This window comes from Francisella adeliensis (genome assembly GCF_003290445.1).
GTDB lineage: Bacteria > Pseudomonadota > Gammaproteobacteria > Francisellales > Francisellaceae > Francisella > Francisella adeliensis.
Window position 1 is genome coordinate 749,728 of the sequence record NZ_CP021781.1, and the last position, 57,671, is coordinate 807,398.

A 57,671-nucleotide genomic window follows, 5' to 3' on the forward strand; every position below is an offset into this window, starting at 1 on the left:
TTCTGTGTCTATATAAGCTGAAATTTTTGCTTTATCCGGAGTAGAGATAAAAACTTGCGATTGAAGTTTTTGTAAATATGCAAATAAAGTTGTCGTATGAACAGTATCAAGTTCAGATGTTATGTCATCAATCAAATATATACATTTATTTTTGTTTTCTGAATTATGGACTTCACCCTGAGCAAGCTTTATCGCACAAATTAAAAGCTTTTGTTGACCTCGGGAAAATATATCCTGTATAGGTTTACCATTTATAGTCATTACTATATCTGCTTTATGGGGACCATGATTTGTTTGGTTGTAGCGGTTATCATAATCATACGACTCATATAAAACTTGGCTTAAATCTTTGTCTTTATTCCAACCTCGATAATAGCTTATATCAAGTGCTATTTCTGGATTAAACTCTTTAAGAATTTCAAATATTTTAGGCTTTAGTTTTGCAAAATAGTCTTGTCTTTTTGTATCCAAAGTATCACCAAATTCACAAAGCTTTTTATCTATACCTTCAATATAACTATATGGGTAGTTTTGTTTAAGAGCAGAGTTTCTTTGTTTTACTAAAAACTTAGTTTGTTGCCAGATTTTTAAAAATGTTTTATCTAAGTAAAAAGCCCCCCAGTCTAGGATTTTACAACGCTGTTGGGCACCTGAGTTTATGATGTTAAAACTTTCAGGGTTCATGAGTTGAATAGGGAGATTTCTAGTTATTTCAGTGTGGTTTTTTTGCACCTCTAAGTTTAGTTTTGAGGTATTAGTATTATTTTTTTTACGAGATAATGAAATACTAATATCATCTTGATTAAAAACTCTACTAAATATCACAAATTCATCAGCATCATGATTTATAATTCTGTTAAGTTGTGAACTTCTAAATGAGCGACTATGGGATAAAAAATAGATTGATTCAAGAATAGATGTTTTACCAGAACCATTTTTACCTACTATAAAGTTCATATCTTTATCAAAACTATAGCTTTTTGACTTTATATTTCTAAAGTTTTGTAGTTGTAAATTTGATATGTACATTTAGATAAATTCTAGGCTATTGGTGTAAATTTGTCTTTTTAGTATATCAGTATTTGACTGATAAATATCACAAAGTAGCTCAAAAATTTTAGGGATATTCAGTGGTGTATTTATACCATTTGAGTTAAATAGAGGCATATCTGGAGAATCTGTTTCTAGCACTAAACTTTGAATGGGTATATCTTTTAGTATATTGCTAAGTTTAGTTTTAGGGTGGGAAATTAATCCACCAACCCCAAGCTTGAAACCTAGGTCAATATAAGTTTTAGCGATATTCATATTACTGTTGAAAGCATGGATTATACCTCCATGAGTAAACTTGGTATCTTTGATAGTTTTTATAATCTCATTATGAGATTTCACACTATGAATAATCACAGGTTTTGCTAGATTTTTAGCAATACTTATCTGGGCCTTGAAAAAAATTAATTGTCTATCAAAGCTCTCAATTCGCTTATCTAAACCAATTTCGCCAATTAGCTTTGTATTTTGTACTATAGTATATTGCTCAAGCATATCCAAGTACTGACTTTCATGATTTTTTATAAAAATAGGGTGTAATCCAAATGCTATCTTTATAGATTTAAATTCTTGGTTTAGTTCAATGAGTTTATCCCAACTAGACTGTTGTGTAGCAGGATTTATAAACTGAGTGATATTGAGTTTATTGCACTTAGTTATAAGCTCATCTCTAAATGAATCAAAAACATCAAAATCTAAATGGCAATGAGTATCTATAAACATTCGTTGTTTTGTTAAAATATCAGTTTGATTAAGCTATAATACAACAAGTTATATATGGATTAAAATATACATCGTTTTATAAGGTTTGAAAATGAGTAATACGACAAACAATTTTTTATTTGAATTAGGCACAGAAGAGTTACCTCCAAAAGCACTTAAAGGCTTGGCTAAATCGTTACTTTCATCAGTTGAAAGTCAATTAAAGGATGCTGGAGTTGCTTTTGATGAAACAAAATGGTTCGCTTCACCAAGACGATTAGCTTTTATTATTGAGGATTTAGCTCAAAGCCAAGAAGACATCACAATTGAAAAACAAGGACCTTTAGTAAGCATTGCATATAATGATGCAGAGCCAACAAAAGTTGGTTTAGGTTTTGCAAAATCTTGTGGTGTTGATATTAATGAACTGGAAAGAATTGATACACCCAAAGGTGAGAAGTTATATTACAAAAGTATTCAGCAAGGGCAAAAAACTACTGAGCTTCTGCAAAATATAATTACAAAAGCTCTTAAACAGTTACCTATACCAAAAATGATGCGTTGGGGTAATTCAGAAGCTGAATTTGTAAGACCTGTGCATTGGGTTGTTGCAATGTATGGTAGTGATATCGTTGATATTGAGCTCTTTGGTAAGAAAGCTTCAAACCTTTCTTTTGGTCATAGGTTCCACGATCCAAAAGCTATAGCTATAAAATCTGCTTTTGAGTATGTTAGCTTACTTGCTGATGCTATGGTTGTAGTAGATTGGGATGAGCGTAAAGCTGAGATAATTAAACAAGCTAAAGCGGTAGCTAAACAAAATGGTTATAAAGTAGTTTTAGATAATGAGTTAGTTGAGGAAGTTTGTGCAATTGTAGAACACCCAAATGCAATGATGTGTAGCTTTGATGAAAGCTTCTTAAGAGTCCCACAAGAGGCGCTTATTTCATCAATGGAAGAGCATCAAAAATGTTTTGCTTTACTTGATGGCCAAAATAATCTAGTTGCGAATTTTATTACTATTTCAAATATTAAAAGTACAAAGCCTGAATTAGTAATAAGTGGTAACCAAAAAGTGATGAATGCTCGTTTAGCCGATGCAGCATTTTTCTATGATACAGATTTAAAAACATCTTTAGAGAGTTTGTTACCTAAGCTTGAGAGTGTAACTTTCCATAATAAACTAGGTAATATGCATCAAAAGGCTCAAAGACTAGCAAATACATCGAAAGAATTAGCAAAAATCAGTGATACAGATATAGAACAAAGCTATAGAGCAGGACTTTTAGCAAAAGCTGATTTAATCTCAGATATGGTTTTTGAGTTTACAGATCTACAGGGTATAATCGGTAAATATTATGCAAAAGCATATGGTGAGTCAGATGTAGTAGCTGATGCTATTGAGCAACAGTATTGGCCAAAATATTCTGGTGCTGAGCTACCTGAAACAAATTTGGCTAACTGTGTTGCATTGGCTGAGAAGCTAGACACTTTAGTCGGTATATTTGGCATAGGACAAAAACCCACAGGTAATAAAGATCCATTTGCACTGCGTAGATCAGCGATAGGTATTTTGCGTATTCTTAGAGATAATATAGATATTTCTTTAGAGCAAGTGATTGATATAGCTATAGAAAGCTATAAATGTATAAATGCTGTTGAACTAAGCTCAAACACTAAAGTTGAAGTGATAAACTTCTGTCTTGATAGATTGAAAAACCTATATAAAGAAGAGGGTGTTGCTACGGATATATTTGAATCTATTAGTACTACTAATTACGAGTCTATAAAAGATTTTGATGCTAGAGTTAAAGCAGTTATTAAATTTAGTCTGTCAGATAAGGCAAAGAGTTTAATAGCATCAAATAAAAGAGTTGCAAATATTCTAAATAAAAATGCAACAGATAGTTCTATAGCGTTTGATAGAGAAGCCTCAGAAAAAGCTGGTAACGCTTATGAGTTAGCACTAGTTGATAGTCTTGATGAGATTGAAAAAGATTTTGAAAAATATCTTAACAACCGTGAGTATAATTATGCTTTAGCTTTACTAAGTAGCATAGAAAAAGTTATAAGTGAGTTTTTTGATAATGTAATGGTTATGGATGAAGATCTTCAAGTTAGAAATAATAGAATAGCTTTACTAGCTAAGATTAGAAAGATGTTTGCATCAATTGCAGATATTTCTAAGTTATAAGGATTTTTTCAAATGAATAATCAAAAAAATGTTTTGGGTTCAAAATTACAAGCTTGCTGTTTTGAGCCGATGACAGGCTATTATCGTGATGGTTTTTGCAAAACTGAAACAGCTGATTTTGGCCTCCATACAGTTTGTGTGATTCTTACACAAGAATTTTTAGATTATACAGCTACAAAAGGTAATGATTTAAGCACACCTAACCGAGCGTTTGGTTTTCCAGGTTTAAAACCAGGGGATAAATGGTGTTTGTGTGCATTAAGATGGCTAGAAGCTTATAAGCAAGGAGTAGCTCCAAAAGTTATTCTAGAAGCTACTAATGAGCTAACGCTTGAAGTGATTAGCATTGAAACTCTTGAAAAAATGGCTCACAGTTAATCAATATAATTAAGCCTATCTTTTAACTCTACAATAAAATCAAACAAATTTTTTGTATGGATATTATCCTTGTTTGAGCCTATCCATAGTGATTGTAACTCAAAATCATTTTCACTTTTTGCATATTTGCGCAAATTAGTAGTATGATAATGTTGTATCGGAAAAGTGTACTCTCGAATAGAAGAATCTTTTATTAGAGTATTAGCGATACCTCGAGCATATTTGCCTGTTATATTGTTTGAAACTACAGTAGAGAAATTATTGCGAATATGGTTTTTAGTTTCTTTAGAAATATTGCTTTCATTAGTCATCATAAAAGCACTACCAAGTTGTATATAATCAGCACCTGCATTAAAGTAGTTTTGTATATTACTTATGCTAATTCCTCCAGCTGCGATGAAGCATTTTGATAGATATTTTTGTTTAGCACTTTTTAGAAGCTCAAGGGTTGTATTTTTGTTGATTTGATTGTGTAGAAAGCTAGCTTGATGTCCACCAGCTTCATTTCCTTGTATTATGATAATATCTATACCTTTGTCAATGGAGTATGCTATTTCATCAATAGAGGTCGCATTTGCTATTAGTTTTATACCGTGATTCTTTAGCTCTATAATTGCTTTATCACTTAAAAGACCAAAAGTCATACTAACTATTTTTATATCATATTTTAAGATTAGATTTATGTATGCATTTTCATCTATACTAGCAGGAACTTCAAACTCTACAGAGTTATTCTTATTTTTAATCAGGCTTGTTTCGAGAGATATTGCTCTTTGATTTTTTTGTAAAGTTTGAGATTTGTGGTTTTCAATGAATAGATTTAAACCTATAGCAGATTTATGACTGTTTAGCATTGAAAAAACATTTTTAATCATCTTTTCTAAGTTAATTAAACTTAGATACCCAGCCGGGATCATGCCCAAAAAGCCACTGTTGGCAATGTGTGCTATAAATTCAGCAGATAAGATATTACCTGCCATTGGTGCTTGGATTATCGGGTATTTTATGTTTAGAAGGTTATTTTTCATATTTTAGCAGTAATTTTCCTAGCTAAAAACTCATTTTCTGCAAATGCTTCAGCTATCCATGTATAACAATTAACAGCTTCATTGTAGTATTCTAAACCATATTTTTTAATAATCGTATCTTTTATTATAGTACTCTGCATGCGTTTAACAATATTATGGTTATAACGGGTATAATTTGTATTTTCATCAGATATTTGTATATTCTTAAACCCTAAGTTTTTAAATATTCCTCTATATTGTTTTTCAGTTGTTGGAAACAGTGATAAACCTTCTATTTCAGACATTTTGTCGATTTTTCCACCAAATCCGACACCATCTCGACTTAACCAATCAAAAATAATTATTTGACCACTTTTCCTTATGATTCGTGATAGCTCATTAAACAGAGTTGGCTTAGTTTTTAAAGGAACATGGACTAAAACACCATCAGACAAAATATAGTCAAAAAAACAATCTTCAAAAGGTAGGTTATCATTATCTTTATAAAGCAAGAATTTCACATTTTCTTGAGAGTATTTAAATGTAGCTGTTTTTACTAAGTATGGATTTATTTCTAAACCATAGTAATCAATTTGAGGAAACTTTTTAGCTAAATGTTTTGCCATACCTCCTAAGCCAAAACCTATTTCTAAAACTTTTTTATTGTTTAGGTTATATGGTTTTATTAAGTCATTAATAGCCTCTGTGCCACCTTCGGACATCAACCCTTCGCCATAGCAAAGTTCTAAAAATGTACAATAATCCTTATCATATTCATTAATTATTTTATCTATAAGCATTTAAAAAAGCATCCTCTAACTTAGTTGATGCTTTAGTTGCTCAGTATTTAATTTACCATGCCACTTAGAAATAATAATTGTACCAACAGTATTTCCGATCATATTTGTGATTGAACGACCTTCAGACATAAATCTATCTATACCTAGTATAATCACAATACCAGCTACAGGAACAGTCCCTAATGCACTTAAAGTACTAGCTAGGATTATAAACCCACTACCAGTAACGCCAGCAGCACCTTTTGAGCTAACAATCATAATAATTAACATAAATAACTGTTCTTGTAGTGTAAGATCTACACCTAAAGCCTGAGCAATAAATATAGCTGCTAACGATAGATATATAGCTGTACCATCTAAATTGAAAGAGTAACCAGTTGGTATAACAAGGCCGACAACAGATTTGTCACAACCAAGTTTCTCTAATTTTTCCATTAAATTTGGTAATACTGTTTCAGAAGAAGATGTTCCTAGCACGATTAAAATCTCAGTTTTTATATAGCCTAAAAGCTTAAAGATGTTTATACCACAATAAAGTCTTAAAATTAAACCCAATATTCCTAATATAAAAATTAAGCAAGTAGCATAAAAGCATAGTAATAAACCTAAAAGCCCAAAAAGAGTATCGGTACCATACATACCTATAGTGTAACCCATTGCAGCACATGCTGCTAAAGGTGAGTAGTACATGATTATATGAATGATTTTAAAAAATACTTGAGATAGAGATTGAATGCCAATAATTATTGGTTGAGCTTTTTCTCCATAAGCTACTAGACCCACAGCAAATAATATTGCCACAAATAGTACCTGTAAAATATCACCATCAGTAAAAGCACCAGCAAATGTATGAGGGATAATGTTCATAAAGAAGTCTTGTACGCTCTCCATATGCTCAACATTACCCATATAGGCTTTAGCACTATTTATATCTAGAGAGTTTGGATCTATATTTAATCCAATTCCAGGCTTGACTAAATTGGCAATAATCATGCCTATAGATAAAGCGACAATTGTAGTAGCGAAAAAATATAGTAGAGCGATACCACCAATTTTACCAACAGCCTTTAGATCACTCATAGCAGCTATGCCAGAGACTAGAGTTAAAAATATGATAGGAGCAATCATTAGTTTTATTAACTTAATAAATACATCTGCAAAAGGCTTTAAGCTAATGGCAATACTTGGAGCAAATATGCCCAGGATTATTCCAATAAAAATACCCACTAAAACTTGAGCATAAAGATGTTTAAATATTTTCATTACAATTTCTTAATTATAAAGTAGATATGATTACTAGAAAATATACATTAAGAATGGATAATAAGTAAATTATTTAAGAGTATTTTTTAAAAGTTGTTAAGCTATATATATTAGCATATATCAAAATCATAGCATTGTAGAATAGATTAAAAATAATTGCTTTACGAATCTCTTTTAGTTATTGAATCTAAGTCTTGATTTGTTTCAATAACTAAGGATTTATTTTATAGTGTAGCTATAGCCTCTATTTCAACGCGAACATCTTTAGGTAATCTAGCAACTTCAACACAAGAGCGAGCTGGAAAGTTATTATTAAAAAAAGCCCCATAAATATTATCTATGGTTTTAAATTCAACCATATCTTTTATAAATATAGTTACTTTAATAACTTTGTCTAAATTAGAGCCTGCAGCTTCTAATACAGCTTTTAAATTTTGCATACATTGAGTTGTTTGCTCTTTTATACACTCACCAACTAATTCACCATTAGGCTTTAAACCAATTTGTCCTGAGGTATAAACAAAATCATTCACAACAATTGCTTGCTCATAAGAACCTATTGCTTGAGGAGCATTTACAGTATTAATTTTTGTTTTTAGCATATTACATATCTCTCGCTATTTTGTAAGTTGGATCAATTTCTTCAAATACACAGTAAGGACCAGCATTTTTAAGAACTTTACGGCAGTCTTTACTTAGGTGCTTAACTGTCACTTTTTTACCTAAATCTAGGTATTTTTTTGTAATGTCGTCAATAGCTTCAGCCCCAGATATATCCATAACTCTCGAGTTTGCAAAATCAAGGACAATATTTTCGGGGTCAAAATTAATGTCTAATAAGCTTTTAAAAGAACCAGTAGAACCAAAGAATAGTGGACCGAAAAATTCATATACTTTAGTATTTTCATCTTCACGGTGTGTACGACTGTGAACTTGTGAACTTTTCCATGCAAAAACTAACGCAGATATTATTACACCAGAAATAACAGCTATAGCTAAATCTGAATAAACTGTAATAGCTGTAACAGCAACGAGTACAAATTTGTCAGAATTTGGCATATATCTAATGCGATTTACACTTTCCCATTCAAATGTGTTGATACAGACCATAAACATAATTCCTGCTAGGACTGCTACAGGAATGTATGAGATGTATCCTGACAAGGCAACTACAAAAGATATAAGTAACAAGGCAGCTGTAAGTGATGATAATCTACCACGCCCACCATTAGTGAAGTTAATGATGGATTGTCCTATCATAGTGCATCCAGCCATACCACCAAAGAAACCACAAGTAATATTACCAACACCTTGGGCAATACATTCCTGGTTACCATTGCCATGTTTTTCATCCATCTCATCTAGTACAGATAAAGTAAGTAATGACTCAATCAATCCAACTAAAGCAACAATAACTGCGAAAGGCAGTACTGTAATAAAAGATTCAGTAGTAATGTGAATATTTGGGATAGCGAAACTAGGAAAAGCTCCAGAAATATCAGCTAAGTCCCCAACGCTTTTTGTATCGACTTTAAATATAACAACAATAGCTGTTATTGCAATTATTGCAACCAAGCCCGAAGGTACTTTATCTGTAAATTTGGGTAGGAAGTAAACAATAAACATAGTTAGTAATACCAGGCCATACATCATAGGACCTTCGTGATGAAATAAAGGTATTTGAGCTAAAGCAATAACTATAGCTAGACCATTTACAAAGCCATACATCGCAGGTTGAGGCACTAAACGAATCAGTTTACCTAGACGAAGTAAACCTATAGTTATTTGGATAACACCAGCCATAATCGCACATAGTAATATATATTGTAATATATAGCTACTGAGCTCACCTGATGCTGTTAAGGATTGGAGCATTTCAGGTGATAGAGATGCTTTAACTTGTATGCCAAGTCCTACAAGCACAACTGCTACAGCACCAGTAGCACCTGAGACCATGCCAGGTTTACCACCAATTAATGCTGTAATTAGACCAAGTATAAAGGCTGTATATAAACCTACAGTAGGTGAGACTCCAGCGATAACTGAAAATCCTATAGCTTCAGGTATAAGAGCAACTGCGACAACAAATCCAGATAAAACATCAGATTTAACATTTCTGCCGATAAAGTTATTTTTATAGTCTAACAAAATTATTTCCGTTCTATTTTAGTGATTAAAGTAAGACTATAAAGATACCATAAAACTAAGTAGTAGTTAAGAGTGTTTTAGGTTAGCTTAGGAACTATCTTTAAATTACTCTTTAGAGGAGAAATGTTTTTTATATGCAACTATAAGAATTAATTGCATGATTATAAGAGAAGTAGATGTAAATATTAATTCCGCAGTGTTTTTAAAAATAGGGTAACAAAGAATCCCATAAACAAGTGATGCAAGAATAGAAATTGCTAAATATACATAAGATATGCGTAGCTTAAGTAGTGCTGCTAAAATTCCCATAATGATGAAAAGTATTTTAATAAACAAAGCTCCAAAACGAGCAGGGTCATCCCCAAAAGATATACCTGAGACTATGCATAAAGTATAGTAATAATAGCTCGAAACAAGTATGACACAAGTTATAATTATCATTGAGAGCTGTATGAAGGTAGCAGATTTGAAATTATTTACAGCATCATTTTTGTTATAAGTTAAAAAGCCAATTATTGCGAGTATGATAATAGATACTTGATCTAAAAAGTATCTCATACTATATATACTAATATGCTCTATAGGTATCATTGTTAGTATATAAGCAACTGTTGATAGTAAAAGTGCTAACCAAGCACTTTTAGAGTTTTTTGCTAGTGATACAATAAAAGCCAAAAAGGATACTTTATAAATAAATATTAAAAAATATATAAACATTTGATTATATAAGTAGATTTATTTTAGAGATATTATATAAGAAAAAGTTAGAAGAATCTATTTGAGATACATTACCAGCCAGTAACTTCTTTTAGTTTAGAACCTAGTTCAGCAGGTGATCTAGTGTAAGCAATACCTGCAGCTTCAAAAGCAGCAAATTTTTCTTCAGCAGAACCTGTACCACCAGAGATGATAGCACCAGCATGACCCATACGCTTACCTGGAGGAGCTGTAACACCAGCAATATAGCCGATTACAGGCTTAGTTACATTGTGCTTGATATACTCAGCAGCTTCTTCTTCAGCAGTACCACCAATCTCACCGATAAGGATGATAGCTTCAGTTTGAGGATCTTTTTCTAGAAGTTTTAAAGCTTCGATTTGGTTCATACCTGGGATAGGGTCGCCACCTATACCGATACAAGTAGACTGACCAAAACCAAGCTTAGTAGTTTGAGCAACTGCTTCATAAGTTAAAGTACCAGAACGAGAGATGATACCAACTTTACCAGGCTGATGTATATGACCAGGCATAATACCAATTTTACACTCACCAGGAGTGATAACGCCAGGGCAGTTAGGACCTACAACTTGTACATCTTTATCTTTTAAGTATTCTTTAACTTCTAGCATATCTAACGTTGGTACGCCTTCAGTGATTATAACTACAAGCTTTACGCCAGAGTCAACTGCTTCGATAACAGAATCTTTTACAAATGGAGCAGGTACATAAATTACAGATGCATCAGCACCAGTAGCAGCTACAGCTTCTTTCATTGTGTTGAAGACTGGTCTATCTAGGTGAGTTTGACCACCTTTACCAGGAGTTACACCACCTACGATTTGTGTACCATAAGCAATCGCTTGCTCTGAGTGGAATGTACCGTTTTTACCAGTAAAACCTTGTACTAAAACTTTTGTGTTTTTATTAACTAATACGCTCATTATTTAATATCCTTTTTAACTGTCTTTATTTAAATTACTTTAGAGATTTTACAACTTTATCAGCAGCATCAGCTAAACCTTCTGCAGGGATAAGCTTTAAGCCAGACTCTGATAAGATTTTAGAACCTAATTCAGCATTGTTACCTTCTAAACGAACAACAACTGGTACAGTTACATTTACTTCTTTAACAGCATCAATAATAGCTTCTGCGATCATGTCACATCTAACGATACCACCGAAGATGTTGATCAATACAGCTTTTACATTCTCATCATCTAAGATTAGTTTAAATGCTTCGATAACTCTTTCTTTAGTTGCGCCACCACCTACATCTAGGAAGTTAGCAGGCTTACCTCCATATAACTGGATGATATCCATAGTAGCCATTGCAAGACCAGCGCCGTTTACCATACAACCGATATTACCTTCAAGAGCAACATAGTTTAGCTCATGCTCAGATGCTTTAAGCTCTTTAGCGTTTTCTTGAGACTTATCTCTTAGAGCTAAAAGTTTAGGATGTCTGTATAGAGCATTTGAATCAAGATTGATTTTACCATCAACACATACGATCTCACCATTTTCTCTTACAGCAAGAGGGTTAATCTCAAATAGTGCAAAGTCACATTCAACAAATGCTTTGTAAGCACCTATCATAGTCTTTGTGAAGTCGTTGATTTGTTTGCCTTCTAAGCCTAGTTGAAAAGCAACATCACGAGCTTGGAATGGTTGAAGGCCTACTAATGGATCTACTTCTACTTTAAGAATTTTTTCTGGAGTGTTATGAGCTACTTCTTCAATATCTACACCACCTTCAGATGAAACCATAAATGTAACTTTACGGCTAGATCTGTCTACAACAGCACCTAAATATAATTCACGAGAAACTGGGTATACATCTTCGAAAATACCTACAGAATTTACAGGTTGACCATCAGCATCAGTTTGGAATGTAACTAGATTTGTACCGATAAGACTTTCAGCGACTTCACGTGCTTCCTGTGAAGATTTAACAACTTTTACACCGCCAGCTTTACCACGCCCACCAGCATGAACCTGTGCTTTAACAACAGCAAATTTACTACCGATTTGGTCAAATGCTTGAGCAGCTTCATTTGGATTATGAGCAACAATACCTTTTTGAACTTTTAAGCCGTAGCTTTCTAAAAGATCTTTAGCTTGATATTCATGTAAATTCATGGATTTCCTTCCTTATTTTATCGTTTGACGAAAATTTTAAAATATAACAACAAGATGATAGCGTATTTACTGTTGTTTTTCTAATACAAATACATTTAAATTTTGCTTTATATATTATCTTAAAAGTTTAAGTTAGGAAGTTATTTTTTAGCAAGATCCTTTTATTGGAATCAATTGATGTTTTTTTAAACTACATTTTTTTGCAAAAATTAAAAAAATACTTATAAAACAGCTTTTAAAAATGTATAGTGATATTTATCTGAATTGTGTTAAATTTTATTCAAAAGGTTTTTCTATGCTTAAAACTCCATTATATGACTGTCATGTGAATGCAAGTGCTCGCATGGTAGATTTTTCGGGTTGGTCAATGCCGATAAATTATGGTTCACAAATCAAAGAGCATGAGCTTGTTCGTACAAGTTGCGGTATCTTTGATGTGTCACATATGCTTGCTGTAGATATAGAAGGCAGAGATGCTGAGAATTTCTTGCGCAACATACTTGCTAATGATGTAAAGAAACTTCAAGTAAATCACGCGCTGTATGGCTGTATGCTTAATGATGATGCTTGTATTATTGATGATTTGATAACTTATAAGGTTGCTGATAATCACTTTAGAATAGTTATCAATGCTGGTAATAGAGAGTCTGATGTAGCTTGGTTTAGAGAAAACTCAAAAGATTTTGATGTGGCTATTACAACTTGTGAAGATTCTGCAATTATAGCAGTACAAGGACCTAATGCTAAAGATATAGTTGCTAAATCAGTAGGTTCTAGTATCGCAAGTGAGCTTGTAGAGTTAAAACCATTTAGCTTTAAATTAGATGGTGAGTGGATGTATGCTCGCACAGGCTATACAGGCGAAGACGGTTTCGAGATAATCTTACCACAAAGCAAAGCAGTAAATTTTTGGAATGCGTTGCTTGAGAATGGGGCTGAACCAGCTGGTTTAGGTGCTAGAGACACTCTGAGGCTTGAAGCAGGTATGCACTTATATGGTCAAGATATGAATACTCAAACTACACCACTAGAAAGAGGTTTGGGTTGGAGTGTGGATTTATCTGACGAAGATAGGGAGTTTAACGGTAAGAAAGCGTATCTTGCTAAAAAAGCGCAAGGTGTAAAAACTAAGTGGGCTGGTGTAGTGCTTCATTCAAAAGGTGTACTAAGGGCTGGCCAAGAAATAGACTTTGATAATGGTGAAAAAGGTTATATTACGAGTGGTAGTTTCTCACCAAGCTTAAAAGTGGCGATAGCATTAGCATATATACCTAAAGAAGGAGCTAATCCTAAAGTGAATATCAGAGGTAAAGAGCTTGATGTAGAAGTTACTAAGCCTAGATTTGTCAAAAATGGTAAGTCACTGCTATAGCTAAATGATTGTAGAGATAGTGTCAAGTACATTGTGCTATCTAGTAAATAAGTAAAAAAAATAAGATAAATACATTTCAATATAATGGAGGAATAAATATGTCTGATATACCTAGTGAACTAAAATACACAAAGAGTCATGAATGGATAAAAGTTGATGGTGATGAAGTAATTGTAGGTATTACTGAGCATGCACAATCACTTCTGGGCGATCTTGTATATGTTGAGTTACCAGAGGTTGGAGATGAGTTTTCTACAGGTGATGATGCTTGTGTAGTTGAATCTGTAAAGGCGGCTTCTGATGTTTATTCTCCAGTGGCAGGTGAAGTTATAGAGATAAATGATTCAGTATCTGATGATCCAGCACAAGTTAATCATAGTCCTTACAGTGAAGGTTGGTTATTTAAACTTAAAGTATCTGATGAATCAGAGTTGAATGCTCTTATGTCAGCTAGTAGCTACTCAGAAATAATTGCTGATTAAATACTTATCACATTTAAAGTTATAACTAATAGTTAAACATCTATACATAGGAGATAGTATGTCTTTTATTCCGCATAAACCTGAGCAAATTAAAGAAATGCTCGGTATAATTAAAGCAGATTCAGTTGATGATTTATTTGATGAGATTTTACCAGAGCTTAGAGCCGATAAGCTTGATATAGCTGATGGTATCTGTGAAATAGAACTAGCTCGCGTTGCTAAAAAAAGAGCATCTAAAAATAAAGATTTAGTAAATTTTATCGGTGCTGGTGCTTACACGCATCACATACCTGCAGCTATATGGGATATAGTTGCTAGAGGAGAGTTTTATACTGCATATACGCCGTATCAAGCAGAAGCTTCTCAAGGTGGCTTACAAGTAATTTATGAATACCAAACAATGATAGCTTCTCTTACAGGTATGGATGTATCAAATGCTTCTATGTATGATGGTGCAACTGCTCTTGCAGAATCTATCTTGATGGCTATTCGCTCAAACAAAAAAGCAAAATCACTAAAAGTACTAGTTGCAGATGCTTTGCATCCGACTTACTTAAAAGTGGTAGACACTATAACTAAGCACCAGGATGTAGAAGTTGATGTTGTTAGCTTAGACTTGAAAGAAGGTAAAACTTCTGTTGATGCTTTAAAAGCATTTGAAGATAACAAGTACGCTGCTGTAGTTATTCAAAGTCCTAACTTCTTAGGTCAAATTCCAGATGTGGATGGCTTAACTAATTGGGCACATAATCATGGTGCTTTAGTTGTAGCGGTAACTAATCCAGTTTCATTAGCAATGCTAAAACCACCAGTTGAATGGGGCGAAAGCGGAGCTGATATAGTTTGTGGTGAAGGTCAGCCATTAGGTGTGCCTTTAGCTTCTGGTGGTCCATACTTTGGCTTCATGACTTGTAAAATGGCTTTTGTACGCCAAATGCCGGGTCGTATCGTTGGTAGAACTGTGGATTTAGATGGTAAAGAAGGTTTCTGTCTTACTTTACAAGCTCGTGAGCAACATATTCGTCGTGCTAAGGCTACTTCAAATATCTGTACTAACCAAGGTTTGATGGTAACAGCTGCTACTATTTATATGAGTTTGATGGGTGCTGAAGGTTTGTCTCGAGTTGCTGAGAATTGCCATGTAAATACTAATAGCCTAGCAAGTAAACTTGTATCTTTAGATGGTGTGAGTGAGAGATTTGATGGCGTTCGTTTCCATGAAGCGGTTATTGATTTACCAATTAAGGCAAAAGATTTTGTTAAAGCAATGGCTAGTGAAGGTTTTGATGCTGGATTTGACTTAGGTCAGTTTGATGAAAGCTTACAAAATTCAATAATGATTTGTTCAACAGAAATTCATAGTGATTGTGACCATGATGAGTATGTTGCTGCAGCTAAGAAAGTAATTGAAAAAATATTAAAATCTGGTGTAGGAGGTTAAGAAATGGTTATTTTTGAAAAAACTCGTGGTCATAACTCTCCTGCAGTTATTCCTAAAAAAGCTGATGGTGTCTCAAAAATTCCAGAAAGTATGCTTCGTGCTAAAAAGCCGATATTACCACAACAGGCAGAGCTTGATGTAGTAAGACATTATACTCAGCTTTCACAAAAGAACTTTTGTATAGATACTAACTTCTATCCATTAGGTTCGTGTACGATGAAGTACAATCCTCGTGCAGCTCATAAGTATGCTTCACTTTCAGGGTATTTAGACAGACATCCGTACTCAGCTAATGAAAGCGTACAAGGTACATTAGAGTGTATGTATGACCTTCAAGAGCTTATCAAAGAGCTTACAGGTATGACAGGAGTATCTTTAGCTCCTATGGCTGGTGCTCAAGGTGAGTTTGCTGGTGTGTCTATGATAAAAGCATACCATCACAAACGCGGTGATTTTGAAAGAAATGAAATCATCGTTCCAGATGCTGCACATGGTACAAATCCAGCTACAGCAAAAGTTTGTGGCTTAAAAGTTATCGAGATACCTACTAAAAAATGTGGCGATATCGATATGGAAGCTTTGGAAAAAGTACTAGGCCCTAAGACTGCAGGTATTATGCTGACAAATCCATCTACTGTAGGTGTGTTTGAAAGAAGTATCGGTACTATTGCTAAGATGGTACATGAAGCTGGTGGTTTGCTTTACTATGATGGTGCAAACTTAAATGCAATTATGGGTAAAGCAAGACCTGGCGATATGGGATTTGATGTACTTCACATGAATTTACACAAAACTTTTGCTACTCCTCATGGTGGCGGTGGTCCTGGTGCTGGTCCTGTAGCTGTAAATGACAAGCTAAAAGAGTTTTTACCTATTCCAACAGTTGGTAAAAAAAATGGTAGTTTTGCATGGCTTACAGAAGAAGATGTACCAAACTCTATCGGTAGATTATCAGCATTTAACGGTAATATCGGTGTGCTAATGCGTGCATGGATTTATGGTGCAATGCTTGGTGGTAACGGCTTAACTAAAGCATCTGAAATGGCTACGCTAAATGCTAACTACATTATGGCTCGCCTAAAAGATGAGGGCTTTACTATAGCTTATCCTGAAAGAAGAGCATCGCATGAATTTATCGTAACGCTAAAACCAGAGCTACAAAACTATGGTGTAACAGCTACTGATTTTGCAAAATGCTTAATCGACAGAGGTGTACATGCTCCGACTATGTATTTCCCACTCTTAGTACCAGAATGCTTACTTATAGAGCCAACTGAAACTGAAAATGTAGACAGCATGGAGCAGTTTATCAAAGCTATGGTAGAGATTCGTGATATTGCGAAAGAAAATCCAGAGTATTTAAAAGGTGCTCCGTATAACTTACCAGCTCGTCGCCTAGATGATGTGAAAGCTGCTAAAGAGCTTGATATCGTTTGGCAGCCAAAATAATTTTCTCTATAATCATTTGTATATTTGTCTAATAACTACATAAAATGTATATATCCATAAAGACGCGTCATTATTATCAGAGAATGGGGTGTCTCTAGAGATAAAATATTATTAATAAACATTTATATTCAAAGGGGAAATCAATGGAAGTGAAACTAATCACTAGAGAAAACTATGAAGAGCTCATTGAAGTTTGGGAAGGTTCAGTCAGGGTAACTCATCATTTTTTGCCTGAGGAAAACATTCTTGAATTAAAACCTCTCATTTTACAGCATTATTTTGATGCAGTAGAGCTTCGTTGTATCACCAAAAATGGTGAAATAGCTGGGTTTGTTGGTGTTGCAGATGCTAACATCGAAATGCTATTCGTAAGTCCAAAGTATTTTAGACAAAATATCGGTAGCCAACTAGTAAATTATACCATAAACCATCTGGACGCTTCAAAAGTTGATGTAAACGAACAAAACTCAAAAGCAATTGAGTTCTATGAAAAAGTAGGGTTCAAAAAAGTTGGACGCTCTGAATTGGATGGTCAAGGTAATCCCTTTCCACTAATCCATATGGAATGGAGTGGAATATAAAAACTGTTAGCTCAAGATACTGAGAAGTATTTTCAAAGAGCTAGATATTGTGAGGCAACCTAGGTAGTTTTTCTATATAATCATTTGTAGATTTATTTATAACCACACAAAAATGTCTACAAAACTCAATATTATCAAAACTTTTTTTGTTATAAATGTACTTTTTTCTATAACTTCATGTATTTATTATCAGAATGAATTGTTTGGAAGTCTAGCAATATTTTTTTCTGCTTTATCACTGACTTTAAGCATACTAATTGAGAAAAGGATATTTAACTCAAGCCTATTTTTATTTTTATCAACTTTGCCTATTTATCTGATAATTCCACTTTACCAAAATCCAATGTTTGCCACTCTTGTAATTGCTTTGGTTATATCTGTTTTGATATATGGAAAACAAGTTTTTAGGTTGTTTAGTTTCGGGAAGGTTAAAGATGTTAGGATTTGGTTTGCTATAGCATTTGTGGCTGTTATAGCATCTAGTAGTTTAGTTTTATGGGGATTGTGGGCAGATAATTTAGGTGTGGGAGCTCCAACTATAACTGAGTTAAAAAGGCATAGTACTATTTTGTTACTACTAGTAATTCCTTTGATAACACTATTAAATGCAATAGTAGAAGAGATTGTATTTAGAGGAATTCTCCAAACAGAATTAAGTGATATTTTCGGTATTTCAGTAGCTATATTCTTACAAGCATTTCTTTTTGCAGGCTTTCATTACGCAGGCGGTTTTCCAAATGGATTGATTGGCTTTGGTATGACTTTTGTATATGCTGGTGCTTTAGGGGTTATGAGGCATAAAGTAAAAGGTTTACTAGCACCGATAATCACTCATTGGCTAGCAGACTTAACTATAGTTATATTTTTGTGGGTTTGTTTTTAGATAAATTAAATAACAGGGTGATTTTCTAACTCTACCTTAATGAGTAGATGAAATGTTATATAGTACCAAAAAGAGCATTAGAATTTGATGTATAATATTTTAAGAAAAATAAAAAGCAGTAGCTTTATATAAAGTTCCATTAAAAAAATCATATCAGTTCGTTTTCTTTGCTTTTCTATTTTAGAAAAATACATTATTATATATGGTTAGCGTTTACGATTAATATTTTTATTTATAACAAGAGGTACTTAAATGAACTATCTAGATTTTGAATCAAAGATAAAAGAAGTTGAAGACAAAATCACATCTTTATCACATATATTTGAAGATGAAAAGACAGATAAAGAATTACAAAGGCTAAATAAGAAAAGACTAGAATTTATGGAATCTACATATTCTAAGCTGACTGACTGGCAAGTAGTACAATTATCTCGTCACCCAGATAGACCATATTTTAAAGATTTATTGCCTCTTGTATTTACAGATTTTCAAGAGCTTCATGGCGATAGAGCCTTTGGTGATGATTTAGCTGTAATTGGTGGTTTAGCAAAACTAAATAACCAACCAGTAATGGTTATAGGCCAAGAAAAAGGGCGTGATACTAAAAGTAAGATTAAACACAACTTTGGTATGATGCATCCAGAAGGTTATCGTAAGGCTCTAAGACTTATGAAATTAGCTGAGAAATTCAATATGCCTGTAGTTACATTTATAGATACTCCAGGAGCTTATCCAGGAATTAAAGCAGAAGAGCGTGGCCAAAGTGAAGCTATTGCTAGAAACCTTTTTGAGATGAGTGCTCTTAAAGTACCGGTAGTTTGTACTGTTATAGGTGAAGGGTGTTCAGGCGGAGCTTTAGGTATAGGTGTTGGTGATAAACTCCTTATGCTTCAATATAGCTATTTTGCTACTATATCTCCAGAGGGGTGTGCTTCTATACTTCATAAAACTGCAGAAAAAGCTTCTGAAGTTACACAAATGATGAATATTACTTCTAATAGACTTAAAGAGCTTAAAATAGTCGACGGTGTAGTACCTGAGCCATTAGGTGGAGCGCATAGAGACTATGGGGTAACTGCTGAAAACATTAAAAAAGCTCTTTCAGCAGAAATTAAAGAATTAAGTAAAATGTCTGTAGAGCAAAGAAATTCTAAAAGATATGATAAATTAATGTCATTCGGACAGTTCAAAGAAGCATAAAAGCTTTTCTGTGAAGTCATGAGCCTAAAAAATATAAAATCCCAAAAAGGTTTTGGGATAGTAGAATCAATGTTATCGGCAATGATTCTACTTTTTGTATTATCTTCAGGCTTTATACTTTTAAATAGTGTTTTAGTTAGTATCGCACTAGATAATAAGAAAGATGAAATCTCTAGTACTTTGGATGAGCGAGTAAGTATCTATCGTCTTACAGGCGTTTTTGATGATAAGCCTACTAAAAATGGAATTGAGTTCAAAAAAACTGTAATTATCGAACAAGAGAATGAATCAATACCGGAGGAGAAATCAGAAGAAAAATCTGTTAATAGATTTAAAGCTTTAAGTGTTGCTGATATCAAGAAGATGGCAGAAAAAGCCGATAAAAAAGCACAAAAAGCAGAAGATAATGATGTCAATATCGTATATAAGATAGTAAATATCGCAGCCTTTGATGATACTATGGGAGTTGCTGATAGAATAAAAATTGTTGAAAGAGAGGTTGTGAAAAATGAAAGCGATGAAGTATAAAAAGATCGCTGGATTTACTTTGCCAGAGTTAATGGTCTCAATGGTTATAGCAGCCCTTGTAATGGGAATGGCTTTGAATATTTATATAGATATGAAAAATCAATATAACAAGCTTGATAAAAAACATCAGATGAATACAAAGCAGTTGATGATTAAGCAAATATTTTATAATGCTATCGGTGGAGCTGGATTTGCGTCAAAATATGGAGATATGTATCAAGGCCTTGTGGATAACTCCGGGGATAACTTTGGTGATATATTTGGTAAAACAGGTATTATAACTATAGGAAAGTCTCCAATAACTAATATGCCAAGCTTACCAGGAGATTTAAAGCTTGATTCAGAACAGTGCAAACAAAAGCAAAAAGATAATAAAAACTTAGAAAGTATGAGTATCTATACTGAACTTCACTGTGTTCAACCAAAAACTGACTTTATAATGATTCAGCGAACGACTCTTGATTCTTCATTGAAAACGAACTCATCAAATAATATTTTTAAGTTAAATGAATTTAGAAAGGATGTTTCTCCTGAACAAGATATCAAAGCGAATGATTACTTAGTGCTTTGTAATGCCACAGAATGTGAGTTAGAAAAAGTATCAGCTATTACAGGAGATTTTGTCTCAACTAGTCAGCGAATTGAAGACAAATTTAAAGAGAGTGATTATGTCGGGAAGTATATATTAGAAACATTTTTTATAGCAGATACAGGTCGTAAAGATAGGTATAATAAAGAAATCTACGCACTTTATGAGTTTGTGAAACAAGGTCCGGATGATACCTCGGCTTATGAGCTTATTGATGGGGTTAGTGATTTAAGCATCAAATATGTTTTTAACAAAGATATAAAACAGGGCGATTCGACTATAAAATGGCAGAAGATAAAAGACAAATTAATTATCGTTAGAAGTGATAAAATAGCAGCGTTGAAATTATCGTTTAAAGTTGACGGTAAAGAATTTAGTAAAATTTATTTAATGGGCACAACATAAGTCATATATGAAATTTAAGAGTATCAAAAATTCTGGTTCTGCTTTGCTTATGGCATTAATTTTTGCTTTTGTAGTTATGGTAATGCTTACAGGATTGCTTTATTCATTTAGAATGGGTTTACTTACAACAAAAAGCATTGTTAAAAATAGTAATGAAAAGGTTTTAGGTGAAACCTATGTTTCAAATATTCAAGATGATATAAATTTTACTAAGACAAATGAATATATCATTGGGAATAGTAAATTTGAGATAGTTGTAGATGAAGATGATGTCACATCATTTTTTCCAAAAAATGGTAATGCTAGATTATATCAAGGGCAACAATATATGAGTTTCAATGATATATATAAAGCATATAATCGTGGTGGTGATAAAGTAGATTTAACCAAGAATATTATCTATAACGCAGCTATAGATAATATTTATCAAAATTTTGATGGCGATTACATTCCTATAAATGTTCCTATGATAAATGTTTCTGCAATAACTGAACCACAGGCAAAAAGCTATAGACTTTCTGATGGTGAAATAGAGGAAGACTATAAAGGGTTTATTGGCTTTATTCAGGTTCAAAATCAACAAATAAGTATATTTACTAAAAATGCAAAGATAGGTGTACCAATTCCAGAAGGTATGGACTCTGAGTTTAAGGTTAAAGTTGGTTGGAATCTTGAAGGTGGGAAATGGAGCCTACATCTTATAATTCATGATACAAATAAACTTTTTACAACAAGTATAAGCTTAGAAGATATTCTTGCTGATGAGGTTAAGGGTTTAGAAGAGGATAATGAGCAGTTAGGTAATGAAATAGGTAATTGGAAGCCTGTTTCAAATGGAGATTCTAGTGGTGGCAGTATTGGTGGACCTTTTATTAAAGAGAATATTTTTGATGTTGCTTGGTATTATGAGGAAAAAGATTCCCCCCCACAAATAGTTATTATAAGAAAAGCTGATCAGAAAAAAGGTTCTATGGAAATATTAGAGGCTTATTATTCAATATATTCAACTTCTGATAAACAATATAAAATGAAGCTTGGCGGTAAACTAAATATCAAGCGAGAGTTGACAGAAAAAAATATTAAACTACTTGTACCTGACTTCACAAATAACTTTGATGCAAATATGGCATTAATTATTCATCCTGATAATAACAGCAAAACTTTAATGCATATAAGTGATTTTAACTATAATGGTGATCATAGGGTTGGAAAAAGTTTAGATACTTATATTGATGGTGAAAGTGTTGGTGAGCCAGTAATTGTTTCAAAAAATAATGAATCAATATATATAATTACTTATGAGCCTGAAAAATTACATCGCTATGAGTATAAGAAAGGTTATGGAAGTTTTGAATCTTTAGAGTATGGTGAAAATGGTTTAGAGAAAGAATTTGAGTTTGAAAAAGATGAATCTCAGCCTAAACCTCCACCAAAACCAAAGCGTCTTGGGCAGAATAAAAATGATGAGGAAGAGGAAGATAGTGATGATGGGATACAGTTAGTAGTTCCTAAGTTTGGTTATTTGTTTGTATTTACAAAAGACAAGGTCATGCAATTAAATTATGATTTTGATATTTTACAAACAATTGATTTGGATAGTGCAGTAAGCCCACAAATATTAGCAGATATAGATTCTGTGAAAAATACAGTAAATAAGATTTATATCCAAACAACAGCTCTTGATATGAAAGCTCAAGAAATTAAAGATGAGCTTGGAGATGAAGATGCACCAGAAGATAAGAATGAGGTTAAAGATAACTCAAAAGATAAAAAGAAAAGTCAAACTAGAGAAAGTAAGTTGGCTGAAATTAAAGCTAAAAAAGAAGCAGATAACAAAGATGATGAAGAGGAAGCTCTTCCAGAAAAAATATATTTAGATAGTAAGTATCTTTATCCACTAGGAATAGTTAAGCAGACAGTATTATGAGCATATTAAAGAATATAAACACAGAATTACGTAATGATAAAAGTATCAATCTAGATAAAATGAATATATCTGATGCTATTAGTTTGATGATAAATGAAGAATATAGTGTTATTGAAGCATTAAAAGATCAACATTCAAATTTAGTAGATGTTATAACTCATACAGCAAAAGTATTAGAAAACGGTGGTAGGATTATTTATGTAGGTGCTGGGACAAGTGGTCGTCTTGGGATATTAGATGCTGTTGAATGTCCACCAACATTTAGTGTTGATTATAACACTATAGTTGGATTAATAGCTGGTGGAGAGAGAGCATTTATTGAGGCTCAAGAAGGTGCAGAAGATAATCCTATATTTGGTGAATCTGATTTGATAAATATAGATCTTAGTTCTAAAGATATAGTTGTAGGGATAGCTGCTAGTGGTAGAACTCCTTATGTAATTGGAGCATTAAAGTATGCTAACTCTATAAATGCAAATACTGTAGCTATAAGTTGCACTAAAGATGCTAAAATTTCTGAATTTGCGAATCATAATGTTGAAGTTGTACCAGGTCCTGAAGTTTTAACTGGCTCAACTAGACTTAAATCTGGAACAACACAAAAACTTATATTAAATATGATATCAACATTATCAATGGTTCAGATTGGTAAAGTATATGAAAACTTGATGGTTGATGTCAAACCTACAAATGAAAAGCTTGTTGAAAGGGCTAAAAATATAGTTTGTCAGGCTACAGGTGTCAGCTATGAAGTCGCACAAGAATATTATGAAAAAGCTAATAAATCAGTCAAAATAGCAATTGTTATGATACTTAATGATTGTGATTATAAGCAAGCTTTGGCAATATTAAAGAATAATAAGAATTTTATAAAGAGATAAGCATTATGAAAAAGATTATTTCTATAATGACTGCTGTATTTTTAGTACATGGTGTTTTTGCTGAAAAAGTATATGAAACGGATGCAGATGGCGTGGCTAGTTTTTCAAATAATAAAACAAAGGGTGCAAAAATAGTTAACTTGAATCCTGATTCTGTAACTGTTTTCTCAGCAGCGACTGAACTTAAAAATGAACCAAGTTACTTAAATAAGTCAGCATCTTATTATAAAAGACCATATGGTTATAGTGATACTCTTCAAGGGTCATTTCCCGAGCAGCTGACAGATAATTATTTTGATTTCTATGGGCGGAATCATCATTATGAAAGTTTAATGAGTTCTACACATAATAGTGGTTTTTATGATAGTAAAGGAGCAAACAATAATCGATTGAGAAATAACTATTAATATCAAGTTTTCTGAGGTTAACAAGCCTCGTCATTAGCAGCTTTTTTAATGATTTTAGGAGGATAAATCCAGTTTAAGACTAACTTCAAAGTTGATCCTTGAAGAAGTATTGATAAGACCACAACAGTATATGTAATTCCAACTATCATGTTTCCCTCATCAGGAAGTGATAATGCTAAAGCAAGAGAAATACCTCCTCGGACACCTGACCAAGCTACTAAGACATTATCTTTAGTCGAGCTATGAGAGAGTTTTTTATCAATTAATGTTATAGGTATAGAAACACTAATAAATCTTGAAATCGTTACAATAAATATTCCCGCAACACCTATCCAAAAAGCATTTATATTAAATGGTATGCTTGTTAGTTCAAGACCTATTAGGATAAATAAGAATGAGTTGAGCATGTTATCTATTACCATCCAAAAGTTATCTAACTTACGGACTTGTTCAGGATTTACATTTTTACGGTCTGAAAGGCTATTACCAATAAACAATCCAGCTACTACCATTGATATAGGTCCAGATACATGTAAGCTATGGGCAATTACATAGCCCATACTGGCAATACCTAGAGTTAAGAAAATTGATGTCTCAGAATCTTCATTGGTATTTAAAAAGATTAAAGCAGTTTTTGCAAAAATATAACCAAGAAGTATACCGCCACCTGCTTCAATGGTAATTTGCTTTGATATGGTCCAGATAAAGTCAAAATTACTAACTGATATTGCATTACCAAAATCACCACCACTACCAAAGAATACAATATTTGAAAGTACTACAAAAAGGACAATTCCAGTTGCATCATTAAATAAGGACTCGCCAACGACTCGAGTTTTAAGATGTTTAGGGATTGTTTTGTTGCCTGCGAGTGTGCTAATTACTGCAATAGGGTCAGTAGGTGATATTAGAGCACCAAATACTAGACAATAACCAAAACTTAGCTCCACACCTACTAGTTTACAAAATCCATAAATTAAAAGGGCTGTTGATCCAGCAGATAAAAATAAACCAACACTAGCCAACCCAAATATTGCTTTTAATTCTTTTTTTAAATCAATCATATTAAAATGTAATGCATTAGCAAATAATAAAAATGACAGCATTCCATCTAAAACAGTAGTTTTAAAATCAAAACTAGATAAGGCGACTACTAAGAAGTTATCTTTAGATAAAAATGAAGCACATAGAGCAGAAAAAGTTATTGAAAGTACCGTTAGTCCTATAGCTTTAGGAAGTTTTAAAAATTTGGTGTTAATATAGCTCATCATGGCAGCTACTACAGTGAGTAAGCTAAATAAAAAATATTCATTCATGGTGTTTTATCCTTATAAAAAGTGGCTTTAAAGGCCACAGCTATATTCCCAGCTACAAGCTTTGGAAAGTTCTAGCATAATATTATCTTTATCTAAAAAGTTATCTTTTGAATTCGCAAAAGATTCACTTCCAAACATAAAAGTTTGGTTTTCTTGTTCTAATTGTATTATTTTTTGACTATCATGTGTAGTGATAGTTTCAAATTCTTTTTTTGTAAAATGAATACATGGCTGACATTCTTGACTCCTAAATACTGGAGTGAAAGGTAAATCAGATATGTACTGCTGAATATCAGCAAACGATTTATCTAAAAGAGGGTATTTTAATTCACGATAATCATATTTTTCTTCTTCATCTAGGTTTTTAAGTAAAGATGATGCTAAAGATAGATCTTTGCGGTGGCTAAGTAAAATAGTTGCCTCACAATCGGGATCTATTTCATCAATTTCAGTTAGTAATGTAATACCTTTTAAGAATCCTGCACACCAGCTAAATTGCTGAGAAGGAAATTGTTTACGGGCTGTAACTAATTCTTGAAATGAATTTTCGGATTTTAAGTGTGAGTATTTTATATTTGATTTATCAAGCCAATTAAAGACTTTTTCAAGATAGTCACTCCAATCACTCGAAGCAAAGCCAGTATCTACAGAGAGTACATAGAAGTCATTATTTAAGTTTTCTTTCGCCCAACAAATAAGAGCTAAAGAGTGGATACTATAGTTTGCAATTATGAAGTTTTTTGAGGAATTATTCATTCTATATTCCTATAGCATTTTTTATCTCTTCTAGTTTTTTTATTGCAAGTGGTCTTGTTTTACTGGCTCCTTTAGCAAGTATATCTTCAACTACTTTAGGATTGTTTATCAGATAATCATATTTTTCTCGTGATTCAGCTAAGAATGTATTTATTTTCTCAAATAAAATCTGTTTAGCATCTCCCCAGCCCAATCCACCAGTTATATATTGCTGCTCTAAATTTTTAATTTCAGACTCTTCTGCAATTGCTTTATAAATTGCAAACACAGTACAGTTAGTTGGATCTTTTTTTTCTTCAGGTAGTTGAGAATTTGTGATTATTTTCATAACCTGTTTTCTAAGCTTCTTTTCAGTAGAGAATATCGGAATAGTATTATCATAACTTTTAGACATTTTCCGGCCATCTAAACCAAGTATGGTTTGACCATCTTCATTAGTGTAAGCTTGAGGTAAAACCAATGTTTGAGTTTTATATATATGGTTAAATCTATTTGCAAGGTCTCGAGCTATCTCTATATGTTGAATTTGGTCTTTGCCAACAGGGACAATCTCTGCATCAAACATTATAATGTCAGCTGACATTAATACAGGATAGTTAAACAACCCCATAGTTATGCCTTTATCTGGATCTGAATTATTTGCTTGGATATTTTGGTCAGCAAGAGCTTTATATGCGTGAGCTCTATTTAGTAAGCCTTTTGGAGCAACAGTAGTAAGTATCCAATTAAGTTCCATTATTTCTGGAATATCTGATTGGCGATAGAAAAAAGAGTTGTCGGGATCAAGTCCAAGAGCTAACCATGAACAAGCGATTTCATTAATGTATTGTAATCGAAGTTTTTTATCCCAAAGTTTTACTAGTGAGTGTTGATCTGCAATGAAGTACATACACTGGTAATCTTGATTTAAAGACATTTCTATAGCAGGCTTAATTGCACCAATATAGTTACCAAGATGAGGAGTTCCAGAGGGAGTTATTCCTGTTAAAATAATTTTTTTAGACATATGTAAATTACTAGTGATATTTTACTTGAAATTTTAACATATTGAATGCTTTTAGATAAGTAATATTATGTATGTAGATTAAAATATCTTGGAGCGGGAAACGAGGCTCGAACTCGCGACCCCAACCTTGGCAAGGTTGTGCTCTACCACTGAGCTATTCCCGCAAGAATTCTTAATGGCACACCCAAAGGGATTCGAACCCCTAACCGCTCGGTTCGTAGCCGAGTACTCTATCCAGTTGAGCTATGGGTGCAATTAAGTGATGACAATTATAGATTTAAAAAATTAGTTAGTCAAGTTAGTTATGTCATTAATTGTGTCAATAAGCTTATCTTCTAATTCTTGGTCAGATAAACTTGTATTATCAATAACAAAATTAGCCATTTTTTCTCTTTCAGTATCAGATATTTGTAAGTTTATGAAAGCGGTAGCTTGTTGACGATCTTTATTATCTCTTTCCATTAATCTTTGAACTCTTGTTTCAAAGTCTGCTTTAATTACGATTACTTTTTTTACATAACTGTAGTGCTTGATGTTATAAGGTGCTAGTAGAGGAATATCTACAATAGTCATAGAAGAAGAGGATTCTTTTACTTGTTTTTTTATTTCTCTATTAATTACAGGATGTAGATAATCTTCTAGCCATTTTTTTGCTTCGCGCGACTCAGTAATAATTGATCTAAGCATTGCACGATTTATATTTTTATTCATTATGACATCACTGCCAAATTTTTCTGCTATTTTTTTTATAACTGTGGGTTTTTTTGTAATTTCTCTACTGATAGTATCAGCACACACGACAGTTAAGTCTAGTTTTTCGCGTAAAATTTCTGTAGCTTTAGATTTACCACTAGCTATACCGCCTGTTATTGCAATAGGATAAGTATTTATAATTGACATGTTTTTTGATTATAGGTATTTTATGAGCTAGTATTCTAATCTTTTTTTCTTTGAAAGTCATATTTTTTTGCTTAAAATTTAAAATACTTTTAAAATAATCACAATTAACTAAATTTTATTTGATATTGTTTTGAGTCTTAAAGAAATTATTTGTAAAAAAATCCAAAAAAATGATGGCACAATAACTTTTCAGGATTATATGCATCTAGCATTATACTATCCTGAATTAGGATATTATTCGGGAGCTAAAGATAAAATATCTTCAGCAGGTGATTTTATAACGGCAACAAGCCAAACTTCTATATTTGCTTGTACTTTTGCTGAAGTATTCGCAAAGATTATAAAAGAAATAGGTAAAGATACATGTGTTATTGAATTTGGTGCTGGTACTGGTAAATTTGCTGCTGATAGTATACTACAACTTGAGAGACTCAAGGAGCTGCCTAGAAAATACATTATTATAGAGTTAAGTAATAATTTAAGGTTACGACAACAATATTTTATAAAAGAAAAAGCTCCCCATCTTTACGATAAATTTGAATGGTTGTATGAATTACCTAAACAAAAAGTTAAAGCCATAGTTTTTGCTAATGAAGTTTTAGATGCAATGCCAGTGGAGATTTTTAAGTCAGATGGCACAAATATAAAGCAACAAGGTGTAGCTTTGGTTGGTAATGAGTTTAGCTTTGTTGATTTATCTAAAAATGAATCTCGATTTGATAATGAAATAGAAATTCTTAAAAATGATGGGCTTATATTTGAAACTGATTATACAAGTGAAGTTAACACCTGGGTTAGACCCTGGATAAAATCTCTTTCAGAGTGCTTAGAAGCTGGTGTTGTGCTAATAGCTGATTATGGTTATCATCGAGCAGATTATTATAGAGCTGAAAGAAATATGGGAACCTTAGCTTGTTATCATCAGCACAGAGTGAATTATGATCCTTTTATTAACGTTGGTGAGCAAGATATTACAGCTCATGTCGATTTTACTACGATTGCTGAAAGTGCCTGTGAAAATGGTTTTGAACTACAAGGGTTTATGAGTCAGTCAAACTTTCTTAAAAGAGCTGATGTAGCAAGCGTATTTGCTAATATATCAAAAAGGCTAAATTTAGAAGAACAGTTGAAATACAGCACAGATATGAAAGAACTTTTACTTGGAGATAAGTTAGCTGAAGTATTTAAGGTGATAGGGTTGTCACTTAATTTTGAACCATTATTAGAAGTTTTTGATAATGATGATAATGTTGATTTTTTGTTGTGAATGATTTATGTTTTAATGTTCTGCTACTATGGAGTCGAAATCATAATATTCTGCAAACTGCTGATTATACCAATTACTCTTAAATGGAGCTAATTCATAATAGTAAACATCGTTTTGCTTCGATAGAAAATAATTCGAAACCACAGCGTCTTTAATATTGTTCTCTTGGTATTCTATAATTTCTTGGTTTCTGATTTGATTATCAATACCCATTTCTAAGTAAGCTGAAAATAATTGATATGAATAAAAAGCTACAATAGCTAAGCACAAGAGGTATAAATACTTTAAATGGTTAATTAGCCTTATATTTAAAAAATATTTACAACAGATATAAAAATATACGACCATATATATCATCTCAACTCTAGTAGAAAGCCCAAACATTATAAAAAACATCGTAAATGAAATCGAAGTTAAGCCAAGGCATATAAATACTTTCGATTTTGTATCTTTTTCATAAATTAATGTAAGAATAATAGATAATAAAAAAGGTACAGAAAGTTCGAGCTTAGTGGTAAATAAGATAATGAAATCTATGAAGTGAGATATAAGATAAGAGAATAAGGTTTGTCCATCAAGTATACCTCCAGTTCTAACATAACTTCCCGGTGCTATAATCAGTAATATTCCAGAAACTATGAATGGAATAAAAAAGAATAATGTATTTATATTTAACTTTTTTCGAGAGGTGATCTCAAAGATTATATAGTAAAAGATAATAGTAAAGATAACCATGAAAAATGCTTCATTATAACAACCAAGAATTATTCCATATATAACACTTGCAAATCGCTGACTTATATTTTTAATATAGAGTTTATTAAAAATATAAACTAATAAGCTTAAACCCCATAAATACTGAATACCAGCAGTTTTCCATGTGGCAGTAGCGATAAATCTAGAATTGAAAAAATATAATAGGAATAAGCTTAAGTATATTATGAAGCTTTTAGAGCAAACATTGTATTTATCCTTTATAGTGTTTTTATAAAGATATATTATCAAAGAAGTCATAGCAAAAGCATTGATAAAGTTTATTAAAGCTATTGAAAAAGGGTAACTTTTGTTAAAAAATAAATATACTGGAATCTGAGCAGACATTCTTCCAGTCCAATGAAAATAATCATGGTAGAGGTTAATGAGTATAGTGCTATTATATAAAGCATTAATATTTGATCGCCAAAAGTCATCCATTACTAATGGCTGACAAAAGTTTATAAATAAAAAAATACAAAATATAGGTAATATAATTATATGTTTTTTATTTTTTACAAAAGCCATAGTGAATTATAATAAAGGTTAATAGTAGTAAAGTAGAATATTATACTTGAATTTTATTAAATGCTAAAACAGTTTTTTAAACTGTAGGTAGCTTCCATTTATACAAAATTGCTAAAAGGCGGATATTTACTCCAAAACTAATTATTATTGCAGCTCCAACATACGAGTTTATGTCAAGATGAATGAATATGATATTTAAGCCGCCAATTAAAGCAGCAACAGAAGCATATAGCTCAGATTTAAATGCTACGGGTATGTCATTACAGATCATATCACGCATAATTCCTCCAGCTACCCCATTTATAATAGCAATTGTAATACCAACTACTAAAGTACTTAAAAACTGCATGTGAAAGACTTCTGTGCAAATTTCATATGCTATGTTACTACCTATATACGCAAATGCTATCAGACCAATAGAATCAAGAATTAGAAACACTTTATAGAATTTGTTTATATATTTTTGTGTGAAAAGTGCTACTACTGAAAAAAATAAACATATAACTATATAGTGTGGTTCAAGGATGATTGTCACAGGTAAATTACCTAAAAGTAAGTCTCTTACTACACCACCACCCAGAGCTGTAGTTAATGCTATGGCAACAACCCCAAATGCATCCATGTTCCTTCTAGATGAAGAAATCACACCAGTCATACTTTCAGCAACTATGCCGAGCATAAACATTATACTAAAAATATATGGTCCAGAAATGCCAACATGATTGATATTACTCATAGCCTAAAACCAGGTAGATAAATTTAAGTATATTCTAAATCTTATTATCAAAAAAAGAATTAACTTTTTGTAATTAATTTTGCAGAAATATTAGAAGTGTTTTTCTCTTTAAGAATATTAAAGTCATGTAGATCTAACCTAGCATTCTTTTCGGTTTCAATATATATGATTGTGTTAGCTTCTATAGAAATATTATTACGAATTGATTCTATTGCTTTAGGAGCTATTTCCTTGTTAAAAGGAGGATCAATAAAAATTATACTTTTAGAATCTAGCTTGATAGTAGTTAATGCTTTTATACTATCTTTTCTATGTATCTCAAAGTTTTTTTCCTCTAAGCTATTTAGGTTTTCTTTTATTTGAGTTATAGCTTTAAAATTAAGTTCATAAAAAATAACCTTTTCAGCTCCTCGAGATAAGCTCTCAATACCTAAGCTACCACTACCAGCAAAAGCATCGACACAGATACTATCATGAATATATGGAGCTAACCAATTAAATATAGTTTCTTTAAGTTGATCAGATGTTGGACGTAAGCCATTTATTGATGGAAATCTTAGTTTACGGTTTTTATATTTACCTGCTACAACTCGGATAGTATTTGTTTTCAATGTTATACATCTCCAACCATAACTGTTAGCATTTGGTTTTTTTGGACTTCTATAAAAGCATTTTTTATATCTGTGGAGCTAACTTTATTTATATTATCAACATAAGTGTCAAAAAAGTCTAAGGCTAAATCCTTATTAGCTATAGATGACATCATACTTAAACGAGAACTATTTCTAACAGAGCCTAGTAAGTGAGTTCCTTCAATATGCTTTTTTGAATTACATAGAGTTTCTTCATCGATATTTGATGATATAAAATCAGTATAAACATCATTTATGGTTTTAAGTGCAAGTTCAGGGTTACTAGTTTGTGCTGAAATTACAAAACTACCATAGTCGGGATTAAGATTAATGCTACTTCCGACATTGTATACAAGTCCTAGCTCCTCACGAACTTTATTGAAAAGTAATGAGTTTAATCCACCTCCACCGAGTATTTCATTGCCAAGTTTTAATGGAAAATATAATGAATCATCAATATCTAAAAAAAGCTGGTGTCCCATTAGTATAGAAGTTTGTTTACTAGCAAAAATTTTTGTTATAGTTGTTTTAGACACAGAATGTTGTGTAGAGTTTTCTATGTTTTTATTGCCAACAGGTAAGAAACTTATTAGTGTACTTGCAAGATTTTGAGCTTTAGTATTATCAATATCACCAATTATGCAAATATTAGTATTATTAGCGCAAATATTTGTATCATAAAAATCTTTAATATCTTTGACAGTTATTTTTTCAATAGTTTCAATATGACCTATAGTAGGGTGGCTATATGGATTATCTCTAAAGAGATTCTTAGAAAATTCAAGAGAAGCTAAGTAGTTGGGCTGATTATAGAGGTATTTGATGTGAGTTGTTGTTTGTAGCTTTTCTCTAGCTAAAATGTCTTCATTAAAATCAGGTTGAGTGAAAATTTCTTCTAAAATTTCAAATAGTTTTACCAAGATATTCTCATCACTTAATGAGCGAATTTTGATGCTAAAATATTCTTTAGAAGTTTCGGCATGGATAGAAGCACCTATATCTGTGATTTTATTGATAAGTTCTTCTTCTGATGAGGTTTTAGTCTGTGTACCAAATAATCCAACAGCTAAATCAGCAAGTCCATTTAATTTGCCATCAAAAGCTGAACCTGCTCTAAAGTTTAAGGCTATATCAAGCATTGGAATGCTGTTCGCTTGTTCGAAATAAATGTTTGTATTATTGATAGTTGATTTTTGTATCATAATTAATCTTTTAGTAGGTGAAGTGATGTTAGGTTTTCTTTATTAAAATATTTGCTCAAGACACGATGAACATCCTCAATTGAGACATCATAAAGCTTATTGATATATTTGTAGTAATCAACATCAAGTCCAATACTTGCCAAAGAGCCTATTAGATTTGCTTGAGTTTCAAGAGAATCCATAGAAAAAACTTTATCTGATTTAATTACAACTTTTGCTCTATCTAGTTGAGTTTGTGTGACGTTTGTTTGCTTTAGGTTTGTAATTATAGATTCAATTTTATCTTGTATGCTTTCAAGGCTTTCATCTTGGTTAGCAATCGCAGTGATAACAAATATGTCTTCGCCTTTTGTGAAAGGAGAGTATTCACTATCAATATGACAACAAAGGTTATCTTCTCTTACAATTTTTTGCTGTAAGATAGAAGCATCAGCACCACCTAGAATATTTGATAATAACATCAAGGCATAAGGGTCATTATCATTATACTCTATAGTTAATGATGGAGTAATATAGCCCATCATAACAGCAGAAGTCTCATTTGGAGATTTCTTGATTTGTGAATATCTATAGCCAACATTAAAACGAGATTCATTTGTTTGAATGTTTTTTATAGACGATCTTGGGATATCTTGGAAATATTCTTTTACAAGCTCAAATGATTGTTTAGGGTCAATGTCACCAGCTATGATAATATTTGCATTATTCGGAGCATAGTGTTGCTGGTACCAGTTTTTTAGGTCTTCAAGTTTATAGTTTTCTATATCTTTACGCCAACCAATAATAGGGGCATAACGCCCAGTATTTTCATAAGCAAGCTTCATAAATTGTTCAAAAGCGAAACTGAAAGCTTTATCATCAACTCTAAGATTTCTCTCTTCTAAGACAACTTTTTTTTCAGGTTTAAATTCATTATCATCGAATTGAAGATCACTCATACGAGAAGACTCTATAGATAAACTAAGCTCTAAATTCTTTTTATGCCAAAACTGATAATATGCAGTATAGTCGAAGCTTGTAAAAGCATTTTGCACACCACCATTGTTTTCTACGAGACTGTTCATATCTTCTTTTGTGTATTTTGATGTGCCTTTAAACATCATGTGTTCAAGCATGTGAGAAATACCAGTAATGCCTTTAGGTTCATAAGATGAGCCTACTTTATACCATATTTGTGATAAAACTACTGGAGCGCGTGTGTCTTGTTTGATATGAATATTAAGCCCATTATCAAGTGAGTAAGAATGTATTGTCATATTGTTATGTTTCTTTAGCCTTCATGAATAAAAATATTAGTAAGCATATTGCTATAAATGTAGGTGCAGCAGCTCCTAATATTGGTGGTAAATGTAAGATAAGTGAAATAGGACCAAATATCTGGTTAAATATAAAGAATGCAAAACCAAAAAAAGCACCTAATAGTAGTTTAATAATTAAAGTCGATGATCTTGTTGATCCTATGCTTAAAGGGACAGCAAGAAGTATCAGCACCATTAGAGATAATGGCTGAAAAACTTCTTGCCAGAACTTTAGGTTTAAAGCACTGTCACGTGCTTGTGATTCGGAGAGCATGTATCTAGAAAGCTGAGAAAAGTTTAAATAATCATTATCATTAATAGTAATAACTTGAGCCACAGAAAGAGGTAGTGGATTCTCCCACTTATCTTGTTTTATCTTAGTTGATACATCAATACCTTTTTCAGCATCTTTATTAGGGAACACTACTTTACTTATACTAAAAACATCTGCGCTGTTATCATTTGTATACTTCGCTTTTTCAGCAAAACGAATCTCTTTTAGTTCGTTATCTTTAATTATAAATTTTCTAATATCAAGGGCAACTTGTTTCTTAGAGTCAATTTCACCAATATGCATAATACCGTTTGGGGTTTTAAGCCAAATGTTATGAGTATTATAAGCAACCTTACTTGTATCTGAGAGTTTTTGTAATACAGGGGCGATGTATCCTCCAAACAAGACAGTAGCCATTGAGCCTATAATACCAACTAAGATTACACCTTTAGATATTTGTGCTGTAGAGAAACCAGAAGCTCTCAAAATAATTATTTCGGAACTATTTGCTAATAAACTCAAGCCCATCAAGGCTCCAACCATAGCACATGCTGGCAAGAGGGTGTAAAGAATACCTGGTAGCTGGTATAAAGTAATTAAAATTAAATCAAAAGTTGATGCTCCAGTATCGTCATTACTTACTTGAGCTAGATATGTGAAGATAAAGAAAAGAATACAGAAAATTATAGTCACAATTAAGAAGCTACTAAAAACTGTTTTAAAAATATAGCGATCAATTCGGTTTAGTAACATAGTTTATCCTTTTATTGATGAGCCATTTTGCTTTCTAATTGCTTTTATTGCAAAAATTATAAAAAATATGTGTGGTAACCATATGCCAATCCATGGAGGAACGCCACCTGAGCCCATAGAAGTATTTATAAACATGTTGCTACATAAATAAATAGCTAGAACTACAACAGATGGTAAAAGTTTAGCGTATTTGTTTTGTCTAGGTCTTAGTTGACACATTGAAATAGCTATTAGACCAGCTACTATAATGGATATGCAGTTATTTAATCTTGCGAATAATTCAGCCGTATATTTACGCTGACCTTCAAAAGATTTTGCTATAAGCTCTCCCATAAATTTTCTATCCATACGCTCATGATTATAATCTCTTATAGAATTATCATAAATTGTATAAATAGCTTTATCAGCTGTTCCATAGCTTGATTTAAAAGAATCTGTGTCTCTGGTGTAGATATGAGCTTTTTTGAAATCGATGAAAGCAGCACTTTTATTTGATTCTATGCTAGCTGTTGGAGAAGTGAGAATTTTGTATTCTTTACTGTTCTCAAGCCTTTGATACATAAAAATTTTATTAAGATTATTACTGCTTTTACTGTTTATATAAAAAACTCTACCATCAGGAGCATTAATGATTTTTCCATCAGTAATTGATGAAAGCAAAGCTTTTGCTGATAGAGATGTTTGGAAAATGTCTGAGGTTTGTTTTGCCAAAGGTATTAAAAACATAGTTGTGAAAAACACTATAGCAGTAAGCAAATATGTGGGTTTTAGCGTGTTTTTTACCATTTCCATCCATGTCACACCACCAGCTAAAGTTACGAACATTTCATTATTAGCGAAGTATTTACCAAAACAAGTAACTATAGCAAGAAATAGAGCTATTGGCGCTATAAGAGTAACATTCTCGGGTAATGTTAAAATAATGAATTTTAAAATTGAATCAAGCCCAAGCCCCTGCGAATAAGCTTTTTGGAACAAACGAATCAATAAGTTTGCAGAAACTATAGATATAATAAACAAAGTTATAGATGTAAAGGTGTTGACTATGTCTTTGTTGTAATATTTATTTAAAATCAAAATTTAGACCCTTTAGTCTCATTAGCTGATAACAATTTTATAGTTTTTCTATTGAAAAGTCAGCTGTTTACTTGTCTAGATATACAAAATTAATTACAAATAATACTATTTTTTGATATGATGATTTTGTCGTTTAATAAAATTACCGAGGTTATATGAAATTAACAGTAACAGATACAGCAACTTTACAAGCAGAGCTTATAATAGTAGCAGAAGAAAATCTTCAAAAACTAATCAATGATACAAAATGTCCAAACTCTAAAGCCTTACTTGATAGAAAAGTGTTTAAAGCAAAGTTTGGTGAAGTATTACCTCTTTTGCATGGTGATCGTACTGTTGTATTACTTGGATTAGGATCTAGACCAGATTTTTTACAAAGCGAATACGATAAAGCTATGGCAAATGCAGCAGCTCAGTTAAAAAAATTAAATATTGAAGAAGTTGCAGTTTCGATTGATTATGCTCTTGTAAATGGTGATGTTGCTGGGTTTGCTCGCGAAACTGTAAGAGCATTAATTTCTGAATCATATATTTTTGATGAATTAAAAACTACTAAAGAAGATTATGAGCTAGAAAATATAGAGCTTGTATATGGTGGTCAACAAGATATTGAACAAGCTACTAAAATTGGTTTAGCAATTGCTTGTGGTCAAAATTATGCTAAAGATTTACAAAATCTACCAGCTAACATTTGTAATACAGACTATATGTTAAATGAAGCTCGTGAGCTTACTGCTAAGTACGATACTTTTGAGTTAGATTATTTAGATGAAGAACAAATGGCTGAGTTAGGCATGGGATGTGCATTAGCAGTGGGTCGTGGTTCTGATATGTCTAACTATACTGTATGTATGGAATATAACGGTACTGGTAATGATGATGCTCCGATAGTTCTTGTAGGGAAAGGCTTAGTGTTTGATAATGGCGGTATTTGCATCAAGGGTGCAGCAGGCATGGACTCTATGAAAATGGATATGGGTGGTGCAGCTGCGGTAATGGGTACAATGAAAACTCTTGCGATGCTTAACCTACCAATAAATGTTGTTGGTGTGATGGGTTTAGCTGAAAATGCTGTTGATGCAAGATCATATCGTCCTGGAGATGTTCTTAAAACTATGAAAGGTTTGACAGTAGAAGTTAGTAATACTGATGCAGAAGGTCGATTAGTATTATGTGATACTTTAACTTATGTTGGTAAATATAAGCCAAAAACAGTGATAAATATGGCAACGCTTACAGGTGCTATGATTACCTCTTTAGGAGATGCTTTTACTGGTATGTTTGCTAACAGTGATAAACTTGCAAGCAGCTTAAAGCAAGCTTCACAGGTTTCAAATGATCTTGTTTGGAGACTACCTCTTCATAAACCTTATATGAAAAAATTAGACAGTAAAGTAGCAGATATGGATAACTGTGGTAGAGATAGATCAGCAGGTTCAATAGTTGCAGGTCTTTTCTTATCAAAGTTTACAGAAGATTATGAGTGGGCTCATCTTGATATCGCAGGCTCTGCAATGGGTGATTTTGCTAACTGTAAAGCTAGTGGTAGACCAGTTCCATTACTTACACAATACTTACTATCTCAGTCTAAATAATAGAAATTTTCTTTAAAAAAATCTAACCTTGATTATTTATTATCATTTGCTTCAGAACAAGCAGGTATTTTTTCTGAACCTTTTAGGTTGTTTATTGCAGTCCAAGTAGATTTTCTACAGTCTTCTGGTTTTGTTTTAGGCATACAATAAAAATTAGCTAATCCTTTGGTTTGGATATTTAAGCAACTTCTAAACCCATCAATACTTAAGTATTTAGGCGGTAAAGTCTGACTTACTTCTTTTTTAGCTGGATCATTTGGGATATCTGGAACTATAGAGCACCCACCTAAAATTGCAACAACACATAATGAACTTAATAACCTATACATATATTTCTCTCTTAGTAGTATTTACAATAATTGACTATTATATTCTTAAAATTACCATAATAACTAGTATAGATATAGAAGAAAATCAAATCTGATCAACTTAATTTTAATCAGTAATATAGGTTAAGGGTAATGGTATGGAAATATAAAATATACTAGTAATATGATACTAATTTAGTATAATTGGGTTGATTTATAAAACTTTTGAAAGATTATGTACGATATAGATGAAATCCGTGGCGATTTTCCATTTTTAGCTCAAAATATTAATGATAAACCAGTAGTTTTTTTTGATACTGGTGCGTCAGCACAGAAGCCTCAGGCTGTTATTGATGCAGTGTCTCAAGCATATGCTTTTGGGTATGCAAATGTTCATCGAGGAGTGTATTTTCTTAGTCAAGAAGCTAGTAATAAATTTGAAAGTGTAAGAACTTTAGTGCAAAAATTTATAAATGCAAAAAACCAAGAAGAGATAGTATTTACAAAAGGTACTACAGAAGCAATTAACTTAATTGCTAATTCTCTAAGTCAAAGTCATTTGGTAAAGGGTGATGAACTGGTTGTTACAGAAATGGAACATCATGCTAATTTTGTTCCATGGCAAATGTTAGCTGAGCGTCAAAACCTTAATTTTAAAGTAGTAAAAGTAACAGATAATGGTGAGCTTGATTTAGAAGATTTATATTCTAAAATTACAGTTAAAACAAAAGTTTTAGCTATTACCTTATGCTCTAATGTATTAGGGACTATAAACCCTATAAAAGAAATCGTAGAAAAGGTCAGAAAAATAAATTCAAACACATTAATTCTTGTAGATGGCGCGCAAGCTGTTATACATTCAAAAGTTGATGTTCAAGATTTAGATTGTGATTTCTTTGTGTTTTCAAGCCATAAACTTTATGGACCGACAGGTGTAGGAGTGCTTTATGGTAAATATAATTTACTTGAAGAGCTAGCACCGTTTAACTATGGTGGTGATATGGTTGAAGATGTTACTATTGCTAGAACTACATTTGCAAAACCACCATATAAGTTTGAGGCAGGTACACCAGATATAGTTGGTGTAATAGGTCTTGGTGTAGCTATAGAATATGTAAATTCTATTGGCATGAACGAAATTGAAAAAGCTGAACAAAAGCTCCTGAAGTACGCGACGCAGGAGTTAAAAAAAATAGATGGCTTCAAAATAATCGGTGAAGCTAAGCATAAAGCTGGCGTTATAACCTTTATAGTTGCTGGTTGTAATGCTGGTGATATTGGTGAATTATTATCTATTAAAGGGGTTTGCGTGCGTACGGGTAAGCATTGTGCCCATCCTTTATTATATAGGTTTGGCATAAATGCTACTGTAAGAATGTCTTTAGGAATGTATAATACAGTCGCTGAAGTAGACTTATTTATTAAAGCTCTAAAGAGAGTAATTAATCAATTAAAATAAAAATATAAAAGAGGTTTAGTATGGTTGAAGTATTTAACCCTAATAATATAATAACTGTAACAGAAGCTGCTGCGAAACATTTTAAGAAACATCTTGAAAAGCATAATGATTGTGTTGGTATATTTATAGGTACGAAAATGATGGGCTGTTCTGGATTAGCTTATGATTTGGATTTTGTGGCTGAAGAGCCTAAAGATACAACGGAAGTTAGCCAGCATGGTTTGAGATTTTTTGTATCAAATAAATCTATGGATTTCTTAAGTGGTGTAAATATTGATTATGTTAAGCATGAATTTGGACTATATAAACTAGAATATACCAACCCTAATGAGTCTGCTCGATGTGGTTGTGGTGAAAGTTTTACTGTATAGAAATTATAGGAATAAATTTAAAAATGAAAACAACAGATGTAACGATAGTAAGAAGACAGGTTGAAGCAGTAGCTGTACCATTTGGTGATAAGGTTGAGCTTATGCCAGGGCAAGAGGTTTTGGTAACTCAAGATAAGGGTGGTAGTTTTACAGTAAATGCAAATGGTAACCTTCTTCACCTGGATGGTAAAGATGCTGATGCGATAGGTAAGCAGGTAGTTAAATACCCAGTAGAAGAGTATAATATTAAAGCTGGTGATCCTATTAATATGGATGCAGTATGGGATCAGATGAAGACTGTTTATGATCCTGAAATACCTGTAAATATAGTTGACCTAGGTCTTATATATAATGTAATTACGAGGAAGCTTGAAAGTGGTAATTTTCATGTGATTATAGATATGACACTTACTGCACCAGGTTGTGGTATGGGTCCAGTATTGATGACAGATGTTGAAAAACGTGTTGCAATGCTACCAAATGTTGATAAGGTTGATGTAGTTATGGTTTTTGATCCACCATGGAACTCTGAGCTTATGACAGAAGAAGCTAAACTGGAGCTTGGACTTTTTTAATGTCCTAAACCTTATAAATATTTCAAAACTATCTTTAGCAAGTTATAATTACTAAAATTCGTATAAGAATTAATTACATGAAAAAAATAGCTGTATATCCCGGTACATTTGATCCTATTACAAATGGTCATGTAGATCTTGTTGAAAGAGCATTGAGTATGTTTGATGAGATTGTTGTTTCAGTATCTACTGCTTATGGTAAAAATACTTTATTTGATCTTGAGCAACGAGTAAGTCTTATTGAACTAGTTTTTGCAAGTAATCCTAAGGTAAAAGTGATTGGTTTTTCTGGTCTCTTAGTTGATCATGCATCAGATCATAATGCTTGTGCCATAGTTAGAGGTTTAAGAGCCGTATCAGATTTTGATTATGAGTATCAAATGGCTAGTATGAATAGCAAATTGAATAGTGACATTCAGACAATATTTTTTACTCCAAGTGAAAAGTACTCTTGTATTTCATCGACTCTTGTACGAGCTGTAGCTTTAAATAACTATAAAAGAGTTAGTGAGTTTGTTCCTGAATGTGTATTTAGAGAATTAGAGAAAAAATATAAAAACTAGTATGGCATTACTAATAAAAGATTTTTGTATTAATTGTGATTTATGTGAGCCAGAATGCCCAAATGAGGCTATATCCCAAGGTGAAGAGTGTTTTGAGATTGATCCTGATAAATGTACAGAATGCGTAGGGCACTTTTCAGACTCTCAGTGTATTGAAGTATGTCCAGTTGATTGTATAATTATTGACCCAAATAATTTAGAAACTAAAAATGAGCTGCAATTAAAATTTGAAAAGTTAGTTAACTACTAACTGCTTTATTATGATTTAAGTAGGTTACGATTTTCTTTTAATGAAGCGAGATATTATCTATAGTTATTCGATTAGTATATGTTGAGGGCTATAAATACTATCATGTTTACTACTTGTGGCTATTAACTTTACTTATATACAAGATATTATTTATGCTAAAAAATAGTAATAGTTAAAATTATAGAGTATATTTAAATTTAAGAATTAAATTATCATAGCTATGAGCTTGTAAGAAGACTCCTTAAATTATGAAAAGCCTATGTATTACTAAACTGTTAGATAATATCTATTCAGGTGTTATTGTTTATGGACCTGATGCGTCAGTTATTTATGTTAACAAATCTGCTTGTAATATTTTAAAAATAGATAGTGATGACCTACTAGGAAAAAATCTTTTTGAAATAAATTGGAGGATAGTTGATGCTAGTGGTAATACTGTTGATAATGATAAACGCCCATCTAGTCTTGTTTATAATGGTCAAGAAGAAAGTTGTGAAATGTTATTGGGGATAGAATATCCTGAAGGTCAATCAAATGTTTGGATTTGGGTAAAAGCTTACTCTGATCATGGAAGAGTAGTTAGTACATTTGTAGATGTTACTGAAAAATATCGATTGCCATTTCAGCAAATTGTAGATAAAGCAACTGATGCTATGATTATTACAACTGCTAAAAACGATTCAAAATTAAATGGACCAAAAATAGTTTATGTTAATGACTTTTTTAAAAAACTAACGGGTTATACAAAAAAAGAGCTTATCGGAAATACTCCTAAAATATTACAAGGTAAAGATACAGATCAAAGGCGTTTATTTACATTAAAACAGGCAATTGAAAAGAACAAACCAGTAAAAACTACTCTTCTTAATTATAGAAAAAATGGCGAAAGATACTGGGTAGATTTATCAATATTCCCCCTTAGTCTTGGCTTTAGAGATGATGTTACACACTTTGCAGGTATACACCATGATATAACAAAATTGAAAGAAGCTGAAATTGCACATAGAGAAGCAGCTGAGAAAGATGCTCTTACAGAGCTTTTTAATAGACGAGGTTTTGATTCTATAACTCAGAGTTACGATGATCACAGAAAAAAAGCACAAGAGTATGCTTTAGTGATGATAGATATTGATTTTTTTAAAAATGTCAACGACACGTATTCGCATGCTCATGGAGATGAGGTTATTAAAGACCTTGCAGGGATTATAAAAGAATATTGTCGTGATGATGATACTGGCGTTAGACTTGGTGGAGAAGAGTTTGCTATATTGATTGTAGATTCTAATAAGCAGGATGCTTTGAAAATTGCAGAACGATTGCGTAAAAGTGTAGAAAAACAAATTGTTAGTTTTAATGGTGATGATATATCATATACTATAAGTTGTGGTATAGCTGATAGTAACGGCTCAGAAAATATCGCTGAATGTCTTCATAATGCCGATAAGGCATTATATAATGCCAAAGAGAAAGGTAGAAACCGTAGTGAGGTTTGTTAACTGTAAAGTATAAGTTGTAAATACTATTTCTCTTTATTCCTATATTTTAATTAAATATTTTATAAGTTCCATGCCTTTACAATATCTGCTTGTGAGATATTTAAATTAGAGTCAAAATTTTGAAAGTATAGGCTATATTGTTTTATAAGTTGAGCTACATACATATCTTTTCCTGATATATAAAAGATTCCATTATTATTACAATACTCATGTAGATGGTTTTTACGGCCATCTTTTTCGGGCATATTGTGACAGAAAGTGATCTTTGATTGTTTGACCAAGTCTATAAATTGAGTATTTTGCTCTAAGTTTGGTGAAGCTGATATAGGGGTAGCATCAACGATTAAATCGTACGGACCTTCAAAGTGAGGTATGTTTTCGACACCAAGTTCTTTTTTCTTTTGCGTTACTTTTTTAGGATCTCTGCCAATCATTGTAACTTTAATCCCTAAATCTTGAAGGACTTTAAAGGCAACACCAGAAACGCCACCATTACCGTAGATTACAGCAGTTTCAATATTTTGTTTAGATTTTTGAATACCATTGGTTAATGCATTATGTAGACCAAAACAGTCAGTGTTATAGCCGTGTAATTTACCGCTTTTATTTATAACAGTGTTTACAGCTAAGGTTTCTTTAGCAAGAGGTTCTACATAGTCTAGAAAAGGTATAATTTTTGATTTAAGACCATTTTGAGCTGTGACGGTACCACCATTTACAAAAGGCGCTTTTATCGTATCTGTATAAGTTTTAGCATCAACTTCTCCCTCAAATGTGAAGTAACATAAGTTTAAACCTAGTTCATGCATAGCATTATTATGTCTAGTAATAGAAGAGTTACTTCCTGACGTTGAAAGTATAAACTTTGTTTGAGTATTCAGAGGAGTTTTATATTTATCTAGCATGTTGATTATAAGTATAGTAATAACACTTAGAGTTTATAAAAACCAGATAAAATAAGCAAATTATTAGAAATAAATCTAAGAGAGTTAGGAAAGAGTATTATAGGATATATTGACTTAGGTCTTTATTTTTAACAAGATTTCCTAATTTATCATCAACATATTTAGTTGTTATGCTTATAGTTTTATCTTCAAGTTCTGGAGCATCAAAAGATATTTCTTCAAGAAGTTTTTCCATTACAGTATGAAGTCTTCTAGCACCGATATTTTCAACTTCTTCATTAACTCCATGAGAAATCTCAGCTATGCGTTTTATTGCGTCATCTTCAAAGCTCAACTCTAAACCTTCTGTTTTCATTAAAGCTATATATTGCTTTAAGATTGAACAATCAGGCTCTTTAAGAATTCTAACAAAATCTGCTATTTCTAAAGATCTAAGCTCTACACGAATTGGTAGTCTACCTTGAAGTTCAGGGATAAGGTCAGAAGGTTTTGCTACATGGAAAGCACCAGATGCTATAAATAATATATGGTCTGTTTTAATCATACCATGCTTAGTAGATACTGTTGACCCTTCAACTAGAGGTAGTAAGTCACGTTGAACACCTTCACGAGATACATCACCACCATTATTGCTAGATTTTTTACAAACTTTGTCAATTTCATCTAAGAAAACAATACCATTTTGTTCAACAGATTCTAAAGCACTAGCTTTAATCTCTTCTTCATTAACTAGTTTTGCAGCTTCTTCATCTTTTACAATTTTCAAAGCATCTTTGATTTTCATTTTCTTAGATTTTTTCTTATCACTACTTAGATTGGAAAATAAATCTTGAATTTGACTAGTCATATCTTCCATGCCTGGAGGTCCCATTACACCAATTTGTTTAGGAGCAGCTGAAACTTCAATCTCAATTTCTTTATCATCAAGTTCACCATTACGTATTTTCTTTCTAAATATTTCACGAGTTGAGTTATCTTTATCTTTTTTAGCATGTTCATCAACAGGCTCATTACCAAAGCCAACTTTTGACTCAGCAGGGCGTGCAGGAGGTAGAAGTACATCAAGGATTCTTTCCTCAGCCTGAACTTCTGCTTTGTCTTGGTACATTTTTTTGGCATCTTCACGTTTCATCTTTACAGCCATCTCTACAAGATCACGGATTATAGATTCTACATCTTTACCAACATAACCAACTTCTGTAAATTTAGTAGCTTCAACTTTTATGAAAGGAGCATCAGCAAGTTTTGCCAGTCTTCGTGCAATTTCAGTCTTACCAACACCTGTTGGGCCTATCATTAAGATATTTTTTGGAGTAACTTCTTGGCGCATATCGCCTTCAAGATTCATTCTTCTCCATCTATTTCTAAGGGCAATAGCCACTGCTTTTTTAGCATCACTTTGACCAATGATATGTCTTTCTAACTCGTGTACAATCTTTTTAGGAGTTAATACTTGTGTCATAATTTAAGCATCCTTCTTATTATCTAAACTTTCTATAGTAAAGTTGTGGTTTGTGTAAATACAAGTGTCAGCAGCTATTGTAAGGCTTTTTTTAACCACTTCTTCAGCTGATAAATCTGTGTTTTCGATTAGAGCTGTTGCTGCAGAACGAGCATAAGTTGATCCTGAACCTATAGATATAATCTCATTTTTATCTGCTGCCATTACATCACCAACACCAGAAATTAGTAGAGACTTATTTTCATCAGCAACTATAATCATAGCCTCAAGTTTACTCAACATTCTATCTAAGCGCCACTCACGAACCATTTCAACAGCTGCTCTTTCAAGATTACCTTGATAAAACTCTAACTTTTGTTCAAATTTTTCAAATAGAGTGAATGCATCTGCAGTAGATCCAGCGAAACCAGTAAGTACTTTACCACCATTTAATTGTCTAACTTTTACGATATTATCTTTTGCAATAGTGTGACCTAAAGTAGCTTGGCCATCACCACCAATTACAACTTTGTCACCTTTTCTTACGCAAAGAATAGTAGTACCTTTCATTATTTCCATATCATTTACCTTATTTGTTTGTAGGCTTTGTATAAATCTATTATTTATAAATATGGGGAGCGTTAGATTTTTTACAAGTTCTTTTGGTTATAAAGTTACGAATCTAGTCACAAAGTTTTAAAATTATGGTATATTTGACGCTGTCAAAATAATAAAAATGGTTTGATTAATGAGTAGTTTAAATTATAAAGAAACAATATCTCTTGCAGTTAATATATATAAGAGATCTTTCAAGATCGCTTTTGCTTTAGCTTTTATGTTGTCATTTATCTCAGAATTTTGCATGGTTTATATGATGAATCATGGAATGTTAGAATTTATAGAGAATGAAGGCAAAGAAATACCTGCTAACTTCCCTCCGGGAGAAGTTTTAGCCTTAATGATGATAGTTATTGTAGTTGCAACAATATTTGTTTATGCAATGATCTTACTTTTACAAGGTATATTCATAAAGCAAAAAATGAAACAATCAGATGCTTTAAAACTATCTCTTCAGATATTTTCTAAGAGAGTATTTGCTTTTATAGGAGCATTTTTCCTATCTATGATTATTATGAGTATGTTTACAATGTTTTTGCAGTATATAGGTATGTTTTTAGCTATCTTACTTTTTGTTACTGTTTTTCCAAATGTGCTTCTTGAACAGAAGAATGTGTTTGATGCAATTAAGTCAAATTTCTCTCTTTTAAAGTCAGATACTTTTTATATGATCAAAATATCTATTAGTATACTAGCATTAATGATTATTAAATCATTGATTACAGTAGGTTTAGTCTATGGTTTGAAGAGTTTAAGTGTCGAAATTAACCCATTAGAATCAAGTCTTCAAAATATAATAGTTACTATTATAGAATCATTTATAATGCCGTTTATTTTAGCTATTACAGTTGCGGTGTTTTTAGCTACTAGAAAAGAAAAAAATATTAGCTAATAGCTTCTCTTAGTCCTTATCAAAAAGTAGTAGGGGTGTTACGATTAAATTTTACTTTTAAATCATTTAAATATTTTAACTGATCTAAACAACGATCATTCCACATTTGCTTTTTGTAGCCAATAATCATCCCCGAAATTTCTTGCCAAGCTATAAGTTCATCAATTTCTTCTATATATTGAATATTCCAGACAAAGACTTTAGAAAAAGGACTTTGTAAATTTTTATTAATTTCGCAAAGTTTATATAGTACTTCTAAGTCTATATCTACTACTTCTCCATAGCTAATAATTGTGTTTTTAACTTTATCAGTGATCAGTTGATTCTTGACTTTACTAACAAGATTGAGGTCTTCTTTTGTTATCCAACATCCAATGCCATCAATCTCTCGTAGATTATTTATAATATTTTTGTAACTAAAATTTTTGTTGATAATATTAAGAGGTCTACCTAAGTCATAAATAATACTGATATTTTTAGGGATATGTTTGTTTATAGTAGATAGCATATCTTTTATATTGTTGTCATCAAGGGTCTTAATGTCTAACCATAGTATAGAGAGTTTTGATTTTCGCTTACTATAGAGCTGCTTAAAACTAGTTAACCAATCTTCTAGAGAATAATGCTTTGTATTATTAAAATCATGATGAGCAACCACCCATTGTTTTTTAGAAGCACTATAGGCTATATCTATCTCTAATCCAGAATAATAAGGAAGTACTTTACTGATATTTTCAGGTTTATTTACCTGATGAGCTATCGAATAAAATGAGTTTTTTGAAGACATTAAATAAACCTCTGATATCTGTTTAAATCATACCTAAAGCTATAATCATCATAATTAATACACTTAGAACAACCATTAATAATTTGAAATAAAACTGTGTTGGAGAATGTTTTCGTTGAGATTTGTATTGTTTAAATGATGCTAATGACGGTAGCAAAAGTGCAAAAAACAGTCCACTAAAGCCCGAAATAGCTATCGCTTTGACGAATAAGTTTTCATAGAAATTTGCAACTAACCAGCATGGTATAAACCCAATAATTCCGCAGTAAAATCTATTTAATAAAGTGTATTTTAGTTTGAATGAATCGATTAGAAAATCTATGAATGCAACAGATAAAGCTATAAATGAAGCTATTAAAGTTATGTTGAAAAAAGCTTTTAGAAAGGCTGTTATGAAACTACTGAAGTTGTAAGTATCAATTATTTCTAGAATCTGTCCAAGAGTTAGTTGATTATGGTATTTACTCCCATAAGGTTCAACTAAGCTAACTATCGCATTTATCCAAAGTAAACTTACAACAAGAGTAATAGTCGTAGCTATTGTAAGTATTAGCTTCAGCTGTTTAGTGTTATCTCTTCCGATATAATTTACCAGACTAGGAATTATTGATTGATAAGAAAAAACTAATATAATTACAGAAAATCCCTGAGATAGATGTTCAATTTTTTTTAAGTCATAGTTTGCAAAACTCGAAATATTAAGGTTTAAAAATATTACGGCGACTACTAAAAATGTAAGTTTAGCAATCATTACTAAAGAGTTTAGTTTCTCTGCATATTTAACACCTAAAACTACTAGCGTTCCAAATACTATCGTAAAAAAAAGACTCAACACTTTATTTTGGTAGGGAATATAAATCCCTTTAAAAATAGTATTTAGAAAGATATCTGGGCTTGTATTTATGTATGCAGTTAATACACTATAGAGTGTGATAGCAAAAGAAAGCATAATGATATATCGAGCATACTTTCCGAAACTATCCTCAGCTATAGAACAGAAATTGTTTTTATAAAGAGGAAGTTTTGAACTTAAATCAACGATTAAAAAACCAGAAAAAAGCATAACAATATATGCAAAGAGCATTAGTATAAAGGTTGTTAAGAGACCAAGCTGATTTGCTACTATAGGCAGTGCCAATATTCCACCACCGATCATACAGCTAATTACTAGTAGCACACAGCCTATAAATTTGATGATGCCCATTCAATTATTCGTTCTCGTATAACCCTTTAAGGTGTTGAAATACAGCTTCAGAAAACCCTGAATCAGTAACATTATAACCACCTTCAAGCAAAGATATAATCGGAGCATCATTTTTAGAATTTTTAAGTTTTGATTTTAGATATTTAGTCATCTGTAGATACGCATTATCACTTAAACCTTCGTCTTTGGTGAATTTGGCTATTGGATCACCATGTCTAGCATCAAACCCAGCTGAGATGAAAACCAAATCAGGACTAATATTTTCAAAAGCTTCATCTATAGTTTTATAAAATTTAGGCAGAAAAATGCTATCTATATAATCTTTTTTTGAAGTATGTATGTTTTTAATAAAACTATTTGAGTTATTAGCTTTACCACATACTGTAGCGTAATTATCAGGCTCTAAGTCAGGATCCTCATTATATGGGTAAATCGTAGCATTATGAAATGATATGAAATAAGTTTCAAAATCTTTGAACCTAGCTTTGATACTGTTGTCTTTAATATCAAAAAGGACACTTTGAGTACCATTACCATGATGGTAATCCCAGTCTATGATCAGTATTGATTTTTTACTGTATTTGATGTTCGCTAGCATACTTGCAAATGCAATATTGTTGAAATAACAGAAGCCTTCGCCAACTTGATAACCGCCATCAAAATCATCATCTTTACAGATACCACCATCAAAACTATGATGGCCAGGAGGGCGCATAGCATAAAAAGATATTTGATTGTTTTTAATAGCAGTATCAAATGTCTGTGTGAATGCTTTAAGTGGGTACGTTGAAGTTAAATATTTCGGAGAATTGGTGATTTCAGAAATATGTTTGTTAGAGTGGATTTGATTTAAATACGTTAAAAATTCATCAGAAAAATTTTCTGGAAGTATTTTATGGCTGTTAATTAGGTTGTTTTTTTTAGCTTTTTGTTTTGCTAAATCTACGATGTCCATTCTTTTTGGCTGTTCAGCTGAACCTGTAAAATTTAGATGCTGTTTAAACAGTTCACGATTATTGAAAAAATTTATTTTACTCATAATGCTGTTTTACTCCATATTTTTATAGAAATTATTTTAAAAACTCATTCCAGGCATCATCCAAATGCCTGCGGCCCTAAGAGTATCTTTTATTATCAATACTTTTTCAGCGTAACTAAGAGAGTCATAAATGTTATATTTTTTTGATTCAGTAGCTAGATTATGCAGTCTAAGATCAAGCATATTGTTATCAAATGCTTCTTGTTTAAATACAGCATTAGCATTTCTGATTTTTGATGCAGATGTAATTATTATAATATCAGAAGCTTTAGGATTTAGACCTTTTAATATTTTGAAGGTATTCATAGTTTGCCATACTAAATCATAGGACTGATCTTCCATGATTATTTGATTTTTAGGTATTTTGTTATTAACTAGCCATTGCTTCATCTTATATGATTCTGTGACTCCCGATTTAGCTCTGCCACCAGTGACAATAATCTTTGAGTTAGGAAATCTCTCGTAGGCAAGTTTACCCTTGGTTAAACTTTTTATCAGTGGATTATTAAGTGAGCCGTCAGGGTTTAAAGGAGATCCTAGAATTATGATTACAGGAGTAGATTTCTGAGGTATAGATATCTGGTTAGATCTAGTGTTTATATGTAAGTTAAAACTTTTTGTAATTATATCAAAAGAGTTTAAGAATACTGGCATTCTAGACCATGATGATTCTTTTAATCCTGATAAAGATTTTCTATAATCACTAAATTCAAATACATTTGAATACGCTGTTTTATACACTTGAATAATTGGGTTTTCTGGGAATTTTTGAACCAGCATTTGTAATGTTACCCCAGCCTCCTTGTATCTTTCAGTATCTATTTGTAGTGAAAATAAGGAAAGTCCAAGTCGTAAAAACTCATTGCTATCAGTATCAGCTTTTTTTACAGCTATCTGTATTACATTTAGAGCTTTATTTAGATATTGATCAGCAAGCTCATGGTTAAGCTTACTATTGCGAACATTTTCAATTGCTTGTTGCTCGAGATCTATAGTTGTTAATTCTGGAGCAATAATCTCTTCAGCAGAATAACAATTCCCGATCATTGCAAATATAAACAAATACATTAGTAAAAAATGTTTATTTATAAATTTCATATTTTAAGCATTAGTTGTTTAGCTCTTATACAGATAATATAAGAGTTTTTTAATAAAATAAATAAGCGATTAAGGATTATGATTATTTTGATACTAAAAAACCATACCAGGCATTTCCCAAAGCCCAGCAGTTCTTAAAGTGTCTACTATAATTAGTGCTTGTTCTTGTTTATTAGCAGGTTTATCTATGTCATATTGTTTTGTGCTTGCAACAAGGTTGTTGACTTTAATTGGCATTTGAGAATTAGCTATTGCTTGCTCAAATATAGCTGTTGCTCTACGAGTATGAGAATCACTAGAAATTAGTAAAATATCTTGAATAGGTCTATTTATTTTCTTAAATATCTCGATAGTGTTTAAACCATTTGTTACAGTGCTAATAGATTGATCTTCTTGAATGATTTTGTTACTGGGAACTTTATGTTTAATCAACCATTGCTTCATTTGATATGATTCAGTCGTACCGTTACGAGCGGCACCACCACTCACTATGATTATAGCATTAGGGTAGTTATGGTAAGCATCAAGAACCTTTTTTAGTCTATCAGTAAGAATATCTGTCGTAGTACCATCATCATTTAAAGCATATCCTAAAACAACTATTGCTAGACGATTTTGATCTAGTTTTGGAAGTTTATCAACAGAGGTGTTTAGCTTTATATCAAAACTATTCTCTGCAGTTTCGATAGCTTTTATATAATGTGGCATTTTCTGCCATTTAGAAGCTTTTAAAATATTTAGGTCATTTTTATATTCTACAGGGTTCCATAGTAGTGAGTATGCTGTTAAATAAACTTGTAGTATAGGGTTTTTGTTAGAGTTTATACTTCCAAGTTTTGTGAAAGTAGCTTTAGCTTGATCAATATGGTTATTTAAAACTTGTAGATTACCTAATGACATCATTAGTTGATTATATAGGTATAAATTATCTTTAGACATTTCACTGGCACTAGCTAAAGATTTCATAGCATCAGCTGGGTCTCCACGTTTTGTAGTAGCTCCATTGTTTTCATCAGAGGAGGAAACATTTGTATTATATTGAATATTTGCTACAGCATTCTGTTGTTGTTCTAATGTCTTTAGGTTAAATGAATTATCATTAGCAAAAATGAAGCTTGGTAGTGTTAAGCATATTGAGAGCAAGAGTTTTTTGTTTTTAAACATGGTTTTATGTATTTATTTGGTTATTAGTTAAATATTATAAGAGTTTTTTTGCAAAATAAATCATTGTCTTATAGTATTAGTCAAAACTATTTAAAATTAAATGAAAATGCAAAAGAATATTTCCCCTAAAAATGTAATTTTTGCTGGTTTAGCAACAAGTGTTGAATACTTTGATTTTGCTCTATTTGCTTATGTTACTGTATACATATCAGCAGCTTTTTTTCCCGAGAGCGACTCTACTGTTGCGATGATAAAAACATTTGGTATGTTTGCTGCAGGCTATTTGATGAGGCCTGTAGGTGGTATATTTTTTGGAAATCTAGGTGATAAGCTAGGTAGAAAAAGTGTCCTAATAATTACAGTTGCATTAATGGCAATATCAACAGCTATAATAGCATTTACACCAAGCTATCAAAGTATTGGGGTATTTTCGGTATTATTAATAGTATTTGCTAGGATGATACAAGGTTTCTCAATCGGTGGTGAATATAATGGTGTTTTAGCGATATTAAGCGAACAAGCTCCTGATGATAAAAGAGGGTTGGTAACGGCATTTGGAACCTTCTTTTCTGGGTTTGGAGTATTTTTAGGCACAGTTATAGTTTTTATATTTTCATATTACTTAACTGATTCACAAATGCATGCGTATGGTTGGAGAGCTTGTTTTATTATAGGTACAATTATGGCCTTGATAGTATTAGTAATGCAGTTTTTACAGGATGAATCCCCTGAATACTTAAAAGCTAAAGAAGATGGTGCCTTAGATGATACGCCTGTGGTTTCTGCAATTAAAGAATATCCATATCAGATATTTGTAGTATTTGCTTTAGCTGGGTATTTAGGAATTGTTTATTATATGCTTTCAGCATTTATTCCATCGATGCTTGAAGGAGGTTTGGGCTATTCAACAAACATGGCGATGCTTATGACTATGATTGCATCTATTTGTTATTTTTCAACAGCACCACTTTGGGGGTTTATATCTGATAAGATTGGTCGTAAAAAAGTTCTTTTAACTTCTTGTACCGCTATAGGTGTTCTTATATACCCAAGTCTGTATATCATCAATAGTGCAAATTCACCTGTTCTTACATGTATTATGATGTGCATACTGATGTTGTTTATATCAGCGGCTACAGCTACATTTGTAGTAACGATTAATGAGCTTTTTCCTACACATTTGAGATTTAGTGGTGTAGCTACAGGTTATAATATTAGTAATGCTCTACTTGGTGGAACTGTACCGTTAATCTCTGGATTATTGATTTTGTACTTTGGTTCAATGGCACCAGCATTATATGCGATTTTAGCCTCTATAATAATTGTAATAATAGTAGCTAAAATGCCTGAGACAAATGGTATTGAATTAGAAGAGTAAAGAGTCCTTTAAAGTTCTAAATAATTATTTTAAATTTGTAATATAAGATCGACAACCCTTCTGCAAGATAATAAAATAAATTAAGTATCCTGTTATACCACCCTCAACTAAGACTTTCTCTTTTTCCAAAAAAACTAAATTTATTTTAATATTTGTTTGTAATGCTTGATATTGTGTACTACTATGTTAGTACATTAATACATTGATTTATTCTGAATGTCTGAAATAAAAGATAACGAAGAAAATTTACATGAGCTTTATGAAGTTTTCACTAATTTTGAATCGGTTGAAGAAGCTAAACTTTTTCTTGAGGATTTATGTACTCCTGTTGATTTGGTGGCTATGGCTGCTCGTTGGAGAGTCGTTAAAGAACTAAAAGAAGATAAACCATATCGACAAATCCATGCTGAAACAGGTGTTAGTTTAACCACTATTAGCAGGGTTGCAAGATGTCTTACTTACGGAACGAATGGCTATAACACTATCTATAACAAAATTAAAAAAGAGAATTAATATGAGAAAAAGACTAAGAGTTGCTGTACAAAAGAAAGGAAGACTAAATGATAATTCTATGGAGTTATTTAAAAAAATAGGTGTTAAGGTAGAGTTTTCAAGTAAGAGTAACTTGTTGTGCCATTCTATAAATGCTCCTATAGATTTTCTTTTTGTTAGAGATGATGATATCCCAACATTAGTAAATGGTAATGTATGTGATTTTGGTATAGTTGGTGAAAATGTTTTAGAAGAGTATCTCCTAAGCATAAAAGATACTAATAAAAACAATGACATTATAAAAACCAAGAAACTTGGGTTTGGTAAATGTAGATTATCCATAGCAGTACCAAGTAATGCTAGCGAAGATTTAAACGATTTAAAAAATACGCGAATAGCAACTTCATACCCTTATTTAATTCAACAATTTTCAGAAAAGAATGATTTAGGTCTTGATCCTTTATCTATTTCTGGCTCAGTTGAAATAGCTCCTAATTTACAAATGGCAAGCTCTATATGTGATTTAGTTTCCACTGGCAGAACATTAGAAGAAAATAATCTTAAAGAGATTCATACTATAATGAAAAGCCAAGCAATTTTAATTCGCTCAAATGAGAGTTTTGGAGATGAGTTGGAAGAGTATTATCAATTATTACTTAGAAGAATTGAGGGTGTAAGACATGCTCAAGAGAGAAAGTATATTATGTTTCATATTGATAAAGATGCTGTTGATACTATTAAGGATATTTTACCTGGTCATGAGGGGCAAACTATTATGCCTTTGTATGATGATAATAAGGTAGCGATACATTTAGTTACCAAAGAAGGAGTTTTCTGGGGAACTTTAGAGAAGTTAAAAGAAGCAGGCGCTAGCTCTATATTAGTATTACCAATTGAGAAAATGTTGGAGTAAATAAGTATAATGATAGGAATATATAATTGGCAAGAGCTTGATATAAAAAAACAAATAGATCTTCTAGCTCGCCCAGTTTCTGCTAATAAAGCTAGCTTAATCTCAGGTGTTAGAGATATATTAAATGCAGTACAGAAAAATGGAGATAAAGCTCTTTTTGAGTTTACTTCAAAGTTTGATTGTGTTGATTTAGATGATATTGAAGTCACAGCGGATGAGATTAAAAAAGCTTATTCATTAGTTTCACAGGATGATGTTGGTTTGATTAAGAGCTCTATAGCGCGTATATCTAACTATCATAAAGTTATGAAACCAAAGACTACTATTTGTGATACTAATGATGGTGTGGTTTGTAAAAAAGTTTATAAACCTATCGAAAAAGTTGGTTTATATGTGCCTGGAGGTTCAGCTCCGTTAGTATCAACTTTGATAATGCTAGCAGCACCAGCACAAATTGCAGGATGTAAAGATGTTTTCGTAATTACTCCATGTGATAAAAATGGAAATGTTCATCCACTAATTTTAATAGCTGCAGATATTTGTAAGGTATCAAATATTTATAAACTAGGTGGGGCTCAGGCGATAGCTGCATTAGCTTATGGTACAGAAACAGTACCCAAGGTAAATAAAATTTTTGGACCTGGGAACTCATGGGTTACAGAAGCAAAACAGCAAGTATCTAATGATAGTCAAGGAGCTGCTATAGATTTACCAGCAGGGCCTTCAGAAGTTTTAGTAATAGCTGATGAGTGTGCAGATCCAAGATTTGTTGCTGCAGATCTATTAGCACAAGCTGAACATGGAGTTGATTCACAAGCTATACTAATCACAACTAGTCTAGCTTTAGCTAATAAAGTTAGAGATGAAGTTTCTAAGCAGACTGATACAGCTCAAAGAAAATCTATCATTGAAAAATCACTCATAAATAGTGCAATTATAATTACAAGCTGTATTGATGAGTCAATTAAGATTGCTAATGAATATGCTTCTGAGCATCTTATTTTAAATATCGAAAATGCGGATGACTATATTGATAGTATCGAAAATGCAGGAGCTATATTTGTTGGTCCTTGGGCAGCAGAAGCATTAGGTGATTATATTACAGGATCAAACCATGTGTTACCTACTTATGGATATGCAAAAGCTTATAGTGGTTTAGCAACTATAGATTTTATGAAAGCGATAAGTGTCCAAAATGTATCGAAACAAGGAATAAAAAATATAGGCAAAATGGCTATGAGATTAGCCGATATAGAAGGTCTCAAAGCTCATGAAATGGCTGTTAAAATTCGTTTGGAGAGCTTATAAAATATGCAAAAGCTAGAAAAATTAATTCGTAAAGATTTGCAAGAGTTTAGTGCGTATTCGTCAGCAAGATCTTTGAAGGTTCAAGGGAATATATGGCTGAATGCAAATGAGTCACCTTATGATGATGAAAAACTATTTAACCGTTATCCTTCACAACAGCCTCAAGAGTTAGTTCAGCGTTTAGCGAAAATATATGAAGTAAAAGCTGATAATTTGTTAGTTACTCGAGGAAGTGATGAGGGGATAGATCTTTTATTTAGACTATTTTGTGAATATAAAAAAGACAGTGTATTTGCGGTAGAGCCAACATTTGGAATGTATAAAATAGCTGCACAATTACAAGGTGTAGAGTATAAAACTATAAAGCTTGATCAGGAAAATGATTTTGAACTTGATATTTCTAAGCTTTTAGAAAGTATTCCTAATAACTGTAAGTTACTTTTTTTATGTACTCCTAATAATCCAACTGGTAAATCACTTTCTTTAGGTGAGATTGAAAAGGTATTAGCTAGTTTAGCAGATAAATGTATAGTTGTTGTCGATGAGGCATATATAGAATTCAGCACAGAGCAATCAGCTACTAATCTTATTGATAAATTTCAAAATTTAGTTGTATTAAGAACATTATCAAAGTCATTTGGTATGGCAGGGCTTAGATTAGGTACTGTAATTTCTAACGCTAAAATGATTAAATGGTTAAGAAAAATATTAGCACCATATCCAATTCCTAAAACTACTGAAACGACTATAGTAGATTTGCTTGATGATAAA

The 57,671-nt window shown here is 32.1% G+C and carries 58 protein-coding genes and 2 tRNA genes (2 of these 60 only partly in view); 28 read left to right on the forward strand and 32 right to left on the reverse strand.

Going from position 1 to position 57,671, the window contains the following annotated elements:
• Both recF and CDH04_RS03635 read right to left on the reverse strand, forming a co-directional pair.
• Positions 1–1,029 carry the 5' portion of a DNA replication/repair protein RecF gene (recF, locus tag CDH04_RS03630; protein WP_112869727.1) on the reverse strand. The gene continues 21 nt to the left of window position 1, outside the view, so the window shows 1,029 of its 1,050 coding nt (coding positions 1–1,029); the start codon lies at positions 1,027–1,029; the stop codon falls past the left edge of the window.
• The gene (locus tag CDH04_RS03635; RefSeq protein ID WP_112869728.1) at positions 1,030–1,773 is read right to left on the reverse strand and encodes a TatD family hydrolase; all 744 of its coding nucleotides are present in this window, start codon (positions 1,771–1,773) and stop codon (positions 1,030–1,032) included.
• A 91-nt stretch (positions 1,774–1,864) separates the two neighbouring features.
• Here CDH04_RS03635 and glyS point away from each other — a divergent pair, with 91 nt between their 5' ends.
• Together glyS and CDH04_RS03645 are read left to right on the forward strand one after the other, a co-directional pair.
• Positions 1,865–3,946: a glycine--tRNA ligase subunit beta gene (glyS, locus tag CDH04_RS03640; RefSeq protein ID WP_112869729.1), complete on the forward strand. Its 2,082-nt coding sequence runs from the start codon at positions 1,865–1,867 to the stop codon at positions 3,944–3,946.
• Positions 3,947–3,958: 12 nt separating this feature from the next.
• The gene (locus CDH04_RS03645; protein ID WP_112869730.1) at positions 3,959–4,324 is read left to right on the forward strand and encodes a DUF2237 family protein; all 366 of its coding nucleotides are present in this window, start codon (positions 3,959–3,961) and stop codon (positions 4,322–4,324) included.
• On the opposite strand, the gene CDH04_RS03650 is transcribed toward CDH04_RS03645, so the two are convergent.
• The 8 genes from CDH04_RS03650 to sucC all read right to left on the reverse strand — a co-directional run bounded on the left by CDH04_RS03650 (position 4,321) and on the right by sucC (position 12,401).
• On the reverse strand, positions 4,321–5,352 hold the full coding sequence (locus CDH04_RS03650) for an NAD(P)H-dependent flavin oxidoreductase (RefSeq protein WP_112869731.1): 1,032 nt from the start codon (positions 5,350–5,352) through the stop codon (positions 4,321–4,323). The genes CDH04_RS03645 and CDH04_RS03650 overlap by 4 nt on opposite strands.
• The gene (locus CDH04_RS03655; protein WP_112869732.1) at positions 5,349–6,131 is read right to left on the reverse strand and encodes a class I SAM-dependent methyltransferase; all 783 of its coding nucleotides are present in this window, start codon (positions 6,129–6,131) and stop codon (positions 5,349–5,351) included. The genes CDH04_RS03650 and CDH04_RS03655 overlap by 4 nt, the downstream gene beginning before the upstream one ends.
• Before the next feature lie 15 nt (positions 6,132–6,146).
• Entirely contained in the window at positions 6,147–7,394 is a 1,248-nt protein-coding gene (gene dctA, locus CDH04_RS03660; RefSeq protein ID WP_112869733.1) for a C4-dicarboxylate transporter DctA, read from the reverse strand.
• 224 nt (positions 7,395–7,618) lie between these two features.
• Positions 7,619–7,996, reverse strand: a complete 378-nt coding sequence (locus CDH04_RS03665; protein WP_112869734.1) for a RidA family protein — start codon at positions 7,994–7,996, stop codon at positions 7,619–7,621.
• A gap of 1 nt (position 7,997) precedes the next feature.
• Positions 7,998–9,542, reverse strand: coding sequence for a SulP family inorganic anion transporter (locus CDH04_RS03670; protein ID WP_112869735.1), 1,545 nt, complete (start codon positions 9,540–9,542; stop codon positions 7,998–8,000).
• 105 nt (positions 9,543–9,647) lie between these two features.
• On the reverse strand, positions 9,648–10,217 hold the full coding sequence (locus tag CDH04_RS03675; protein ID WP_112869736.1) for a hypothetical protein: 570 nt from the start codon (positions 10,215–10,217) through the stop codon (positions 9,648–9,650).
• 113 nt (positions 10,218–10,330) lie between these two features.
• On the reverse strand, positions 10,331–11,203 hold the full coding sequence (sucD, locus tag CDH04_RS03680) for a succinate--CoA ligase subunit alpha (protein WP_112869737.1): 873 nt from the start codon (positions 11,201–11,203) through the stop codon (positions 10,331–10,333).
• A gap of 34 nt (positions 11,204–11,237) precedes the next feature.
• A complete protein-coding gene (gene sucC, locus CDH04_RS03685; RefSeq protein ID WP_112869738.1) occupies positions 11,238–12,401 on the reverse strand; it encodes an ADP-forming succinate--CoA ligase subunit beta in 1,164 nt (387 codons plus the stop codon).
• Between the two features lie 295 nt (positions 12,402–12,696).
• On the opposite strand from sucC, the gene gcvT reads away from it, so the two are divergent.
• From gcvT to CDH04_RS03745, 12 genes are all read left to right on the forward strand, one after another.
• Entirely contained in the window at positions 12,697–13,773 is a 1,077-nt protein-coding gene (gcvT, locus tag CDH04_RS03690; protein ID WP_112870890.1) for a glycine cleavage system aminomethyltransferase GcvT, read from the forward strand.
• Positions 13,774–13,871: 98 nt separating this feature from the next.
• Positions 13,872–14,255 carry a glycine cleavage system protein GcvH gene (gene gcvH / locus CDH04_RS03695; protein ID WP_112869739.1) on the forward strand — a complete coding sequence of 128 codons (384 nt, stop codon included), beginning with the start codon at positions 13,872–13,874 and terminating at the stop codon, positions 14,253–14,255.
• A 58-nt stretch (positions 14,256–14,313) separates the two neighbouring features.
• Positions 14,314–15,696: an aminomethyl-transferring glycine dehydrogenase subunit GcvPA gene (gcvPA, locus tag CDH04_RS03700; RefSeq protein ID WP_112869740.1), complete on the forward strand. Its 1,383-nt coding sequence runs from the start codon at positions 14,314–14,316 to the stop codon at positions 15,694–15,696.
• 3 nt (positions 15,697–15,699) lie between these two features.
• On the forward strand, positions 15,700–17,145 hold the full coding sequence (gene gcvPB, locus CDH04_RS03705; protein ID WP_112869741.1) for an aminomethyl-transferring glycine dehydrogenase subunit GcvPB: 1,446 nt from the start codon (positions 15,700–15,702) through the stop codon (positions 17,143–17,145).
• 149 nt (positions 17,146–17,294) lie between these two features.
• A complete protein-coding gene (locus tag CDH04_RS03710) occupies positions 17,295–17,726 on the forward strand; it encodes a GNAT family N-acetyltransferase (RefSeq protein WP_200164543.1) in 432 nt (143 codons plus the stop codon).
• Positions 17,727–17,838: 112 nt separating this feature from the next.
• A complete protein-coding gene (locus CDH04_RS03715) occupies positions 17,839–18,609 on the forward strand; it encodes a CPBP family intramembrane glutamic endopeptidase (protein ID WP_112869743.1) in 771 nt (256 codons plus the stop codon).
• Positions 18,610–18,861: 252 nt separating this feature from the next.
• A complete protein-coding gene (locus tag CDH04_RS03720; protein ID WP_112869744.1) occupies positions 18,862–19,809 on the forward strand; it encodes an acetyl-CoA carboxylase carboxyltransferase subunit alpha in 948 nt (315 codons plus the stop codon).
• 18 nt (positions 19,810–19,827) lie between these two features.
• Complete coding sequence (locus CDH04_RS03725; RefSeq protein WP_162699193.1) at positions 19,828–20,337, forward strand: pilus assembly protein; 510 nt, start codon at positions 19,828–19,830, stop codon at positions 20,335–20,337.
• A complete protein-coding gene (locus CDH04_RS03730) occupies positions 20,318–21,331 on the forward strand; it encodes a PilW family protein (protein WP_112869745.1) in 1,014 nt (337 codons plus the stop codon). Before CDH04_RS03725 ends, CDH04_RS03730 begins: the two co-directional genes overlap by 20 nt.
• Positions 21,332–21,338: 7 nt before the next feature.
• Positions 21,339–23,258 (forward strand): hypothetical protein, encoded by a 1,920-nt coding sequence (locus CDH04_RS03735; RefSeq protein WP_112869746.1) that lies wholly within the window; start codon positions 21,339–21,341, stop codon positions 23,256–23,258.
• The gene (murQ, locus tag CDH04_RS03740) at positions 23,255–24,139 is read left to right on the forward strand and encodes an N-acetylmuramic acid 6-phosphate etherase (RefSeq protein ID WP_112869747.1); all 885 of its coding nucleotides are present in this window, start codon (positions 23,255–23,257) and stop codon (positions 24,137–24,139) included. Before CDH04_RS03735 ends, murQ begins: the two co-directional genes overlap by 4 nt.
• A gap of 5 nt (positions 24,140–24,144) precedes the next feature.
• Positions 24,145–24,546 (forward strand): hypothetical protein, encoded by a 402-nt coding sequence (locus CDH04_RS03745; protein ID WP_112869748.1) that lies wholly within the window; start codon positions 24,145–24,147, stop codon positions 24,544–24,546.
• Positions 24,547–24,563: 17 nt separating this feature from the next.
• Here the strand turns inward: CDH04_RS03745 and CDH04_RS03750 are convergent, their stop codons facing one another.
• From CDH04_RS03750 to coaE, 6 genes are all read right to left on the reverse strand, one after another.
• Complete coding sequence (locus CDH04_RS03750) at positions 24,564–25,862, reverse strand: cation:proton antiporter (RefSeq protein WP_112869749.1); 1,299 nt, start codon at positions 25,860–25,862, stop codon at positions 24,564–24,566.
• Positions 25,863–25,889: 27 nt separating this feature from the next.
• On the reverse strand, positions 25,890–26,618 hold the full coding sequence (locus CDH04_RS03755; protein WP_112869750.1) for an adenine nucleotide alpha hydrolase family protein: 729 nt from the start codon (positions 26,616–26,618) through the stop codon (positions 25,890–25,892).
• 1 nt (position 26,619) lies between these two features.
• Entirely contained in the window at positions 26,620–27,624 is a 1,005-nt protein-coding gene (gene trpS, locus CDH04_RS03760; RefSeq protein ID WP_112869751.1) for a tryptophan--tRNA ligase, read from the reverse strand.
• 89 nt (positions 27,625–27,713) lie between these two features.
• Positions 27,714–27,788 (reverse strand) — tRNA-Gly (locus tag CDH04_RS03765).
• Between the two features lie 12 nt (positions 27,789–27,800).
• Positions 27,801–27,877 (reverse strand) — tRNA-Arg (locus CDH04_RS03770).
• 32 nt (positions 27,878–27,909) lie between these two features.
• Complete coding sequence (coaE, locus tag CDH04_RS03775) at positions 27,910–28,524, reverse strand: dephospho-CoA kinase (protein ID WP_112869752.1); 615 nt, start codon at positions 28,522–28,524, stop codon at positions 27,910–27,912.
• A gap of 130 nt (positions 28,525–28,654) precedes the next feature.
• On the opposite strand from coaE, the gene CDH04_RS03780 reads away from it, so the two are divergent.
• Complete coding sequence (locus tag CDH04_RS03780) at positions 28,655–29,791, forward strand: class I SAM-dependent methyltransferase (protein WP_162699194.1); 1,137 nt, start codon at positions 28,655–28,657, stop codon at positions 29,789–29,791.
• A gap of 12 nt (positions 29,792–29,803) precedes the next feature.
• On the opposite strand, the gene CDH04_RS03785 is transcribed toward CDH04_RS03780, so the two are convergent.
• The 7 genes from CDH04_RS03785 to lptF form a co-directional block, all read right to left on the reverse strand.
• Positions 29,804–31,072, reverse strand: a complete 1,269-nt coding sequence (locus CDH04_RS03785) for a DUF6056 family protein (RefSeq protein WP_112869754.1) — start codon at positions 31,070–31,072, stop codon at positions 29,804–29,806.
• A gap of 76 nt (positions 31,073–31,148) precedes the next feature.
• A complete protein-coding gene (locus CDH04_RS03790; protein ID WP_112870891.1) occupies positions 31,149–31,799 on the reverse strand; it encodes a trimeric intracellular cation channel family protein in 651 nt (216 codons plus the stop codon).
• A 68-nt stretch (positions 31,800–31,867) separates the two neighbouring features.
• Positions 31,868–32,419 carry a 16S rRNA (guanine(966)-N(2))-methyltransferase RsmD gene (gene rsmD / locus CDH04_RS03795; protein ID WP_112869755.1) on the reverse strand — a complete coding sequence of 184 codons (552 nt, stop codon included), beginning with the start codon at positions 32,417–32,419 and terminating at the stop codon, positions 31,868–31,870.
• Positions 32,420–32,421: 2 nt separating this feature from the next.
• On the reverse strand, positions 32,422–33,642 hold the full coding sequence (locus CDH04_RS03800; protein ID WP_112869756.1) for a M16 family metallopeptidase: 1,221 nt from the start codon (positions 33,640–33,642) through the stop codon (positions 32,422–32,424).
• 2 nt (positions 33,643–33,644) lie between these two features.
• Complete coding sequence (locus tag CDH04_RS03805) at positions 33,645–34,898, reverse strand: M16 family metallopeptidase (RefSeq protein ID WP_112869757.1); 1,254 nt, start codon at positions 34,896–34,898, stop codon at positions 33,645–33,647.
• 4 nt (positions 34,899–34,902) lie between these two features.
• Positions 34,903–35,967: an LPS export ABC transporter permease LptG gene (gene lptG / locus CDH04_RS03810; protein WP_112869758.1), complete on the reverse strand. Its 1,065-nt coding sequence runs from the start codon at positions 35,965–35,967 to the stop codon at positions 34,903–34,905.
• 3 nt (positions 35,968–35,970) lie between these two features.
• Positions 35,971–37,044 carry an LPS export ABC transporter permease LptF gene (gene lptF, locus CDH04_RS03815; RefSeq protein WP_112869759.1) on the reverse strand — a complete coding sequence of 358 codons (1,074 nt, stop codon included), beginning with the start codon at positions 37,042–37,044 and terminating at the stop codon, positions 35,971–35,973.
• A 155-nt stretch (positions 37,045–37,199) separates the two neighbouring features.
• Here lptF and CDH04_RS03820 point away from each other — a divergent pair, with 155 nt between their 5' ends.
• Complete coding sequence (locus CDH04_RS03820; protein WP_112869760.1) at positions 37,200–38,639, forward strand: leucyl aminopeptidase; 1,440 nt, start codon at positions 37,200–37,202, stop codon at positions 38,637–38,639.
• Positions 38,640–38,671: 32 nt separating this feature from the next.
• Here CDH04_RS03820 and CDH04_RS03825 read toward each other — a convergent pair whose 3' ends face one another.
• Positions 38,672–38,968 (reverse strand): hypothetical protein, encoded by a 297-nt coding sequence (locus tag CDH04_RS03825; RefSeq protein WP_112869761.1) that lies wholly within the window; start codon positions 38,966–38,968, stop codon positions 38,672–38,674.
• Positions 38,969–39,182: 214 nt separating this feature from the next.
• Between CDH04_RS03825 and CDH04_RS03830 the strand changes: the two genes are divergently transcribed.
• The 6 genes from CDH04_RS03830 (at position 39,183) to CDH04_RS03855 (ending at position 43,661) form a co-directional block, all read left to right on the forward strand.
• A complete protein-coding gene (locus CDH04_RS03830; RefSeq protein ID WP_112869762.1) occupies positions 39,183–40,406 on the forward strand; it encodes an aminotransferase class V-fold PLP-dependent enzyme in 1,224 nt (407 codons plus the stop codon).
• Between the two features lie 20 nt (positions 40,407–40,426).
• Positions 40,427–40,777: a HesB/IscA family protein gene (locus tag CDH04_RS03835; protein WP_112869763.1), complete on the forward strand. Its 351-nt coding sequence runs from the start codon at positions 40,427–40,429 to the stop codon at positions 40,775–40,777.
• A 23-nt stretch (positions 40,778–40,800) separates the two neighbouring features.
• Positions 40,801–41,352: a putative Fe-S cluster assembly protein SufT gene (gene sufT, locus CDH04_RS03840; protein ID WP_112869764.1), complete on the forward strand. Its 552-nt coding sequence runs from the start codon at positions 40,801–40,803 to the stop codon at positions 41,350–41,352.
• 77 nt (positions 41,353–41,429) lie between these two features.
• Entirely contained in the window at positions 41,430–41,915 is a 486-nt protein-coding gene (coaD, locus tag CDH04_RS03845; RefSeq protein ID WP_112869765.1) for a pantetheine-phosphate adenylyltransferase, read from the forward strand.
• Between the two features lies 1 nt (position 41,916).
• Positions 41,917–42,165, forward strand: coding sequence for a YfhL family 4Fe-4S dicluster ferredoxin (locus tag CDH04_RS03850; protein ID WP_112869766.1), 249 nt, complete (start codon positions 41,917–41,919; stop codon positions 42,163–42,165).
• 248 nt (positions 42,166–42,413) lie between these two features.
• Positions 42,414–43,661 (forward strand): sensor domain-containing diguanylate cyclase, encoded by a 1,248-nt coding sequence (locus CDH04_RS03855; RefSeq protein ID WP_112869767.1) that lies wholly within the window; start codon positions 42,414–42,416, stop codon positions 43,659–43,661.
• A gap of 59 nt (positions 43,662–43,720) precedes the next feature.
• On the opposite strand, the gene CDH04_RS03860 is transcribed toward CDH04_RS03855, so the two are convergent.
• The 3 genes from CDH04_RS03860 to hslV form a co-directional block, all read right to left on the reverse strand.
• Entirely contained in the window at positions 43,721–44,566 is an 846-nt protein-coding gene (locus tag CDH04_RS03860) for a shikimate dehydrogenase family protein (protein ID WP_112869768.1), read from the reverse strand.
• 97 nt (positions 44,567–44,663) lie between these two features.
• Positions 44,664–46,028 carry an ATP-dependent protease ATPase subunit HslU gene (gene hslU / locus CDH04_RS03865; RefSeq protein ID WP_112869769.1) on the reverse strand — a complete coding sequence of 455 codons (1,365 nt, stop codon included), beginning with the start codon at positions 46,026–46,028 and terminating at the stop codon, positions 44,664–44,666.
• 3 nt (positions 46,029–46,031) lie between these two features.
• On the reverse strand, positions 46,032–46,586 hold the full coding sequence (hslV, locus tag CDH04_RS03870) for an ATP-dependent protease subunit HslV (protein WP_112869770.1): 555 nt from the start codon (positions 46,584–46,586) through the stop codon (positions 46,032–46,034).
• A gap of 169 nt (positions 46,587–46,755) precedes the next feature.
• Here hslV and CDH04_RS03875 point away from each other — a divergent pair, with 169 nt between their 5' ends.
• Entirely contained in the window at positions 46,756–47,517 is a 762-nt protein-coding gene (locus tag CDH04_RS03875; RefSeq protein WP_112869771.1) for a hypothetical protein, read from the forward strand.
• Positions 47,518–47,536: 19 nt separating this feature from the next.
• On the opposite strand, the gene CDH04_RS03880 is transcribed toward CDH04_RS03875, so the two are convergent.
• The 5 genes from CDH04_RS03880 to CDH04_RS03900 all read right to left on the reverse strand — a co-directional run bounded on the left by CDH04_RS03880 (position 47,537) and on the right by CDH04_RS03900 (position 52,809).
• Positions 47,537–48,304: a PI-PLC domain-containing protein gene (locus CDH04_RS03880; protein ID WP_112869772.1), complete on the reverse strand. Its 768-nt coding sequence runs from the start codon at positions 48,302–48,304 to the stop codon at positions 47,537–47,539.
• A gap of 22 nt (positions 48,305–48,326) precedes the next feature.
• A complete protein-coding gene (locus CDH04_RS03885) occupies positions 48,327–49,508 on the reverse strand; it encodes an aromatic amino acid transport family protein (RefSeq protein WP_112869773.1) in 1,182 nt (393 codons plus the stop codon).
• Between the two features lie 4 nt (positions 49,509–49,512).
• Entirely contained in the window at positions 49,513–50,547 is a 1,035-nt protein-coding gene (locus CDH04_RS03890; protein WP_112869774.1) for an arginase family protein, read from the reverse strand.
• Between the two features lie 36 nt (positions 50,548–50,583).
• Positions 50,584–51,645, reverse strand: a complete 1,062-nt coding sequence (locus tag CDH04_RS03895) for a YdcF family protein (RefSeq protein ID WP_112869775.1) — start codon at positions 51,643–51,645, stop codon at positions 50,584–50,586.
• Between the two features lie 93 nt (positions 51,646–51,738).
• On the reverse strand, positions 51,739–52,809 hold the full coding sequence (locus CDH04_RS03900) for a YdcF family protein (RefSeq protein ID WP_112869776.1): 1,071 nt from the start codon (positions 52,807–52,809) through the stop codon (positions 51,739–51,741).
• Positions 52,810–52,915: 106 nt separating this feature from the next.
• On the opposite strand from CDH04_RS03900, the gene CDH04_RS03905 reads away from it, so the two are divergent.
• The 5 genes from CDH04_RS03905 to hisC all read left to right on the forward strand — a co-directional run.
• Entirely contained in the window at positions 52,916–54,187 is a 1,272-nt protein-coding gene (locus CDH04_RS03905; RefSeq protein ID WP_112870892.1) for an MFS transporter, read from the forward strand.
• Positions 54,188–54,403: 216 nt separating this feature from the next.
• Positions 54,404–54,700 carry a YerC/YecD family TrpR-related protein gene (locus tag CDH04_RS03910; protein ID WP_112869777.1) on the forward strand — a complete coding sequence of 99 codons (297 nt, stop codon included), beginning with the start codon at positions 54,404–54,406 and terminating at the stop codon, positions 54,698–54,700.
• Between the two features lies 1 nt (position 54,701).
• A complete protein-coding gene (gene hisG, locus CDH04_RS03915) occupies positions 54,702–55,592 on the forward strand; it encodes an ATP phosphoribosyltransferase (RefSeq protein ID WP_112870893.1) in 891 nt (296 codons plus the stop codon).
• Positions 55,593–55,601: 9 nt separating this feature from the next.
• Positions 55,602–56,900, forward strand: coding sequence for a histidinol dehydrogenase (gene hisD, locus CDH04_RS03920; protein ID WP_112869778.1), 1,299 nt, complete (start codon positions 55,602–55,604; stop codon positions 56,898–56,900).
• Between the two features lie 3 nt (positions 56,901–56,903).
• Positions 56,904–57,671, forward strand: the 5' portion of a protein-coding gene (hisC, locus tag CDH04_RS03925; RefSeq protein ID WP_112869779.1) for a histidinol-phosphate transaminase. The gene runs 300 nt beyond the window's last position; 768 of the gene's 1,068 nt are visible here — the first part of the coding sequence; it begins with the start codon at positions 56,904–56,906; its stop codon lies beyond the right edge, outside the window.

What these genes read in the sequence shown, in the direction of transcription:
- gcvH (WP_112869739.1), top strand. Translation starts at nt 13,872, where the DNA reads ATGTCTGATATACCTAGTGAACTAAAATACACAAAGAGTCATGAATGG.
- CDH04_RS03830 (WP_112869762.1), top strand. Translation starts at nt 39,183, where the DNA reads ATGTACGATATAGATGAAATCCGTGGCGATTTTCCATTTTTAGCTCAA.
- CDH04_RS03755 (WP_112869750.1), bottom strand. Translation starts at nt 26,618, where the DNA reads ATGAATAATTCCTCAAAAAACTTCATAATTGCAAACTATAGTATCCAC.
- CDH04_RS03885 (WP_112869773.1), bottom strand. Translation starts at nt 49,508, where the DNA reads ATGGGCATCATCAAATTTATAGGCTGTGTGCTACTAGTAATTAGCTGT.
- CDH04_RS03735 (WP_112869746.1), top strand. Translation starts at nt 21,339, where the DNA reads ATGAAATTTAAGAGTATCAAAAATTCTGGTTCTGCTTTGCTTATGGCA.
- CDH04_RS03745 (WP_112869748.1), top strand. Translation starts at nt 24,145, where the DNA reads ATGAAAAAGATTATTTCTATAATGACTGCTGTATTTTTAGTACATGGT.
- CDH04_RS03880 (WP_112869772.1), bottom strand. Translation starts at nt 48,304, where the DNA reads ATGTCTTCAAAAAACTCATTTTATTCGATAGCTCATCAGGTAAATAAA.
- CDH04_RS03650 (WP_112869731.1), bottom strand. Translation starts at nt 5,352, where the DNA reads ATGAAAAATAACCTTCTAAACATAAAATACCCGATAATCCAAGCACCA.
- CDH04_RS03860 (WP_112869768.1), bottom strand. Translation starts at nt 44,566, where the DNA reads ATGCTAGATAAATATAAAACTCCTCTGAATACTCAAACAAAGTTTATA.
- coaD (WP_112869765.1), top strand. Translation starts at nt 41,430, where the DNA reads ATGAAAAAAATAGCTGTATATCCCGGTACATTTGATCCTATTACAAAT.
- CDH04_RS03890 (WP_112869774.1), bottom strand. Translation starts at nt 50,547, where the DNA reads ATGAGTAAAATAAATTTTTTCAATAATCGTGAACTGTTTAAACAGCAT.
- CDH04_RS03785 (WP_112869754.1), bottom strand. Translation starts at nt 31,072, where the DNA reads ATGGCTTTTGTAAAAAATAAAAAACATATAATTATATTACCTATATTT.
- CDH04_RS03820 (WP_112869760.1), top strand. Translation starts at nt 37,200, where the DNA reads ATGAAATTAACAGTAACAGATACAGCAACTTTACAAGCAGAGCTTATA.
- CDH04_RS03715 (WP_112869743.1), top strand. Translation starts at nt 17,839, where the DNA reads ATGTCTACAAAACTCAATATTATCAAAACTTTTTTTGTTATAAATGTA.
- glyS (WP_112869729.1), top strand. Translation starts at nt 1,865, where the DNA reads ATGAGTAATACGACAAACAATTTTTTATTTGAATTAGGCACAGAAGAG.
- CDH04_RS03750 (WP_112869749.1), bottom strand. Translation starts at nt 25,862, where the DNA reads ATGAATGAATATTTTTTATTTAGCTTACTCACTGTAGTAGCTGCCATG.
- coaE (WP_112869752.1), bottom strand. Translation starts at nt 28,524, where the DNA reads ATGTCAATTATAAATACTTATCCTATTGCAATAACAGGCGGTATAGCT.
- sufT (WP_112869764.1), top strand. Translation starts at nt 40,801, where the DNA reads ATGAAAACAACAGATGTAACGATAGTAAGAAGACAGGTTGAAGCAGTA.
- CDH04_RS03720 (WP_112869744.1), top strand. Translation starts at nt 18,862, where the DNA reads ATGAACTATCTAGATTTTGAATCAAAGATAAAAGAAGTTGAAGACAAA.
- CDH04_RS03825 (WP_112869761.1), bottom strand. Translation starts at nt 38,968, where the DNA reads ATGTATAGGTTATTAAGTTCATTATGTGTTGTTGCAATTTTAGGTGGG.
- CDH04_RS03835 (WP_112869763.1), top strand. Translation starts at nt 40,427, where the DNA reads ATGGTTGAAGTATTTAACCCTAATAATATAATAACTGTAACAGAAGCT.
- gcvPA (WP_112869740.1), top strand. Translation starts at nt 14,314, where the DNA reads ATGTCTTTTATTCCGCATAAACCTGAGCAAATTAAAGAAATGCTCGGT.
- CDH04_RS03655 (WP_112869732.1), bottom strand. Translation starts at nt 6,131, where the DNA reads ATGCTTATAGATAAAATAATTAATGAATATGATAAGGATTATTGTACA.
- CDH04_RS03725 (WP_162699193.1), top strand. Translation starts at nt 19,828, where the DNA reads ATGAGCCTAAAAAATATAAAATCCCAAAAAGGTTTTGGGATAGTAGAA.
- lptG (WP_112869758.1), bottom strand. Translation starts at nt 35,967, where the DNA reads ATGTTACTAAACCGAATTGATCGCTATATTTTTAAAACAGTTTTTAGT.
- gcvPB (WP_112869741.1), top strand. Translation starts at nt 15,700, where the DNA reads ATGGTTATTTTTGAAAAAACTCGTGGTCATAACTCTCCTGCAGTTATT.
- CDH04_RS03875 (WP_112869771.1), top strand. Translation starts at nt 46,756, where the DNA reads ATGAGTAGTTTAAATTATAAAGAAACAATATCTCTTGCAGTTAATATA.
- hslV (WP_112869770.1), bottom strand. Translation starts at nt 46,586, where the DNA reads ATGGAAATAATGAAAGGTACTACTATTCTTTGCGTAAGAAAAGGTGAC.
- sucC (WP_112869738.1), bottom strand. Translation starts at nt 12,401, where the DNA reads ATGAATTTACATGAATATCAAGCTAAAGATCTTTTAGAAAGCTACGGC.
- CDH04_RS03635 (WP_112869728.1), bottom strand. Translation starts at nt 1,773, where the DNA reads ATGTTTATAGATACTCATTGCCATTTAGATTTTGATGTTTTTGATTCA.
- CDH04_RS03900 (WP_112869776.1), bottom strand. Translation starts at nt 52,809, where the DNA reads ATGTTTAAAAACAAAAAACTCTTGCTCTCAATATGCTTAACACTACCA.
- hisD (WP_112869778.1), top strand. Translation starts at nt 55,602, where the DNA reads ATGATAGGAATATATAATTGGCAAGAGCTTGATATAAAAAAACAAATA.
- CDH04_RS03665 (WP_112869734.1), bottom strand. Translation starts at nt 7,996, where the DNA reads ATGCTAAAAACAAAAATTAATACTGTAAATGCTCCTCAAGCAATAGGT.
- CDH04_RS03905 (WP_112870892.1), top strand. Translation starts at nt 52,916, where the DNA reads ATGCAAAAGAATATTTCCCCTAAAAATGTAATTTTTGCTGGTTTAGCA.
- dctA (WP_112869733.1), bottom strand. Translation starts at nt 7,394, where the DNA reads ATGAAAATATTTAAACATCTTTATGCTCAAGTTTTAGTGGGTATTTTT.
- sucD (WP_112869737.1), bottom strand. Translation starts at nt 11,203, where the DNA reads ATGAGCGTATTAGTTAATAAAAACACAAAAGTTTTAGTACAAGGTTTT.
- gcvT (WP_112870890.1), top strand. Translation starts at nt 12,697, where the DNA reads ATGCTTAAAACTCCATTATATGACTGTCATGTGAATGCAAGTGCTCGC.
- CDH04_RS03645 (WP_112869730.1), top strand. Translation starts at nt 3,959, where the DNA reads ATGAATAATCAAAAAAATGTTTTGGGTTCAAAATTACAAGCTTGCTGT.
- CDH04_RS03730 (WP_112869745.1), top strand. Translation starts at nt 20,318, where the DNA reads ATGAAAGCGATGAAGTATAAAAAGATCGCTGGATTTACTTTGCCAGAG.
- CDH04_RS03805 (WP_112869757.1), bottom strand. Translation starts at nt 34,898, where the DNA reads ATGACAATACATTCTTACTCACTTGATAATGGGCTTAATATTCATATC.
- CDH04_RS03850 (WP_112869766.1), top strand. Translation starts at nt 41,917, where the DNA reads ATGGCATTACTAATAAAAGATTTTTGTATTAATTGTGATTTATGTGAG.
- CDH04_RS03895 (WP_112869775.1), bottom strand. Translation starts at nt 51,645, where the DNA reads ATGAAATTTATAAATAAACATTTTTTACTAATGTATTTGTTTATATTT.
- hslU (WP_112869769.1), bottom strand. Translation starts at nt 46,028, where the DNA reads ATGACACAAGTATTAACTCCTAAAAAGATTGTACACGAGTTAGAAAGA.
- CDH04_RS03800 (WP_112869756.1), bottom strand. Translation starts at nt 33,642, where the DNA reads ATGATACAAAAATCAACTATCAATAATACAAACATTTATTTCGAACAA.
- hisG (WP_112870893.1), top strand. Translation starts at nt 54,702, where the DNA reads ATGAGAAAAAGACTAAGAGTTGCTGTACAAAAGAAAGGAAGACTAAAT.
- trpS (WP_112869751.1), bottom strand. Translation starts at nt 27,624, where the DNA reads ATGTCTAAAAAAATTATTTTAACAGGAATAACTCCCTCTGGAACTCCT.
- murQ (WP_112869747.1), top strand. Translation starts at nt 23,255, where the DNA reads ATGAGCATATTAAAGAATATAAACACAGAATTACGTAATGATAAAAGT.
- CDH04_RS03855 (WP_112869767.1), top strand. Translation starts at nt 42,414, where the DNA reads ATGAAAAGCCTATGTATTACTAAACTGTTAGATAATATCTATTCAGGT.
- CDH04_RS03910 (WP_112869777.1), top strand. Translation starts at nt 54,404, where the DNA reads ATGTCTGAAATAAAAGATAACGAAGAAAATTTACATGAGCTTTATGAA.